Source organism: Leptospira andrefontaineae (assembly GCF_004770105.1).
GTDB lineage: Bacteria > Spirochaetota > Leptospiria > Leptospirales > Leptospiraceae > Leptospira_B > Leptospira_B andrefontaineae.
In genome coordinates, this window is sequence record NZ_RQEY01000012.1 from 1 (window position 1) to 55,277 (window position 55,277).

The 55,277-nt window shown below is 37.9% G+C and carries 70 protein-coding genes (1 of these 70 running past the window's edge); 40 read left to right on the forward strand and 30 right to left on the reverse strand.

Annotation, left to right across the window (positions count from 1 at the left end; all coding sequences use genetic code 11):
• Positions 1-674: 674 nt before the first annotated feature.
• The 8 genes from EHO65_RS06905 to EHO65_RS06940 all read left to right on the forward strand — a co-directional run bounded on the left by EHO65_RS06905 (position 675) and on the right by EHO65_RS06940 (position 6,546).
• A complete protein-coding gene (locus EHO65_RS06905; RefSeq protein WP_135773408.1) occupies positions 675-1,223 on the forward strand; it encodes a hypothetical protein in 549 nt (182 codons plus the stop codon).
• A gap of 347 nt (positions 1,224-1,570) precedes the next feature.
• Entirely contained in the window at positions 1,571-1,849 is a 279-nt protein-coding gene (locus tag EHO65_RS20025) for a toxin (protein WP_135773409.1), read from the forward strand.
• Positions 1,846-2,118 (forward strand): antitoxin, encoded by a 273-nt coding sequence (locus EHO65_RS06915; RefSeq protein ID WP_100725284.1) that lies wholly within the window; start codon positions 1,846-1,848, stop codon positions 2,116-2,118. Before EHO65_RS20025 ends, EHO65_RS06915 begins: the two co-directional genes overlap by 4 nt.
• Positions 2,119-2,388: 270 nt before the next feature.
• Positions 2,389-3,231: a rhomboid family protein gene (locus tag EHO65_RS06920; RefSeq protein WP_135773410.1), complete on the forward strand. Its 843-nt coding sequence runs from the start codon at positions 2,389-2,391 to the stop codon at positions 3,229-3,231.
• 644 nt (positions 3,232-3,875) lie between these two features.
• On the forward strand, positions 3,876-4,421 hold the full coding sequence (locus tag EHO65_RS06925) for a hypothetical protein (protein WP_135773411.1): 546 nt from the start codon (positions 3,876-3,878) through the stop codon (positions 4,419-4,421).
• Between the two features lie 896 nt (positions 4,422-5,317).
• A complete protein-coding gene (locus tag EHO65_RS06930) occupies positions 5,318-5,599 on the forward strand; it encodes a type II toxin-antitoxin system RelE/ParE family toxin (RefSeq protein WP_135773412.1) in 282 nt (93 codons plus the stop codon).
• Between the two features lie 11 nt (positions 5,600-5,610).
• Positions 5,611-5,913, forward strand: coding sequence for a HigA family addiction module antitoxin (locus EHO65_RS06935; RefSeq protein WP_135773413.1), 303 nt, complete (start codon positions 5,611-5,613; stop codon positions 5,911-5,913).
• A gap of 276 nt (positions 5,914-6,189) precedes the next feature.
• Entirely contained in the window at positions 6,190-6,546 is a 357-nt protein-coding gene (locus EHO65_RS06940; protein ID WP_135773414.1) for a hypothetical protein, read from the forward strand.
• Positions 6,547-6,789: 243 nt separating this feature from the next.
• Here EHO65_RS06940 and EHO65_RS06945 read toward each other — a convergent pair whose 3' ends face one another.
• Positions 6,790-6,999, reverse strand: a complete 210-nt coding sequence (locus tag EHO65_RS06945) for a CopG family antitoxin (protein ID WP_100708323.1) — start codon at positions 6,997-6,999, stop codon at positions 6,790-6,792.
• Positions 6,996-7,286, reverse strand: coding sequence for a BrnT family toxin (locus tag EHO65_RS06950; RefSeq protein WP_135773415.1), 291 nt, complete (start codon positions 7,284-7,286; stop codon positions 6,996-6,998). The genes EHO65_RS06945 and EHO65_RS06950 overlap by 4 nt, the downstream gene beginning before the upstream one ends.
• Before the next feature lie 301 nt (positions 7,287-7,587).
• Between EHO65_RS06950 and EHO65_RS06955 the strand changes: the two genes are divergently transcribed.
• The 13 genes from EHO65_RS06955 to EHO65_RS07015 all read left to right on the forward strand — a co-directional run bounded on the left by EHO65_RS06955 (position 7,588) and on the right by EHO65_RS07015 (position 18,126).
• Entirely contained in the window at positions 7,588-8,511 is a 924-nt protein-coding gene (locus EHO65_RS06955) for a TIR domain-containing protein (RefSeq protein WP_135773416.1), read from the forward strand.
• Positions 8,512-9,182: 671 nt separating this feature from the next.
• Complete coding sequence (locus EHO65_RS06960) at positions 9,183-9,395, forward strand: AbrB/MazE/SpoVT family DNA-binding domain-containing protein (protein ID WP_135773417.1); 213 nt, start codon at positions 9,183-9,185, stop codon at positions 9,393-9,395.
• Positions 9,392-9,784 (forward strand): type II toxin-antitoxin system death-on-curing family toxin, encoded by a 393-nt coding sequence (locus EHO65_RS06965; protein WP_135773418.1) that lies wholly within the window; start codon positions 9,392-9,394, stop codon positions 9,782-9,784. The genes EHO65_RS06960 and EHO65_RS06965 overlap by 4 nt, the downstream gene beginning before the upstream one ends.
• A gap of 198 nt (positions 9,785-9,982) precedes the next feature.
• Complete coding sequence (locus tag EHO65_RS06970) at positions 9,983-10,750, forward strand: hypothetical protein (protein WP_135773419.1); 768 nt, start codon at positions 9,983-9,985, stop codon at positions 10,748-10,750.
• Positions 10,751-10,941: 191 nt separating this feature from the next.
• A complete protein-coding gene (locus EHO65_RS06975; RefSeq protein WP_135773420.1) occupies positions 10,942-11,343 on the forward strand; it encodes a hypothetical protein in 402 nt (133 codons plus the stop codon).
• 265 nt (positions 11,344-11,608) lie between these two features.
• Positions 11,609-12,316 carry a hypothetical protein gene (locus tag EHO65_RS06980; RefSeq protein ID WP_135773421.1) on the forward strand — a complete coding sequence of 236 codons (708 nt, stop codon included), beginning with the start codon at positions 11,609-11,611 and terminating at the stop codon, positions 12,314-12,316.
• Between the two features lie 313 nt (positions 12,317-12,629).
• Positions 12,630-12,845 (forward strand): DUF2191 domain-containing protein, encoded by a 216-nt coding sequence (locus EHO65_RS06985; RefSeq protein WP_135773422.1) that lies wholly within the window; start codon positions 12,630-12,632, stop codon positions 12,843-12,845.
• Positions 12,842-13,219, forward strand: a complete 378-nt coding sequence (locus EHO65_RS06990; RefSeq protein ID WP_135773423.1) for a PIN domain-containing protein — start codon at positions 12,842-12,844, stop codon at positions 13,217-13,219. Before EHO65_RS06985 ends, EHO65_RS06990 begins: the two co-directional genes overlap by 4 nt.
• A 1,309-nt stretch (positions 13,220-14,528) precedes the next feature.
• Entirely contained in the window at positions 14,529-14,990 is a 462-nt protein-coding gene (locus EHO65_RS06995; protein WP_135773424.1) for a VOC family protein, read from the forward strand.
• Positions 14,991-15,039: 49 nt separating this feature from the next.
• Positions 15,040-15,786, forward strand: a complete 747-nt coding sequence (locus EHO65_RS07000) for a hypothetical protein (RefSeq protein ID WP_135773425.1) — start codon at positions 15,040-15,042, stop codon at positions 15,784-15,786.
• 112 nt (positions 15,787-15,898) lie between these two features.
• Entirely contained in the window at positions 15,899-16,522 is a 624-nt protein-coding gene (locus tag EHO65_RS07005) for a YiiX family permuted papain-like enzyme (RefSeq protein WP_135773426.1), read from the forward strand.
• Positions 16,523-16,621: 99 nt separating this feature from the next.
• The gene (locus EHO65_RS07010; protein WP_135773427.1) at positions 16,622-17,422 is read left to right on the forward strand and encodes a hypothetical protein; all 801 of its coding nucleotides are present in this window, start codon (positions 16,622-16,624) and stop codon (positions 17,420-17,422) included.
• 146 nt (positions 17,423-17,568) lie between these two features.
• Positions 17,569-18,126, forward strand: a complete 558-nt coding sequence (locus EHO65_RS07015) for a dihydrofolate reductase family protein (protein ID WP_135773428.1) — start codon at positions 17,569-17,571, stop codon at positions 18,124-18,126.
• 46 nt (positions 18,127-18,172) lie between these two features.
• On the opposite strand, the gene EHO65_RS07020 is transcribed toward EHO65_RS07015, so the two are convergent.
• On the reverse strand, positions 18,173-18,943 hold the full coding sequence (locus EHO65_RS07020) for a methyltransferase family protein (protein ID WP_244243466.1): 771 nt from the start codon (positions 18,941-18,943) through the stop codon (positions 18,173-18,175).
• Positions 18,944-19,134: 191 nt separating this feature from the next.
• On the opposite strand from EHO65_RS07020, the gene EHO65_RS07025 reads away from it, so the two are divergent.
• Entirely contained in the window at positions 19,135-19,551 is a 417-nt protein-coding gene (locus EHO65_RS07025) for a MarR family winged helix-turn-helix transcriptional regulator (protein ID WP_135773430.1), read from the forward strand.
• Between the two features lie 4 nt (positions 19,552-19,555).
• Here the strand turns inward: EHO65_RS07025 and EHO65_RS07030 are convergent, their stop codons facing one another.
• A complete protein-coding gene (locus tag EHO65_RS07030) occupies positions 19,556-20,158 on the reverse strand; it encodes a dihydrofolate reductase family protein (RefSeq protein WP_135773431.1) in 603 nt (200 codons plus the stop codon).
• 134 nt (positions 20,159-20,292) lie between these two features.
• On the opposite strand from EHO65_RS07030, the gene EHO65_RS07035 reads away from it, so the two are divergent.
• Positions 20,293-20,673, forward strand: coding sequence for a VOC family protein (locus EHO65_RS07035; protein WP_135773432.1), 381 nt, complete (start codon positions 20,293-20,295; stop codon positions 20,671-20,673).
• Complete coding sequence (locus tag EHO65_RS07040) at positions 20,649-21,797, forward strand: hypothetical protein (RefSeq protein ID WP_135773433.1); 1,149 nt, start codon at positions 20,649-20,651, stop codon at positions 21,795-21,797. The genes EHO65_RS07035 and EHO65_RS07040 overlap by 25 nt, the downstream gene beginning before the upstream one ends.
• Here the strand turns inward: EHO65_RS07040 and EHO65_RS07045 are convergent.
• Positions 21,794-22,210 carry an SRPBCC family protein gene (locus EHO65_RS07045; RefSeq protein WP_135773434.1) on the reverse strand — a complete coding sequence of 139 codons (417 nt, stop codon included), beginning with the start codon at positions 22,208-22,210 and terminating at the stop codon, positions 21,794-21,796. The two genes, EHO65_RS07040 and EHO65_RS07045, sit on opposite strands and share 4 nt — an antisense overlap.
• 47 nt (positions 22,211-22,257) lie before the next feature.
• Here EHO65_RS07045 and EHO65_RS07050 point away from each other — a divergent pair, with 47 nt between their 5' ends.
• The 3 genes from EHO65_RS07050 to EHO65_RS07060 are packed head-to-tail and all read left to right on the forward strand — an operon-like array spanning position 22,258 to position 23,474.
• Positions 22,258-22,617, forward strand: coding sequence for an MmcQ/YjbR family DNA-binding protein (locus EHO65_RS07050; protein WP_135773435.1), 360 nt, complete (start codon positions 22,258-22,260; stop codon positions 22,615-22,617).
• Between the two features lie 21 nt (positions 22,618-22,638).
• Positions 22,639-23,088, forward strand: a complete 450-nt coding sequence (locus EHO65_RS07055; protein WP_135773436.1) for a GNAT family N-acetyltransferase — start codon at positions 22,639-22,641, stop codon at positions 23,086-23,088.
• Positions 23,085-23,474, forward strand: a complete 390-nt coding sequence (locus EHO65_RS07060; protein WP_135773437.1) for a DUF1801 domain-containing protein — start codon at positions 23,085-23,087, stop codon at positions 23,472-23,474. Before EHO65_RS07055 ends, EHO65_RS07060 begins: the two co-directional genes overlap by 4 nt.
• A gap of 48 nt (positions 23,475-23,522) precedes the next feature.
• Here EHO65_RS07060 and EHO65_RS07065 read toward each other — a convergent pair whose 3' ends face one another.
• From EHO65_RS07065 to EHO65_RS07075, 3 genes are all read right to left on the reverse strand, one after another.
• Entirely contained in the window at positions 23,523-23,990 is a 468-nt protein-coding gene (locus EHO65_RS07065; RefSeq protein ID WP_135773438.1) for an SRPBCC family protein, read from the reverse strand.
• A 63-nt stretch (positions 23,991-24,053) separates the two neighbouring features.
• Entirely contained in the window at positions 24,054-24,515 is a 462-nt protein-coding gene (locus EHO65_RS07070) for an SRPBCC family protein (protein WP_135773439.1), read from the reverse strand.
• A complete protein-coding gene (locus EHO65_RS07075) occupies positions 24,478-24,858 on the reverse strand; it encodes an ArsR/SmtB family transcription factor (protein ID WP_135773440.1) in 381 nt (126 codons plus the stop codon). The genes EHO65_RS07070 and EHO65_RS07075 overlap by 38 nt, the downstream gene beginning before the upstream one ends.
• Before the next feature lie 167 nt (positions 24,859-25,025).
• On the opposite strand from EHO65_RS07075, the gene EHO65_RS07080 reads away from it, so the two are divergent.
• The 4 genes from EHO65_RS07080 (at position 25,026) to EHO65_RS07095 (ending at position 27,110) form a co-directional block, all read left to right on the forward strand.
• Positions 25,026-25,439 carry a hypothetical protein gene (locus tag EHO65_RS07080; RefSeq protein WP_135773441.1) on the forward strand — a complete coding sequence of 138 codons (414 nt, stop codon included), beginning with the start codon at positions 25,026-25,028 and terminating at the stop codon, positions 25,437-25,439.
• Positions 25,440-25,488: 49 nt separating this feature from the next.
• Positions 25,489-25,875, forward strand: coding sequence for an iron chaperone (locus EHO65_RS07085; protein WP_135773442.1), 387 nt, complete (start codon positions 25,489-25,491; stop codon positions 25,873-25,875).
• Positions 25,876-26,020: 145 nt separating this feature from the next.
• Positions 26,021-26,425 carry a DoxX family protein gene (locus EHO65_RS07090; protein ID WP_086445883.1) on the forward strand — a complete coding sequence of 135 codons (405 nt, stop codon included), beginning with the start codon at positions 26,021-26,023 and terminating at the stop codon, positions 26,423-26,425.
• A 49-nt stretch (positions 26,426-26,474) separates the two neighbouring features.
• Positions 26,475-27,110: a hypothetical protein gene (locus EHO65_RS07095; RefSeq protein WP_244243467.1), complete on the forward strand. Its 636-nt coding sequence runs from the start codon at positions 26,475-26,477 to the stop codon at positions 27,108-27,110.
• A 4-nt stretch (positions 27,111-27,114) separates the two neighbouring features.
• Here the strand turns inward: EHO65_RS07095 and EHO65_RS07100 are convergent, their stop codons facing one another.
• Complete coding sequence (locus EHO65_RS07100) at positions 27,115-27,345, reverse strand: helix-turn-helix domain-containing protein (RefSeq protein WP_135773443.1); 231 nt, start codon at positions 27,343-27,345, stop codon at positions 27,115-27,117.
• Between the two features lie 194 nt (positions 27,346-27,539).
• Between EHO65_RS07100 and EHO65_RS07105 the strand changes: the two genes are divergently transcribed.
• The 4 genes from EHO65_RS07105 (at position 27,540) to EHO65_RS07115 (ending at position 30,171) form a co-directional block, all read left to right on the forward strand.
• A complete protein-coding gene (locus EHO65_RS07105; RefSeq protein ID WP_135773444.1) occupies positions 27,540-29,093 on the forward strand; it encodes an NAD(P)/FAD-dependent oxidoreductase in 1,554 nt (517 codons plus the stop codon).
• 11 nt (positions 29,094-29,104) lie between these two features.
• The gene (locus EHO65_RS20030; RefSeq protein ID WP_244243468.1) at positions 29,105-29,347 is read left to right on the forward strand and encodes a hypothetical protein; all 243 of its coding nucleotides are present in this window, start codon (positions 29,105-29,107) and stop codon (positions 29,345-29,347) included.
• Entirely contained in the window at positions 29,317-29,625 is a 309-nt protein-coding gene (locus EHO65_RS20035; RefSeq protein WP_244243484.1) for a GyrI-like domain-containing protein, read from the forward strand. Before EHO65_RS20030 ends, EHO65_RS20035 begins: the two co-directional genes overlap by 31 nt.
• 102 nt (positions 29,626-29,727) lie before the next feature.
• A complete protein-coding gene (locus tag EHO65_RS07115; RefSeq protein WP_135773445.1) occupies positions 29,728-30,171 on the forward strand; it encodes a DUF1801 domain-containing protein in 444 nt (147 codons plus the stop codon).
• Here EHO65_RS07115 and EHO65_RS07120 read toward each other — a convergent pair.
• The 10 genes from EHO65_RS07120 to EHO65_RS07165 form a co-directional block, all read right to left on the reverse strand.
• Positions 30,168-30,596: an acyl-CoA thioesterase gene (locus tag EHO65_RS07120; protein ID WP_135773446.1), complete on the reverse strand. Its 429-nt coding sequence runs from the start codon at positions 30,594-30,596 to the stop codon at positions 30,168-30,170. The genes EHO65_RS07115 and EHO65_RS07120 overlap by 4 nt on opposite strands.
• A gap of 21 nt (positions 30,597-30,617) precedes the next feature.
• Entirely contained in the window at positions 30,618-31,337 is a 720-nt protein-coding gene (locus EHO65_RS07125) for a hypothetical protein (protein WP_135773447.1), read from the reverse strand.
• 53 nt (positions 31,338-31,390) lie between these two features.
• A complete protein-coding gene (locus EHO65_RS07130; protein ID WP_135773448.1) occupies positions 31,391-32,959 on the reverse strand; it encodes an FMN-binding glutamate synthase family protein in 1,569 nt (522 codons plus the stop codon).
• A gap of 94 nt (positions 32,960-33,053) precedes the next feature.
• The gene (locus EHO65_RS07135; protein ID WP_135773449.1) at positions 33,054-33,851 is read right to left on the reverse strand and encodes a UDP-2,3-diacylglucosamine diphosphatase; all 798 of its coding nucleotides are present in this window, start codon (positions 33,849-33,851) and stop codon (positions 33,054-33,056) included.
• Positions 33,852-33,988: 137 nt separating this feature from the next.
• Positions 33,989-35,251, reverse strand: coding sequence for a porin (locus EHO65_RS07140; RefSeq protein ID WP_135773450.1), 1,263 nt, complete (start codon positions 35,249-35,251; stop codon positions 33,989-33,991).
• 92 nt (positions 35,252-35,343) lie between these two features.
• Positions 35,344-35,736, reverse strand: coding sequence for a DoxX family protein (locus EHO65_RS07145; RefSeq protein WP_208744030.1), 393 nt, complete (start codon positions 35,734-35,736; stop codon positions 35,344-35,346).
• 58 nt (positions 35,737-35,794) lie between these two features.
• On the reverse strand, positions 35,795-37,729 hold the full coding sequence (locus EHO65_RS07150) for an AMP-dependent synthetase/ligase (protein ID WP_135773452.1): 1,935 nt from the start codon (positions 37,727-37,729) through the stop codon (positions 35,795-35,797).
• Between the two features lie 101 nt (positions 37,730-37,830).
• Positions 37,831-39,627 (reverse strand): diguanylate cyclase, encoded by a 1,797-nt coding sequence (locus EHO65_RS07155; protein WP_135773453.1) that lies wholly within the window; start codon positions 39,625-39,627, stop codon positions 37,831-37,833.
• A gap of 130 nt (positions 39,628-39,757) precedes the next feature.
• Positions 39,758-41,182, reverse strand: coding sequence for a polysaccharide deacetylase family protein (locus EHO65_RS07160; protein ID WP_135773454.1), 1,425 nt, complete (start codon positions 41,180-41,182; stop codon positions 39,758-39,760).
• Positions 41,183-41,363: 181 nt separating this feature from the next.
• Positions 41,364-41,876 carry an LB099 family protein gene (locus EHO65_RS07165; RefSeq protein ID WP_135773455.1) on the reverse strand — a complete coding sequence of 171 codons (513 nt, stop codon included), beginning with the start codon at positions 41,874-41,876 and terminating at the stop codon, positions 41,364-41,366.
• A gap of 492 nt (positions 41,877-42,368) precedes the next feature.
• Between EHO65_RS07165 and EHO65_RS07170 the strand changes: the two genes are divergently transcribed.
• A complete protein-coding gene (locus EHO65_RS07170) occupies positions 42,369-42,764 on the forward strand; it encodes a hypothetical protein (protein WP_135773456.1) in 396 nt (131 codons plus the stop codon).
• A 440-nt stretch (positions 42,765-43,204) separates the two neighbouring features.
• Here EHO65_RS07170 and EHO65_RS07175 read toward each other — a convergent pair whose 3' ends face one another.
• A complete protein-coding gene (locus EHO65_RS07175; RefSeq protein ID WP_135773457.1) occupies positions 43,205-44,386 on the reverse strand; it encodes an IS481 family transposase in 1,182 nt (393 codons plus the stop codon).
• A 244-nt stretch (positions 44,387-44,630) separates the two neighbouring features.
• On the opposite strand from EHO65_RS07175, the gene EHO65_RS07180 reads away from it, so the two are divergent.
• Complete coding sequence (locus EHO65_RS07180; protein WP_135773458.1) at positions 44,631-44,897, forward strand: hypothetical protein; 267 nt, start codon at positions 44,631-44,633, stop codon at positions 44,895-44,897.
• Positions 44,890-45,276, forward strand: a complete 387-nt coding sequence (locus EHO65_RS07185; protein WP_135773459.1) for a hypothetical protein — start codon at positions 44,890-44,892, stop codon at positions 45,274-45,276. The genes EHO65_RS07180 and EHO65_RS07185 overlap by 8 nt, the downstream gene beginning before the upstream one ends.
• A 288-nt stretch (positions 45,277-45,564) precedes the next feature.
• On the opposite strand, the gene EHO65_RS07190 is transcribed toward EHO65_RS07185, so the two are convergent.
• Entirely contained in the window at positions 45,565-46,017 is a 453-nt protein-coding gene (locus EHO65_RS07190) for a hypothetical protein (RefSeq protein ID WP_244243469.1), read from the reverse strand.
• Between the two features lie 284 nt (positions 46,018-46,301).
• Here EHO65_RS07190 and EHO65_RS07195 point away from each other — a divergent pair, with 284 nt between their 5' ends.
• Entirely contained in the window at positions 46,302-46,985 is a 684-nt protein-coding gene (locus EHO65_RS07195; protein WP_135773461.1) for a hypothetical protein, read from the forward strand.
• Positions 46,986-47,539: 554 nt separating this feature from the next.
• On the opposite strand, the gene EHO65_RS07210 is transcribed toward EHO65_RS07195, so the two are convergent.
• The 5 genes from EHO65_RS07210 to EHO65_RS07230 are packed head-to-tail and all read right to left on the reverse strand — an operon-like array spanning position 47,540 to position 50,331.
• The gene (locus EHO65_RS07210) at positions 47,540-47,908 is read right to left on the reverse strand and encodes a hypothetical protein (protein ID WP_135773463.1); all 369 of its coding nucleotides are present in this window, start codon (positions 47,906-47,908) and stop codon (positions 47,540-47,542) included.
• A complete protein-coding gene (locus EHO65_RS07215; RefSeq protein WP_135773464.1) occupies positions 47,908-48,552 on the reverse strand; it encodes a hypothetical protein in 645 nt (214 codons plus the stop codon). The genes EHO65_RS07210 and EHO65_RS07215 overlap by 1 nt, the downstream gene beginning before the upstream one ends.
• Before the next feature lie 46 nt (positions 48,553-48,598).
• Positions 48,599-49,537 (reverse strand): hypothetical protein, encoded by a 939-nt coding sequence (locus EHO65_RS07220; RefSeq protein WP_135773465.1) that lies wholly within the window; start codon positions 49,535-49,537, stop codon positions 48,599-48,601.
• An 18-nt stretch (positions 49,538-49,555) separates the two neighbouring features.
• Positions 49,556-50,038: a hypothetical protein gene (locus tag EHO65_RS07225; protein WP_135773466.1), complete on the reverse strand. Its 483-nt coding sequence runs from the start codon at positions 50,036-50,038 to the stop codon at positions 49,556-49,558.
• Positions 50,035-50,331 carry a hypothetical protein gene (locus EHO65_RS07230; protein WP_135773467.1) on the reverse strand — a complete coding sequence of 99 codons (297 nt, stop codon included), beginning with the start codon at positions 50,329-50,331 and terminating at the stop codon, positions 50,035-50,037. Before EHO65_RS07230 ends, EHO65_RS07225 begins: the two co-directional genes overlap by 4 nt.
• A 146-nt stretch (positions 50,332-50,477) precedes the next feature.
• On the opposite strand from EHO65_RS07230, the gene EHO65_RS07235 reads away from it, so the two are divergent.
• Positions 50,478-52,115: a phage portal family protein gene (locus EHO65_RS07235; protein ID WP_135773468.1), complete on the forward strand. Its 1,638-nt coding sequence runs from the start codon at positions 50,478-50,480 to the stop codon at positions 52,113-52,115.
• Positions 52,116-52,120: 5 nt separating this feature from the next.
• Here EHO65_RS07235 and EHO65_RS07240 read toward each other — a convergent pair whose 3' ends face one another.
• The 4 genes in view from EHO65_RS07240 to EHO65_RS07255 are tightly spaced (at most 46 nt apart) and all read right to left on the reverse strand, a layout consistent with a single transcriptional unit that may run on beyond the window.
• A complete protein-coding gene (locus tag EHO65_RS07240; protein WP_135773469.1) occupies positions 52,121-53,209 on the reverse strand; it encodes a hypothetical protein in 1,089 nt (362 codons plus the stop codon).
• Entirely contained in the window at positions 53,206-54,702 is a 1,497-nt protein-coding gene (locus EHO65_RS07245; protein ID WP_135773470.1) for a hypothetical protein, read from the reverse strand. Before EHO65_RS07245 ends, EHO65_RS07240 begins: the two co-directional genes overlap by 4 nt.
• 3 nt (positions 54,703-54,705) lie before the next feature.
• On the reverse strand, positions 54,706-55,095 hold the full coding sequence (locus EHO65_RS07250; protein WP_135773471.1) for a hypothetical protein: 390 nt from the start codon (positions 55,093-55,095) through the stop codon (positions 54,706-54,708).
• A 46-nt stretch (positions 55,096-55,141) separates the two neighbouring features.
• Positions 55,142-55,277, reverse strand: partial view of a hypothetical protein gene (locus EHO65_RS07255; protein WP_135773472.1) — the end only. Its footprint extends 1,550 nt past the window's final position; the window shows 136 of its 1,686 coding nt (coding positions 1,551-1,686); its start codon lies beyond the right edge, outside the window; its stop codon occupies positions 55,142-55,144.

A 55,277-nucleotide genomic window follows, 5' to 3' on the forward strand; every position in this document is an offset into this window, starting at 1 on the left:
AGCGGGTTTATATTCCGATACAAAGTGCAAAGAAACTAAGTAAAACCACTGCGGCTAACTATCGGCTCTGACGCTTCGCTTCGAGATCGCTGCGCGACTCTCGCTTGGGCTACGCCACATTTCGCTTTGTCACTCGCCTTGCGGTGGCAAGTCTCGCGCCAAGTGCTTCGTACTCGCGAAACGTCGTCAAGCCTTGGTCGTTATCCGCAATCGCCAAAAGGATATTAATAAAAAAATTACGGTGATTAGGTTTAGCTGCATTTTCGCTGTTACAGAATTGGAACTGTTTTGATGCCCATCTGATTTAGTGAATTAAGCTCTGGATAAAATTTTCGTAGTCGTAGTATTTTATCGATGTTAGTGCCTTAAATTGTATTTTAGATTTTTTTTGATGAAGCTGTAGGTGCTTGATTATAACTTTTGCCTTGAGGTTAGTTTTGCCCGTAATTATAGCAGGGTAGCGGCAATTTAAGTTGATTCCTGCGTAATCAGGCGACTTCGGATAACTATCGGTGCTTCCGCGGCGCTGCGGGATTGCTACGCAACCCTTGCTTGGCCTTCGGCACATTTGCTTCTGTCACTTCGTTTGCATCAGCAAACTCGTGCCATCGCAAACGTCGGAACACCTTGGTCGTTAGACGTCATGCCATTCAAATTTACTTTGGTATAAATATATGAACGAAAAACTGTTAGAGCAATTGCTATTAGTTGGTTTTGGATCAATTATTAGCTTAATGGTGACATTTATTAATAATATAAGTAATAATAATCGTTTGAAGTTACAATATTCTTTCGAAGAAAAGAAAGAGAAGAAAAAATCTATACAAGCTCATTATGAGGAATTATATCTTCAATCAAGTAAATACTTGAACGGATTAAATAGTAGTTTTTTTGTCTATTATTCTCTTCTTCAAAATAAAATTACTTATGACCAAGCAAATGACGAAATAATAAGGGAATTATCCGAAGCTAAATATGATCCTCATAAGGTCCAAATGCTATTGAGATTATATTTCCCAGAGCTTCTTGAATCATTTGAGAAAGTTATGCGGGCTCGTGATGAAATTAATGAACTCCTTGTTCAGCATAAGCTGGAGTATAGATCTGGAAGAGTCGATGGATCGAAATATCTCGACTCATTCACTGCAATGCATGATTTCCTAGATCAAGAGATTGATTCGTATTTATCTGCAATTATAGCTAATAAGAGAGTAATACTTTAATTGCTTTTGTTATTATAATGGCACGCCGTCTAACTATCGGCTTATCGCTGCGCTTCGGGGATCGCTTTCGCGACCCACTCGCTTGGCCTTCGGCACATTGGCTTCAGGCACGATCTTTTGCTATTGCAAAAGATCGTGCCTGACTCTAACGTCTCCTTCGGAGACTCAGAGACGCCAACGTCGATAACCCTTGGTCGTTAGGCGAAATGTGGGGCAAAATTTCACTTTATAAGAACTTCTATTTCATATCGATAGCTTTTAGTTTTGAGATTATTTTAGTGAATTTTGCAATATTTCGGCTAAAATCTTTGTATTGACATTAGGCACACGTCTAATATCCTAGATAGGTGATCTTTGATTGGGATAATCAGAAGAACGAAACTCTAAAAACTGAGCGAAATATAAGCTTTGAAAGGGTAGTTGTTGAGATTGAATCAGGGTCAATCTTAGATATCTTAAAGCATCCGAATATGAAGAAATATCCTAATCAAATCATCATAATTGTAGAAATTGATAGTTATGCTTGGGTGGTTCCTACAATTGAAAATAAGGATACTTTTTTCTTTAAAACAGCATACCCATCAAGGAAATACACTAGTATATATCTGCCGGAGGCAAATTTATGAAATATAAACTTAGCCAAGAAGAGAAAGATTTGGAATCTTCTATCGAGCGAAATGAATGGAAACCGGTTGATAATAAAGCTCAATATTTAAAAAAATTCAAATCGGCTGCGAAGAATACTCTATTGAAAGATAAGAGAATGAATATCAGGATAGCAGGCAAAGATATTCAATTATTGAAAACCAAAGCATTGGAAGTTGGGATTCCTTATCAGACTTTAGTTTCGAGTATATTGCATCAGTATGTAACCGGTAAATTGACAGAACGGTAACTATCAAGCCCCACACTTCGCCTAACTATCGGCTCTGACGCTTCGCTTCGAGATTGCTACGCAACTCGCGCTCGGCCTTCGGCACATTTCGCTTTGTCACTCGCCTTGCAGTGGCAAGTCTCGGGCCAAGTGCTTACGCACTCGCGAAACGTCGCCAAGCCTTGGTCGTTAGCCGCCATTTTTAAAAATTGTCTGTTATTTTCTTTTATTGGATATGGTATATAGGAAGTCTGAGAATTCTTCCGTATTTTATTAAGTTTGACTTGCTAGATGAATATTCCGGAAAAAATCCCATTTCTATCCATTTTAATTTTTGTAACTACTCTTTACGGGTCTTATAAGGGTATTGTATCTAATAAATTTATAGATAAATATCTACTCAGTTCTGAAGGAGTCCTTTTTCGAAAGCAATATTATAGAATTATAAGCTCTGCCTTTGTCCACGCAGACTGGCCTCATTTAATTTTCAATATGGCCTCCTTTGCATTGTTCGCTTTCGACTTTGAAAAAGAACAAGGAATTTTGAAACTTTTATTGGTATATTTCAGTTCAGTAATTGGTGGATCAATATTCGGACTAATAAATAATCAAAGAAACCCTGATTATCAAGCCGTAGGTGCCTCTGGTGGGATTTCTGGATTAGTTTTTGCTTCAATTTTGTCTTCCAGTCCATTCTCAATTATTTTATACATACCGTTAGCGATTGAAATACCAGACTGGGTATATGCTTATCTTTTTCTTAGCATCTCTTATATAGGTATGCAAATGAAAAAAGGGAATATTGGTCACGATGCTCACCTTGGGGGAGCAATAGTTGGAATTATTTTCATTACTCTTCTAAGTTATGAAAATGTAGGACAAAGATACTTACTCGCTTTAGGCTTAAGTGGATTTAACATCTTATTAATTTGCCATTATTTTTATAGAAAAGGTTTCAATGGTTTCGATATTGGTAGGATCTTTAAAAAAATTAAAGAGCGTCGAATTTCAGTACGACAAGAAGCCATTGTATTAGATTTAGATAAAATACTAGATCAGGTATACAAACATGGCCAAGAAAGTTTATCTGAACGAGATAGGCGCCGCTTGGAAGAAATATCTAAAGAAATCTAGTTTCTTTAATAAAATAAAAACGGCGGCTAACTATCGGCTCTGACGCTGCGCTTCGAGATTGCTACGCAACTCTCGCTTGGCCTTCGGCACATTTCGCTTTGTCACTCGTCTTGCATTAGCAAGCCTCGCGCCAAGTGCTTGCGCACATGCGAAACGTCGTCAAGCCTTGGTCGTTAGGCGCAATATCGCGATTTTGTATTTTTGAATTTAGTAAGCGTTAATCAGACCATAAAATGAGAGTGGAATTTGATTTTAGGTCAGGCCGCTTTTCACCCTTTTCTTGCCTTATATGGTAAACTGAAAAGCTCTACAGAATGTTTGAATCCATCAGAACTACTTGATATATCTTCCGTTGGATCCTGCGAAAAGGGTTCGCTACTTTATATTCTGAAAGTGAATTGGTCAGTAATTGACTTTTACTTTATTAGATGATTTTACAGAGTAGGACTTGGGTGCAGTGTGTTAGGAGCGATACTGCGCCTAACTATCGGTGCTTCCGCTCCGCTCGGAGTTCGCTTGCGCGACTCACTCGCTCGGGCTACGCCACATTTGCTTCAGTCACTTCGTTTGCATGCGCAAACTCGTGCCATTGCAAACGTCGGAACACCTTGGTCGTTAGGCGTAATAGCCAAAGAAAATGGACTATGAAAAAAATCTTTAGGAATGTTATCACCTTAAGTTTGTTTTTGGCATTCGCAAACTGCGCAGCAAATGTAATAACATTATCTAATAGTAAAAGCGTTATATCGCCAAGGACTGGAAAGTTTAAGATTTTATATGATACAGATGACATTAAAGCTGAATTTTTAGCTAAAGTTGTATTATATAAATTGAAGAAAATGGGTTTTAAAGAAGAAAATCGAGAGCCTGATTTTATAGTCTATGTAGCTTATACAGTGCGTCCTTCGGTGAAAGAAAATTATTCGCACCATAGTACAAATACAGGGCCCCTAATAAAATATTTGAAAATTGTTTTTGGCGATAAAAAAAAGAAACTTTTATGGGAAGGGGAGAGCTTTGAAGAGAGCAGTTGCCCGAATATAATAATTACTTCACCGGAATTAGTAACTGAAATCTTTCAATTTTACCCGCAAGATTTCTCAAATAAGGAAACAATCCATTCAAGGTCTAATGTCGAGACGACTGAAATAAGAAATGCTTTTCCAGAAGAGAATTGGGCTTGCGATTAGTCTGAGCATTGGCTACTACGCCTAACTATCGGCTCTGACGCTTCGCTTCGAGATGCTTCGCACTCTCGCTTGGCCTCCGGCACGTTTCGCTTTGTCACTCGCCTTGCGGGGCAAGTCTCGTGCCAAGTCCTTACGGACTTGCGAAACGTCGTCAAGCCTTGGTCGTTATGCGAAATAACCATGAAATTGATTTTTTAATCATGGATTTTTTTCGTTGAATGCAATTATAAGATTAAAAAAGACAGTATGGAAATTATTATTGAGATTATAGTTGAGGTATTTGTTGAAACAGTAGGTAACTTAATTGCCCAAAGTATAATGCGATCGTTGAGAGGATCGAAATTCGCTGAATCTTTCTTTTCTGCAATTGGATACATTATTCTCGGGTCAATAGTCGGTTATGCGAGTATGTTAGCATTTCCGAAAATTCTGCTTAAAAATCCGCATTTACAAATCGCAAATTTATTGGCGGTGCCGATCATAGTTGCGCTTACAATTTGCTTTTTAGGAAATTGGCGTAAGAAACTTGCTATTCTTAGGATTGAATTCGAGACGTTTATATTTGCATATTTATTTGCATTTACTGTTTCTTTCGTTCGGTATTCCTTTCTGAATGCGGAACATCCATTTTGGTAGAATCGCCATAATTCTTAATATACATGGTTACTTCGCATAACTTTCGCCTCAGCCGCTGCGCTTCGGGCTGCTTCGCACCCTCGCTCCGGCCTTACGGCACATTCGCTTCCGTCACTCACTTGCTTACGCAAGTTCGTGCCGTCGCGAACGTCGGCTAGGCTTGGTCGTTATGCGAAATTGGGCAAAAACTTCCCTTTAAAAGCAAAATATAGGAATATATCCGATTGACAGATATATCTGTTTCGCAAATATATGGATAAATGATTAAATCTTTCGGAGATAAAGAAACTGAAAGGATTTTCCATCAAGAATTCTCAAAGAAAATACCTCCGGAGATACAGAGTAGGGCTTTAATCAAACTTCTCATCTTGGAAAATGCCGAAAAAGAAGAAGATCTAAAAAGTCCGCCAGCTAATAGATTTGAACATTTAAAAGGTAACTTACGGAATTATTGTTCTATCAGGATAAATGACCAGTGGAGAATTACATTTAAATTCTCTGATGGAAATTGCTTTGATGTGTCTATAGTTGATTACCATTGAGGAGACTTATTATGAAAACGAAGAGAATTCCAACACCAACAGTCTCTCAAATCCTTAGAGAGGAGTTTTTGGGTCCACTTGAGGTAACACCATATAGACTTGCAAAAGAACTACATGTTTCGACTTCTACAGTGTTGGAAATTTTACATGATAAGCGTAAAATCACAGTAGATATGTCATTGAGATTAGCTAAGTTTTTCGGTATGTCCGATAAATTTTGGATAAATCTTCAAAATGATTTGGAAATAAGGAAACAGAAAGAAAAGCTAAAGCTTAAATTGGATAGTATTCAAACACTCCCAAGAACGGGCTGAGTTCATTGCCCAACTTCGCATAACTATCGGCTCTGACGCTTCGCTTCGAGATGCTACGCACTCTCGCTCGGCCTTCGGCACATTTTGTTTCCGTCATTCCGCTTGCATGCGCAAGCTCATGCCGTCGCAAAACGTCGTCAAGCCTTGGTCGTTAGACGACATTTTTAATATCTATGCTTTGAAAGAATAGATATATTACTGAATTTGAATAGGAGAGGGCAATCTTTTGACTGTTATAGATAAAATAAGAAATAGTAATTATTAAAGCCGAGAGATATGATGACTTTGCAGAAACTACCTATCGCTAACTGTTCTATTAATTGTCCTTTTTGCAATTTACCTGGTATTGAGATTAAAATGTTTGAAAGCGGAATGGGCGGCGACTTTCAAACACTGCATGGTAAAAGTACCGGAACTTATTATAGAATAGATTTAACTCAAATAGATTATTTGAATCTTTCTCTTCAGTCTTGTTTAGATAAAGTGTATTCCAGGGAGAAAGGGGAAGTAAATGTTGAGCAAATACCCCAAAAGTTGCATTGTAAAATATGTAAGAAGGACTCAAGCTTCACAATTGAAATGTCTATAAGTTTTAACAACGATGAATTTATCAATGTTATGGTGCTTCCTTAATTTATTTTGCTCCAAGTAGCCATTTACTTTATAGATGAATAAAAACGTCGTCTAACTATCGGTGCTTCCGCTGCGCCTCGGGATCGCTTCGCGACCCTTGCTTGGGCTACGCCACATTTGCTTCTGTCACTTCGTTTGCAGAGCAAACTCGCGCCATTGCAAACGTCGGAACACCTTGGTCGTTAGGCGCCATAACGCTTGAATTGAATGCCGGACATCCTTGTCCGGCTTGCTTTTGGAAATTCACTTCCAGGAAAGATCAATTTTTTTATGCTTCGAGGCGCATTCTGCTAAATATAAATTAATTAGATTTTGATAAGGAATACCAGTTTTATCTGATAATCCTTTGAAATAGCCTATTGTATCAACATCAACTCTGATAGTAATAGGCTTTTTAAGTTTCTTTAAGTAAGGGTTTTTCTTTGATTTTGAAAAATCATATTCTTTTCTCATAAAAATGCCTCGTATTGTTTAGATTCAGATTTAGTAGCTTTTCGTGCAGAAATAATTCGAATGGTGTCTTTTGAAGATCTGTAGCAATGGGAAACCATAAGTAAATTCAGTTTATGACTAAATCCAAGAATGATAAATCTTTCTTCTTTATCAGAATGATCAGGATCATTAATAATCCTAGCATTTTCATCGTAAAATACTGATTTTGCTTCTTCAAAAGAAATGCCATGTTTCTTTTTATTAGAAGAGTTTTTAGCGGAATCCCATTCGAAGTCGATTGACGACATATGTATGGTAGCAATATACTATACATATATTTGTAGTCAACGTGAATTTTAAAGAAAATTAGGAGAAAGGGGATCCTCAGAGCGCCATCCGTGGCGCAGTGGCGCGTTACAGGCGTCTAACTATCGGCTCTGACGCTTCGCTTCGAGATGCTTACGCACTCTCGCTCGGGCTACGCCACATTTCGCTTTGTCACTCGCCTTGCGGTGGCAAGTCTCGCGCCAAGTGCTTTGCACTCGCGAAACGTCGTCAAGCCTTGGTCGTTAGGCGTAATTTTTGATACCTTAAACTATGGATAATAATATGAAATGGATACCTATTATTGGTCAATTCGATATTACAGAAACAGGGTTCGTGTTTGCTGGTGGTGAAATGACTTATCTTGGTACTTTGAGAGGTCCGGCGATAGGCAATATTATTTCGGATAAAACATTCAATAATGGTTCCATTGAAGTTGATATTGAATTTGAGAAATTTGATGAGAATTCCGGTGCTGAACTAATTATCGCTTATGATGCTGAAACTAAAGCAATGTTAAACGCAGGGATATTGGGTACAGCGCAATCTCCAGCAACTTTTAATATTCGAGAGTTTAATGGGCAAACTTGGACAATACTTGCACAAAATGGACTAAGCGCTATAAAAAACAAATATTCATATAATGTGAAAGTGAACGTAATCGGTTCTAAAATTAATTTTTCCGTAGATAACGTAAAGGTCTGCCAAGCAACATTAGAAGCACCTTTAGTACCAAGTCAGTTAGGTCTTTGGGCATCGGGGCATGGCAAAGTTACTTTTAAAAATTATAAATTAGATTCTATATCAGCAAAGGCTTTTGTTGTAATGCAATTTTCCGAGCCTTACCAGGAAGTATATAGAGAGGTTATCAAAAACGTTTGCAATGAGTTTAAAATTGAAACGATAAAAGCAGATGAAATTTACAATAATGGCTTAATATTGGATGATATTATAGAAAGTATTGAAGAATCATTCTTAGTCATAGCTGAAATAACAGAGAGAAATCCTAATGTTTTTTATGAACTTGGATATGCTCATGCCTTAAATAAACCAACAATCTTACTTGCTAAGAAAGGAACTGGATTACCATTTGATGTTTCTCCTTATCGAGTTTTATTCTATGAAGATAGTATAGCTGGTAAGTCTCGCTTTGAGGAGGCATTACGTAGACATCTTGTAGCTTTCATGGGCTACACTTTCAGTCAATGATCAAAAACTACGCCTAACTATCGGTGCTTCCGCTCCGCTCGGAGCTCGCTAACGCGACTCACTCGCTCGGGCTACGCCACATTTGCTTCAGTCACTTCGTTTGCATAAGCAAACTCGTGCCATCGCAAACGTCGGAACACCTTGGTCGTTAGGCGCAATATCGCGATTTTGTATTTTTGAATTTAGTAAGCGTTAATCATTTCCTAAAATATGAGTGGAATTTGATTTTAGGTTAGGTCGCTTTTCACCCTTTTCTTGCCTTATATAGTAAACTGAAAGACTCAATCGAATGTTTGAATTTATCAGAACTACTTGGATATATCTTCCGTCGGATCCTGCGAAAAGGGTTCGCTACTTTATATTCTGAAAGGTGAATTAGTCAGTAATTTGGCTTTTACTCTATTAGTTGATTTTTCAGAGTAGGGCTTGGGTGCAATGTGTTAGGAGCGATACTGCTGCCTAACTATCGGTGCTTCCGCTCCGCTCGGAGATCGCTTGCGCGACTCACTCGCTCGGGCTTCGCCACATTTGCTTCAGTTACTTCGTTTGCATAAGCAAACTCGTGCCATCGCGAAACGTCGGAACACCTTGGTCGTTATACGCAAAAGCCCTAAAAATACTCCTTGACTGAGTAATACTATTGTATATACTTTATTGTTACGGGAATTTTTATGATTAAAAAACTTATACAACATGGTAATAGTTCAGCTTTAATAATCGAAAAGCCCATTCTTGAACTTTTAAGTATTACTTCAGAAACTTCGCTAGATATTAAAACTGATGGTAAAAGTTTAATTATAACTCCGCTTGATAAGAGATTAGAAACTTCTTTAAGTAAGATTAACAAAAAGCATAGTAAAACATTGAAGCGCCTTGCTGAATGAGCAATTCTGCCGTTCGATATTTAACTCTCGAAGAAGTTTTATATATTCATGCCAATCAGATAGATGAATATGGAGGATCCCATGGAATTCGGGATATAGGTCTTCTTGAATCTGCCATTGCTCAACCTTTGGGAGGATTTGGAGACCAGGAATTTCATAAAGAACTCCTGGATAAAGCGTCTGCTTATTTATTCTATCTTTGTAAAAATCATCCATTTAATGATGGGAATAAGCGAGTCGCGCTAGCGGTATCTTTAGTCTTTTTAGATTTGAATGAAATAGAATTGAATGATCCTGAAGAAACACTCTATAACTTAACCATTGGTGTAGCTTCGGGTGGTATCCCTATGGAAAGTATAGCACAGGAACTGAGAAAGTTAATTATTTAAACTTTATCGTTTAGCAGGGCTTCAGCGTCTAACTATCGGCTCTGACGCATCGCTTCGGAATGCTACGCATCCTCGCTTGGCCTTCGGCACATTTCGCTTTGTCACTCGTCTTGCGAAGCAAGCCTCGCGCCAAGTGCTTCGCTCTCGCGAAACGTCGTCAAGCCTTGGTCGTTAGTCGCCATAAAGGATATACCTTTTTTGGACTCAATAAATAAATTAGATAAAAGATTCGATTTATTGCTTGGAGCAACTATTCCAATTTACACTCGAGAAAAGGGCGCTCCAATACCTGCTGCATCGAGTATATTAATAAAATACAGAGATTCATTAATTTTAGTATCATGCTCTCATGTTTTTCGAGAAAATAAGCTATATTTTGTTCCATCATTCGATTCAGAATATTATATCAAAAAAGAATCATTACTTCATTTATCAGACTCTAACATCGAGCCGGGATCCGAAAAGGATACATTTGATACTTCTATTTTGCCAATTCCCCAAGGAGACGAGTTCGCCTTCAATGAATATAGATTTCTAACGCTGAACGATATATATTTACTAGATAAATTAGTAAAAAGCGAATATTTAATATTTGGGTATCCTATAAATTCTAATGAAGTTGATCGTAAAAATAAGGAAGCCGAAGCGGAGGCTTTAATTTATCATATTAAATCACATGATAGAAAAAATATTTACTCTTTGGCAGGCCTCAATAAGACATACAACATTGCTTTAAAATATAACAATAGAGAAATTCGCAATAATTCCTCTATGGCATTTGTTCCTAAGCCATTTGGGATTTCTGGATCTGGGTTATGGATTCCGATTATCGATAAAGGGAATATTCGCTATAAGCTGTTTGGAATAAATGTTGGAGGAGATTTAAGCTACAGTCTTGCTTACTCTACATATTTTTTCGATGTAATTGAACGAATAAAAAAAATGAAAATGACTAATTGCTTTTGAATAAAACCTTTACGGCGACTAACTATCGGTGCTTCCGCTCCGCTCGGAGATCGTTTACGCGACTCACTCGCTCGGGCTACGCCACATTTGCTTCAGTCACTTCGTTTGCATAAGCAAACTCGTGCCATCGCAAACGTCGGAGCACCTTGGTCGTTATGCGAAATTGCAATTTTATTGTGTGAAAATAAAATATGAATAATAAATTAGCAATTGCCCTTTTAATATTTTTTATTTCCTTTTCTATAAATTCATGGCCAAAGGTTAACCTTTCGAATACTACAGATAATCCGAAGTGGGACTTAGCAGGCCAGCCTTGTACTGTCTTGGTTTTTGATTTTTTAAAGAAGAAATTCGAAATAATTGATGGATGTTCTGATGTTGTTATTTTGATTAGCGGTTCATTCAAAACTATTAAAGAAGAAGTTTTTCTAACCGAAATGGAATTAATTCAGAATCAAGATTTAGATGTTAAAACGAAATTCATATATGAACACTTAAATGACAAAAAATGCCGAATATACCAAATCGATAAAATTTATAATATGTATTGTGGAAAAATAGTTTTTAAGAACCGAAAAGCATTTCTAGACTGAATGTTTTTGATTATGTTGCCAGAAATTTAATAGTTCTTTGGGAATTTTGAATATTCTAATTCTTAAAAAATTCGTAAAGTGACGGCAACTTCGCATAACTATTGGCTCTGACGCTTCGCTTCGAGATCCCTTGCGCGACTCTCGCTTGGCCTGCGGCACATTTGCTTCTGTCACTTCGTTTGCATGAGCAAACTCGTGCCATCGCAAACGTCGTCAAGCCTTGGTCGTTAGACGTCATAACTAAAATTATATTATACGAGGAAAAATGAAAAAGACAAAATTATTAGGAATGCTCTTACTATTATTAGTTTTGCTTCCATCTTGCTTAAAACAGCAACCAATTCAGGAAATTTCAAATATACCATCTGGTCCAATAGTAAGAAAGAGTTTCGCTCTGCAATCGTCAGGAATGAGATATGATTTAATTGCTTCTAAGCCAGAACAAACCTGTGAAAATGATGAAAGCCAGAGTATCTTTCATGGAGAATGTTGTGCTGCTAAAATATATAAAGGAAGCAAGCTTCTTATGACGTTTCAAAATAAAGAAAAATATTGCTTTCTGAATAGCCATCTTTTAGCCATCGACTGGATAAATAAAGATACCTTGGAAATTATAGACTATACCGGAGGAGCTGCCGACTTCATAGAAAGACATTCAGCTTATAATTTCGTGTTATGGAAGATCGATAAATTAGTAGATTATACGACTTATTCTACTCCAGATAATGACGACATAGTTTTTACTGAAATTAAACTGGAAAAAGATAAAATTCAAATTGTTGCAGAATGTAACAAAAAGTCGAAACAGGTCAATTATCGAGTTCGTAAGAATTCTTGGTTTGGTGTAAATGAGAGCGATCTTCCTTTATCGAAAACAAAAGGATGTCCTATTCATGCTATACTCAAATCTGGGACGGTCTCTTTTGCATACAGTGACAACTCATCTGTTTTGCTACCCTATAGATATTATTAGAAATTCGTTTAGATAATCAGTTACGACGTCTAACTATCGGCTATGGCGTTCCGCTTCGCTTCGAGCTTGCTTCGCAACTCTCGCTTGGGCTTTGCCACATTGGCTCAGTCACTCGCCTTGCAGGGCAATTCTCGTGCCTGTCTTCGCTTTGCTCAGCTCGCCAACGTCGATAACCCTTGGTCGTTAGTCGGACATGCGTGCCAAATTTTTCCGTTTAATGAATATTATTAGGAGTGGAGAAGCTGGTAAAATTATTCGAAGAATTCTTAATTAAATACTTGAAAATACGAATAAATATCGTATAATGTATCGTATGAAAGTGACTGCGATATTACCAGATGATTTAATTGCTGAAGTTCAAAAGTATTCTGGAGGTAAGAACATAACTGACTCTCTTCAGAAGGCACTCTCCGAATGGCTAAAACAGGCCAAAATAAGGAATTTAAATGCTAAGCTACATAAATCACCACTTTTGTTCCGGGAAGGCTTTTCCGGGGAAAATATACGAGGTTTGAACCGAAATAGATGATCTTAGTAGATACATCGGTATGGATCGAATTCTTTAGGGGAAATGAACCGTATTTCGGTGAATTGAAAGAGCTAATAGAATCTTCGGAAGTAATAGTTCATGAAGTTGTTTTTGGTGAACTACTCCAAGGATGCAAAAATAAGACTGAAGTATCCTTTATTTTAGAGTATTGGGAAAATCTTAATACCTTAACTTCAGATGGCAGCTTTTTATCAGCAGGTAAACTTTCGTTTGAAAGTAAACGTATCGATAAAGGTATCGGACTAATTGATTCAGTTCTTATTAATGAAGTTAGAAGTAAGAAACTTCGACTTTGGACATTAGATAAAAGGATTCTGAAAGTATTAGATAAGAAAGAAATCTATTCAAATTAGGGCAAGCACGTGGCTAACTGTCTGTGCTTCTGCTCCGCTCGGAGCTCGCTAACGTGACTCACAGCTCGGGCTACGCCACATTTGCTTCAGTCACTTCGTTTGCATTTGCAAACTCGTGCCATCGCAAACGTCGGAACACCTTGGTCGTTAGGCGCAATGGCTTGGCAGCTCCAATTAATTCTTCCTATCTCAGGGTTACTCATGTTAATTGCTATCCTATCGTTCGTCCATAATGGCTTTAATAGAAAATCGAAATGTGGTTTATATTGCCTATTGTTGCTATTCACTTGTTGTGGGCAGGCACGACAGGTGCACAAACAGGAGCCAATAGAGATCTCGATAAATCGAGCAAGAGAGCTAATCTCACAAAGTAATAAAGTCAGTCAGTTAGAAATGCAAGAAATCAAAGCAAAAAGCCCTTCGCGGACCATGTATTATATTATAACAGGTGACTATGCTCAATACTCATTCTCATGGGTCATCGGAAAAAAACGTATAACGCTACATGGCACCGGACACCTTTACGCCTTAGAGGGGGCGAATCTCGATATCTCAAACCTCGAACCTAAATAAGGTTTGTGCTCTCATTCGGTTCTACAACTGCTTTGTTATATGCAGAAATCGAAGGAGAATTCGAGCTGCCAGCAGGCCACTTCGCCTAACTATCGGCTTATCGCTGCGCTTCGGGGATCGCTTACGCGACCCTCTCGCTTGGCCTTCGGCACATTGGCTCAGTCACGCCTTTTGCTGTTGCAAAAGATCGTGCCTGACTCTAACGTCTCCTTCGGAGGCTCAGAGACGCCAACGTCGGATAACCCTTGGTCGTTATGCGAAATAACCTCAAAAATTTCACCATACCTAAATTGAAAATAGTTTGCGGACTTAATTAGTCCTTATAAAAAAACAAAGGCTGAAAATATTACACTTCTTTCTTTTTAGCTTTTGCGTGTCTTTATCTCCGAAGAAGGAAAAGGGATAGTTTCCAACGTAAAATATCAATGCAATAAGATGGATTTGTTCGGTAAGCATTGTAGGAGACATTGATTATATTTCATTTTCGTTAGATGTTACGACAAAAGATAATAAGAGTAATCTTTGAAGATGCGATTTATTTAATAGAGAATAGGCATGGTGTTGAAAGTGTAGAAGGACCATCAGACAAGGATGAATTAAAATATATCGAGCAAACCTGTTTAAATGATATTCTTAGAGATTTAATGAATGCAGTAAATGGAGTCTCTTATAAAACGAGGTCTGATAATTTCTTGGCAATTATTGTGTGTAAAAAAGGAATAAAAGGAGTCGATTTATGTCTAAAATTACACCTTTCCTCATGTTTAATGATCAACTTGAAGCAGCAATAGCGTTCTATACTTCAACGTTCCCTGATTCAGAAATAAAAAACATCGCTCGTACTGGCAATGATGGCCCAATTACCTCAGCGGAATTCGTCATCGGCGGTCAATTTTTTATGGGATACAACGGAGGTTCATATTTCGAGTTTTCAAATGGGTTTTCACTTTTTGTCGACTGCGGGGATCAAGAAGAAGTTGACGAGTATTGGAATAAACTAATCACCGCGGGTGCAAAACCATTACAATGTGGCTGGATTACCGATCAATTCGGTATAACTTGGCAAATCGTACCCAGACGTTTTATGGAACTTATTAACGACCCTAATCATAGAAAAGTCAAAGCTGTAATGGATGCCATGATGAAAATGGTAAAACTTGAGATAGCTATACTCGAAAAGGCTTATCATGAGGCTTAAGTAGTTTCGATATCTAAAGCCTGTCTCATTCGGCCAAAGACAAAGGGACATGGATCCTAAAAAGAATAGAATGAAAGATAATATTCCAACCAATGAGGAAAACAAAAGTATATTATCACTTGGAGCTTTTTTTACACTGATTGCACTCCTTGGAATATTCATTGATATTGTCCTAGGAATCGCTAATGGTAGGAATATCTTAAAGTTACCTCAAACAGCTGTTGAGAGATTTAATGAATTACACTCAAATTGGTTTTTGGGTTTATATAATCTCGATTTATTGAACATAATCGTACAAATACTATTAATACCGTCATACTTTGCATTATTCTTTGCCCAGAGGCAGAAATACTATGCTTTTAGTTTATTTGCCTTCATCCTTTTCATATTTGGAACCAGTATTATGGTGTCAGCTAATGTTGCATTATCGATGTTCGAATTAAGTGAAAAATATTTTAATACCAATAATGACTCTCAGAGGCTATTATATTCAGCAGCTGGCGAGGCATTACTTGCACAGGGGAGCCATGGAAGTCCTGCAATTTTCCTAGGTTTTTTCATACCCACGATAGCAAATTTATTAATGTCAATGGTTATGTTGAAAAGTGGAGTGTTTGGAACATTGAATGCTTGGATAGGTATAGTCGGAAGTGTTTTCATGTTAATTTATATAATTCTGATTAACTTTAATTTTGGCGTTGAAAGCGTAGCAATATTGCTCGCAATGCCAGGAGGATTACTGTTAATGTTATGGATGATACTATATACAATTCGACTATCTAAGTTATCAGTATAAGCGCTTTGTCTTCGTATAATCGTCGGTATTCATGCTCCCTTCGGACTTCACAAAGCCTCGTCATGCCTTGGTCGTGAGACGTAATTATTTAAAAATTATTTAAGAAGAAAAAATGAATAAGACTCTTTTACTAATAGTAATTCTTTTTACATCTTTCTGGAATTTAAAACCGGAGCAGATTAAGTCTTCGGATTTGATGGAAGGGGATATTATATTTCACGAATCAAACTCTGAGCAAGCTAAGGCAATTAAAGCAGCAACTAAATCAAGATACACACACGTTGGAATTATTTTTAAATACGGTAATGATTATAAGGTTCTTGAGGCAGTTGAACCGGTGAGAATTACTCCTTTGTCTTCTTTTATTAAAAGAGGTCAGAAAAATCACTATGTTATCAAACGACTTAAAGATCGTGAAAAGGTATTAACTAATAATAAAATTCAAGAAATGAAACAATATGGAGAATCTCTGTTAGGCCGACATTATGATATATATTTTGGCTGGCAAGATGATCGTATTTACTGCACTGAACTAATCTGGAAATTGTATGATAAATTTACAGGTAAGGAATTAGGTGAGTTGAAAACTTTAAAAGATTTCGACTTATCATCAATTAAAGTGCAGTATTTAATGAAAAAGCGATATGGAAATAATATCCCTTACTCTGAACCGGTAATTTCTCCGGTTGATATGTTCAACTCAAGTGAATTGATTACTATAATCAGTTATAATTAGGCTGCTACGCCTAACTATCAGCTCTGACGCTTCGCTTCGAGATGCTAACACATTCTCACTTAGGTTTGCATTGATTTATATTGAAAGGTTTTGGCTAAGATGAATTATTCTAAACTGACGGGTCCTGTGATTGTATTCAGCGTTTTTCTGAACGTTAATTGTTTCTTCATTGCTCAAAATGAAATCCGCTTTTTGAAAACGGATCCCGAAACCAAAATTATTCATGAAATAACTGATCATTCGATTCAAAATGTTTTTACATATAGTAAACCGCTATTACTTGATCATTCGCAAGAATATCTTACTGTCTTTGCGACTAAGTATCCTAGGCAGACTGATGGCTTTGGAAGTAATTCTGGCCGAAATTTTAATAATTCATCTCTATTGGAATTAAACACTTCATCATACGGCAGATATTTTACAGAAATAGAGGTCGATTCAAAGTATGTCAAAATTTGTAAGATCAAGACTACGGACTGTAGATTTGTTGAAAGTGCCGGGGAAATTATAAAATCGATCTATTTATCGCGTCTCGAATTTAATACAGAGTATGATAGTAATAATCTTAAAATCGTTAATTTCTCTTTGATCCAAATTGAATCCTCGGTAGATAAGAGTTTTGATATTCGTTACGACTTTTTCTTATCTGATCTGAATAAGAAATATATTCGACTAATTCCCACTGAATCGAGCTTTGCAGATTTCGAATACAATATTGAAACGAATAATCTCTTCATAACTGTTTTATATGATAGCAATAAAGATGGTAAGTTTAGCACGGATATAGATCGATCCGCTGTCTTAAAGGTCAATGTTAATCATCCGTCTATTGGAGTAGAAATAATAAATAAGTCAGAAATTCAGCGAATTTTTCAGTTAGATAAGAAAAATACTAATTAACAAAAAAATGTTCTCGAGCCTTGGTCATTTACCGAAATGGAGAAGATTATAAATTATTGTAATTCTATATTAGAACTCTTTTATCCAAACAAAATTTCAATTATTCCTTGCTTGCATTCTTTGATTAACTCTTTATAAACAGATCTATGAGAAAAGTTATTTTTGCGATCAACACTAGCGCCGATGGATATTACGGCCACATGGATATGCTTCCCGACGAAGAACTGCATAAATACTTCACGGATCTGTTACGTACTGCAGGCCTTATCCTTTATGGTCGGGTCACATATCAAATGATGGTACCATTTTGGCCAGAAATAGCGAGAGACCAATCAATGTCAGAATTAACGAACGAGTTCGCCCGGGTGTTTGATTCACTTGAGAAAGTCTTATTCTCTACCACGCTAAAACATGTCGAAGATCCAAATACTAGACTGGCTAGTGAGAGTCTATCGAACGAGGTGATTGCGCTGAAGAACCTTCCTGGGAAAGATATTTTTGTTGGTAGTTTGAGTATCGCTTCTCAATTATCTAATCTCAATTTGATCGATGAGTATCGTTTTGTAGTTCATCCGGTGATCGTAGGAAAAGGTCCTAAATTATTCGATACTATGAAATTACAAGAGAGGGTTCTGCTGGACTTTCTTGATTCACAAACTTTACAATCCGGTATTACTGCCCTTCGTTACAAAAGTCGGGTTTGAAGATAAATTCTTCTCTTCAAGCCGTTTCTTTGTATTGGCAAAACTCTTAATCTTTTGTAATTTTTTGCCTCAGCAATAGCAAAGGTAAAAGCATAGGAACTGTGCGTTTATAATTCAGATATTTCTCACCGAAAGTCCTGATTAGATCTCTTTCTTCAAAGAATGTTCCTATAATGATATAAATTGTCAGACCGATAGAGAGAATTAAATGACCTAAATTCATTAATGGCGTACTCCATAGAGCTAAAATCATTCCTAACATCATCGGATGACGTACCAATTTATAAAGTGATGGTGTAGAAAATTCTGAGGGATATGATTCGGTTTTTATAAGAAAATTCCAGGCTTGTCTCAATCCAAAAAGTTCAAAGTGATCTATCAAAAATGTAGAAACCACTGATAGGATAATTCCTATTAAGAAAATTGAATAAATGGCGTACTTCCAGGGACTATTCTGAATAATCCATATCTCGATATGGATTGGTTGCCATAGGATTGAGAGTGCGATCAAAGTAATACTTACTATAAAAACGTAAAAACTTCTTTCAATCGGTAATGGTATTATTCGCTTACAATATTTTTTGAAACCTGGCCTTGCCATTACGCTGTGAGGAATTCCGAATATTGCTATTAATCCAATGTTTAAAAAAATCGACTCTTTTAGTCCGATTTGAAATTCGAATGTGAATGGATCTAAGAATTGAGTAGCATCGAGCAGCCGAAAGACAAAAAGAATAATGCTAAAAAGATAGATCGTATACGAAATAAGAGCAAATATTAAATATATAATTCGTATAAATGTATTTTCTGCGGACATGTTCGCCTCCAAAATGCTTGGCATTCAAAGTATTCTAAAAATTCTCAACTAATCTAAAAAACTGACGGTCGGTATTGTAAATTATAAATCAAAGAAATTCCTTTGTTAGGGATAATATTGCTTGGTATTCAAAGTAATTTTTAATAAGTATAAAACTGTTCATTCAGAAGGCATGGGAGAACAAGAGAAGAATGAAACAAGATAGACTATTAGTCTTGGTTACTGCATTACGAGATCAAATTCTAGATGAGGTAAAAAAAGACTATTTACGTTTTGGACTTACGAATATAACTCCCGCGATGGGCGCTGTTCTTTGTGCACTTAAAAATGACCATCCACAATCTATGAAAGAGATAGCGAGGCAGATTTTTAGAGACCAATCTAGTGTTACTCCGCTAGTACAAAAGTTAGTCGATTTAAATCTTGCAATCCAAGAACGCTCATCCATTGACGCAAGGGAGTCCCAGGTTAGATTAACGACGCCCGGAAAAAATACACGTTTGAAAATAATTCGTGCAGGAAGAAAAATGAATGCTCGCTTATACAAAGGTATGTCAGCAGGCGATAGAAAGACTTTGATTTCGCTATTAGCTCAGCTAAAAAAGTAAACAATCATATTTCAAAACTTCCTGTCTTGACTTCTCCAGCACGCTTATAATTAGCAATAATGACTCCATTTGAAGAAACTTGGCTTTCAGTCACTTTGAACATCGCAGGGATTGTGCCATCTGCAAACAATCGTTTCCCACTGCCTAACGTTAGCGGGTATATCTTTAGCCAAAATTCATCAACCAAATCATGTTTCATGAGTGTCTGAACTAAATTTGCACTTCCGTATACATGTAAATCTGGTCCTTCTTCTTTTTTAAGTTTGCTGATCTTTTCCACAATGTCTCCGTTTAAAAACACTGACGGCTTCCATTCGCTACTAGTCCTAGTATTTGAGGCAACGTACTTAGTTACCGTCATGATGGGTGGCCAAAAGTCAGAATGTTTGGGCCAATAGGGTTCCCAAATATCAAAGGTTTTACGACCTAATAGCAGATCAAACGGTAGATTCATCTGTTTCTCCATAACTGTTCCGGTAAGATCATCAAAGATTGGAGCTTGCCATCCGCTATATTTAAAGCCACCACTAGTATCTTCTTCTTCGCCACCCGGGCCTTGGATGACTCCATCAAGAGTGACAAATTCGAGTACGATAATTTTTCTCATGGTTATATTCCTTATAAGGTATATTTCGGCACGATTATTGGAGCAAAAATTTCATACACGTCAATAGCATTTAGTTAGCTATTTTAAACCATCTTGTGTAGTATCGGAAAAACTAAAGTAGTTTGGAGGCATTTATGAAACGAGTTACAGGTATTGGTGGGATCTTCTTCAGTGCTAAAGACCCTGCTAAATTAGGTTCCTGGTACAAAACTCATCTTGGAATAGATGTCCAGTCTTGGGGCGGTGCAGCGTTTCGTTGGGTTGATTCTGCCGGTAATCCTACAAATGGCACAACTGCCTGGTCAGTCGGAGATGGCACTTATTTCGCACCGAGCAATTCTACATTCATGGTTAACTATAGAGTGGAAGATCTTCACGGACTATTGAAAGTACTTCGAGAAGAAGGTTGTCAAGTGTTGGAGAAGGTAGAAGAATCAGAATACGGGATATTTGGTTGGGTCATGGATCCGGAAGGCAATAAGGTGGAGCTATGGCAACCACCAGTTGGCCAGTAACAATTGGTCTTGAACATTATACGTATGGATCAACGGAGAACACTTTGCAGACTTTTCGATATCCAAATTCCGCAATAAATAAGGATCGCCAAACTGTATTCGTACAACTGCCTTTGATTTTTCTAGGTATAAGTATTCCGTTAACCTTGTTCATGTACGCTATCGGGAAAGGTGAACTATTCCTTCCGATAATTATGGTTGTCATAATGTTATTTGTAGCCATTGTCACGATCTACTTCAGATATCTTACAGTTTCGGTTTATTGGAAAGATTACAGGGTTCTCCTCTCCGGTTTTAATATTTCCGTTTTTTCCGATGGAAAAGCAATTTTTGAGGGTGCCTCCTATGATTTATCTTCGTTTCAATACGATATTTTTTCTCGCGGGATTTTATTAGGACATCCTAGGGGTGGAATTTTAATTCCGGATACGATTGAAAATGTTCAGGTACTTTTTCAAACTTTAAACGCGATGAGAACAGGTAAGCCTGCAGGAAATGTGGACCAGATATTGTTGCAGGATTTTTTGCAAGAACGTCTTTCACTTGTAAGTAAACATATTGAATATAATCCAGTTCTACAAAAAGTTCGGATTATATGGGATCATCCACTATGTCCATTTCCAATTTGCATAGGCGCTATGCTTATTACTGTAGGATTATTTGATCTTATTTTTTATAAAAACCCCACTAGTCATCCGATCACTTTGTGTATCGCCTATATTATTACTGGTATTTTCTTTCTATTTCTGGCAAGAATCTGGAAAAGAGAATGTTGGATCAATATTGCCGAAAAAAGTTTTATTCTGAAAAAAGGACTTAGTACTTTTACAGGTTTAATCGATTTGTTAGGTGTTGTTTCTTCCAAAGTCCTAACTGCCGATTTATCAATCTCGGAACGATATCATTTGTCTATTTCTAGTGAAGGAAAGATTTTCGAAATTGGACCCTCGCAAGAGTTTCCGGACCATGCTTTTAATGCTGCACAGGATCTTGTAAGTAAGATGGATGTAAAATTGCTGAAAAATCGCAGTAAGCCCAAGTTCCTGATAGATAATTGGATTCCAGCAGCTCTTATTGCCGGTGGACTTGCCGCGATTGGATCTTTTATTCCAAAATTCCTTTAATTGGCCTCCGTATACTTCTTAAAATTATCAAGTATCGCCTGCCAACCGCCTCTTTGCATTTCAATTGGGTTTTCTGATTCAGGATCAAAACTTACTATTACAATGGTCTTATTATCTTTATTCTCAAAGCTTACTGTTGCTTTTCTACCATCTCCCATAGTATAAGCAAAATTTTTCTGGTCGACGACTGTGTCGTAAATCGCTTCAAATTCGAATCCGAAACTTCCATCCTTAGCTTCCATTCTCGCGCTGTACTTACCACCCGGTTTCAGATCATTTTTTGCCCACGGACATTGCCAATCATCAGTGGCAAAATTCCATTTGATAATATGCTCTGGATTGGTGTAATAGTCCCAGGCTTTTTTAATATCTGTAGCAATAGTCGCTTGGATAGTGATTTGTTTTGAGTCCATTTTAGGGAATCTAACAGACTATTCTCTATGAGAAAAGCATTTTCCGTATGATATCTTTAGACAAAGTAAGAAAACTTGCATTAGCTCTTCCTGAAGCAAAAGAAGAACCTCATTTTGAAAAAATTTCATTCAGAGTGAGTAAGAAAATTTTTGCAACAGTGGATCAGGAGAATAAAAAGATCGTTCTTAAATTTGATCTGAATGACCAGGATTTCTTTTCAGCAGCATCTAAGGGTTCCGTTTATCCTATAGAAAATAAATGGGGACAGCAGGGTTGGACCTGTGTTGAAATGAGATCGACTGATTTGGCTTTATTTAAAGATATGTTAGTGGTTTCTTATTGTGGAGTCGCTCCCAAAAGACTTGTAGAAGCGATCCAACAAAACCCAAAATCTCGTAAAAAATAATTAATCCAATATATAAGTCAAATGAGCATCGAAACTATTTCGAATAAAAATATAGATGAAGTTCTTCCTCTAATCCGCAAATATCAGGAGTTCTACAAGATAGAATCTATCAATGATGAGAAGAATAAAATATTCTTTTCTCAGTTTGAAGAGGGTAGTAATTCCGGATGTTTATTCGGATATAGGAAAAAAGATAAATTAGTAGGTTTCGCTACTGTATATTTTTCTTATGCATCAAGTATCATTAGCAAAGTGGCAATTATGAATGATCTTTTCACTTTAGCTGAATTTAGAAAACAAGGAATTGGCGAATCATTGATCGATCATTGTGCCAAATATGCAAAATCTCAAGGAGCCACCAGATTACAATGGGTGACTGCTCCTGATAATTTAAATGCTCAAGCCTTATATAATAAAATAGGGGCAAAACAAAGTAGCTGGGAATTTTTCACTTATAATATAATCGCATGAATAAAGAAGTCCAAAAATACAATAATTCACAAACGAAAATTGAAAAAGAGATTTGTAATATTCTTTCTCAGGAAATTGATCTTTATCTTCCTAAAGCAGAAAACAAGATTTGGCATGCTCATCCGGTTTGGTTCTTAGATGGGAATCCAATCGTAGGTTATAGCAAACTGAAAAATTGCATTCGATTACTCTTTTGGAGCGGGCAATCTTTTGATGAAGAAGGTTTAGAACCGGAAGGTTCCTTTAAAGCCGCCGAGGTCCGTTATACAAGTCCAGATCAAATAAATAAAAAAGATCTAAAACGATGGGTCAATAAGGCAAAGAAAATACAGTGGGATTATAAAAATATTGTAAAGCGAAAAGGTGTTCTTGAAAGATTAAAATAATTTTGCAAAAGCAGCGCGAAGTCATCCAATACCCCCGCGCTTAAACTTTTAATTAAAGTCATCAATTTTAAGATCATCCGGTGCAGGTTTACCAGTACCAGTTTCAATCAAATCTTTTAGACTAAGTAAGAAGACTGCCCATTTCATACTGCAATGTGCAGTAAAATCGCTTTCTACTTTCCAATCCTGATGCCTAAAATAAATAAGAGTCAATGCTGTTCCGTCAGGTGCAATTCCCGGATTCAATTTGAAATTGATATGAGAACCGATCCAATCTTCCGGTCCTGATGTACATTCCCATAGAACATTTTGTGATGAAAGTTCTTGAACCTTCATGTCGATTCCCGCTATTCCGAAATCAAAATGAATAGGTTCTCCTATACCGGAAGTCCCGCCTGTAAACGGTCCACCCACTTGTTTAGTCCACCATCCTGAAAGTCCTTCCTTAGTCGTCAGCGCATTGATGACATCCGCAGCCCCTGCACGAACGCCTATCTTATGATAGATTCCGTTCATCTTATTCTCCTTACGTTTCTCGTTTCTTTTTCTTTCCGGCTTATCGCCGATAAAAGTACTGTATTATTCTTTTCTGAACTGCCATTTCTCAAGGCTATCCAGAATATGGGTCCATCCTGCTTTATGGGATGTGGTCGCATCTTCTCCAATTAAACGTTCATGGATTAACGTTATGAGTGTTTGCGGTTTATTGTTTGTATTTGAAGACTCTTCTTTTAAAAGATCGAAGGTGACTGTGACCAATGTATCTAAGCCTTCTGTTGCGTGTGATCTCCAAGTAAATACTAATTTTTTCGGCTCTTCGATAATCTGGTATTCACCTTCGTGCGGAAGAACTTTGCCTTCATGTAACATATTGATCTTAAATTTTCCGCCTGGACGGGGATCTAATGTGGCAGACTCGATCCCGATCGAGTTCCCTGGTAAAAACCAACTGGAAAATTCTTCCGCTTTTAGCCAGGCTCGAAACAACCTGATTGGTTCAGCGTTAATTCTTTTTTCTATTTTTACGACCTGGTTTATCATGGTCTTGCTCCTCTATAAAGGATTCTAGTCTATCGAGTTTATTGGTCCAGAATTCCTGATGATATGTAAGCCATGCAGAAGCTTCCATAAGAGATTGGTTTTGTAGTTCAAGTCGGAAGCTACGGCCATCTTCCTGATCCCGCACTTTACGAACTAAGCCAGCTGATGTAAGCACATCTATATGTTTAGCCACTCCAGCAAATGACATAGAAAAAGGTTCTGCCAATTCTGAAATGCTGAGGGGCCTTTTTCTCAATTTGGCAAGCATTTGCCTTCTTGAACTATCTGCAAGGGCAGCGAATACACGATCCAGCCTTTGTTCATTTTTATGAAATACAACCATTTAGTTGAATAAATGAGCTTGGGTCCCCGATTGTCAAATATTAAACTAGTTGGTTTAATAAATTTTTTGAACCCTGAAATTTGCCTAAAAGATCATTTATTTTGCACTTGCATTGTTTTAATAAGCCGTTTAAATCATTTATTTTTTGAACGATGGGGCATTAAATTATGAATCCTTATGTTAGAAATACCTTATCCGTGATTGCTGGACTTGTTCTTGGAAGTATAGTGAATATGGGAATTATTACGATCAGCGGGAGTATTATTCCTCCTCCCGAAGGTGCTGATGTTACCACAATGGAGGGACTAAAGGCTTCTATTCATTTATTCCAACCCAAACATTTTATATTTCCCTTTTTAGCTCATGCTCTCGGAACATTCGTAGGGGCGTTGGTTACAGCTTTTCTTGTAACAAATCATAAACTCAAATTTGCTTTAGCGATTGGAGCTTTCTTTTTAGTAGGCGGGACGGCGAACGTTCTAATGCTCCCGTCACCTGCTTGGTTTAATGTAGTAGATCTGGTTGGAGCTTATATTCCGACAAGTTATCTTGCGGGAATATTGATCATTAAGAAAAAGTAAATTAGATCGAACGGAACTTCTTCTGATCTAAATTCTGTCAGGGTTATGCATGGATAAGACAAAAAACACATTCCAATCAATTGATGAATACATCAAAACTTTTCCGAAAGAGGTCCAGTACATTCTTCAGGAACTCAGAAAAGTGATCCAAGAAGAAGCTCCAGAAGCAAGTGAGAAGATCAGTTATCAAATCCCGACTTTCTATCTGAACGGAAATTTAGTACATTTTGCTGCCTATAAAAATCATATCGGCTTTTATCCTGGAGCAAGCGGTATTGCTAAATTCAAAAAGGAAATCGATAAATATAAAAATGCAAAAGGTTCGGTTCAATTTCCGATAGCTCAACCTTTACCTTTTGATTTAGTCCGTAAGATCGTAAAATTCAGAGTGGGAGAATATAAGAAGAAGGTCCCTAAAAAAGCGAAAAAGAAATAATTTCACAAAATATGCTGGCGATGAGTAGTCATCTTTGCGACAAACATCAGATTGTCGCATAATAGTATTCAAAATTCTTGTAATAGTTCTTGAACTTTTCCACCGAAGATCTCAAAATTGCACTCTCATTTGGAGGGACTATAGAATGGGATCAGAAAACGTTTCGAAAGGTCAACTTTGGACCGGTCGAGTGCTCAGCGGATTGGTTACACTTTTTCTGCTTTTTGATGGAGTATTAAAATTTTTCTTAGATAAAATGCCGCCAGAGGCACAAGCAGAGGGAGCTAAACTAGGCTATCCACCTGAGGTTATGCCTTACTTAGGAACAGTCTTGATCGTTAGCACCTTGTTATACGCTTTTCCTAGAACTGCTGTTTTAGGAGCAACCTTGCTTACAGGTTATTTAGGAGGTGCTGTTGCTACTCATGTTCGTGTTTTAAATCCTCTTGGTTCTCATATTTTATTTCCTACCTATCTGGGGATTATTCTATGGGCAGGATTATATCTCAGATTTCCTAAATTAAGAGAAGTCACTCCTTGGCAGAAATAGAATAATAAGTCGCGATGTAGATGATCCAAATTCAGGAAAAATTTGCATCGTGACAGTTCTTCCGATTTTGAAGTATAAATCCTTAATATTCACCTTTCTATTTTTATGTGTCGATTGCGGCACGACGATACAGGTTGTTCAAGATCCTTTCAGAGACATTATTGTTGTTAAGATGGATATGGACCACGAGGCGAAAGTGGATAATCCTAACAAGAATGTGTATTCTTACGGCGGTCAATACGCGAAAGAAATTAAGAATGGAGTGATTTCTCAGATCACTTTGATCATCAGACTCCAAGGTACTGAAACTCTTGCTGCCCTGGGACCGGAAGCATACATAAAAATTGATCGTAAATCTACGAAACTGATTCTCTCTGATTCGAATTATTCTGCAAATCAAGTAACTGTTCGTACTCAAGTTCCTGCAAATATGGGACCCGGAATCGGTTTTGGATACGGCTACGGCGGCGTTCCTATGACTACCACCAGGACTTCTACATTAACTTCTAATATTCTTTCAGGCAAGTTGACTTTTACGAAAGAAATGGAGAATGATATTCTTTCTGCGAAATCTCTTCAATTTAGATTGTATAGTGCGAATGATGCAATTGATCTATTTGTTTCCGACTCTCAGCTTGAGATCATCCAAAAGTTTATAAAGAATAGGGGAGAAGTCCAAAAATAAGTTTCTATTTTTGAGAGAATGCAGAGAAAAAATAAACTGCAGGTTTATCATACAATTGATACAACTTTAAGAAGATCTCCACTTCTAAAGATATACTTCCTGATTCTAACTTCGAAATGAAACTTTGACTGGTCCCTAACTGCTCGGCGACTTCTGATTGAGTGAGCCCGGCTTCGATCCTTGCCTGTTTCAGGGACTTTAAGAATTTTTTCTTTTGCCGGTCCGTTACTTTCAAGAATTTGCCTGGTTTACCAACTTAGTGATAAATCTAGGATTTTTGCGATTCTAATTTCGATCTTCCCCCGGAATCTTCATTTTCGTTTACTTCCTTCCGATTTATTCCAAACCTTTCTTAAAATTTCTTGCCTCAATCTTCCTTTCTTTTTTAACTCCATTACATACAAATCCTAAAACTTTTGGTCCTAAACTATGACCCAAGAATTAGAACTTAGGCTTTTGCCTGAGATCGCCGAACAATCGGATCGGCTTACAGAATATATTTCCAAATCCAAAAAGATCTCTTTGTCGGATATCACACATATTGAGGTCTTAAATCATTCTATTGATGCCAGACAAAAAACTGTATTCGTTAATCTCAAAGTTCGAGTTTATATTAACGAAGAATTTGTAGCGGAACAGGTCCATCTTCCTGATTTTCCTGATGTAAAAAATTCCAAAGAAGTGATCGTTATCGGCGCTGGGCCTGCGGGTTTATTCTCTGCTTTAGAGCTCATTCAGTCCGGTTTAAAACCTATTGTTTTGGAAAGAGGAAAGGACGTTAAATCAAGGCCCAAAGATCTTCAGAATATCAATGCTCACCATATTGTGGATGAGGATTCTAATTATTGTTTCGGAGAAGGTGGGGCAGGTACTTACTCCGACGGTAAACTTTATACAAGATCCAAAAAGAGAGGAAATATCCGTCGTATCTTGGAGCTACTTGTAGGTTTTGGAGCAAATCCTAATATTCTAATAGAAGCACATCCTCATATAGGGACCAATAAACTTCCTAATATCGTTCGTAGAATGAGAGAAACTATCCAAGAAAGAGGAGGAGAAGTCCATTTCAATCAAAGAGTAACCGATCTGATCTTAGAAGGGAATTCTATTAAAGGTGTTGTCACTAAGAATGGAGATCGTTTTCTTTCCGACAAAGTAATTTTGGCCACTGGACATTCTGCTCGAGATATATTCGAATTATTATATCATAAAGGAATAGAGATCCATTTAAAACCTTTGGCTGTAGGAGTCAGGGTAGAGCATAAACAATCCTTAATAGATTCGATCCAGTACAGCTGTGAAGATAGAGGCCCCTTTCTTCCTCCTTCTCCTTATAGTATCGTAAAACAGATCCAGGGAAGGGGAGTGTATTCTTTTTGTATGTGTCCTGGAGGAGTAATTGCAGCTTGTGCCACAAAACCGGGAGAAGTTGTCACTAATGGATGGTCATCTTCCAAAAGAGCGAGGCCTACTGCAAATTCAGGGATAGTAGTGGAACTCAGACAGGAGGACTTTCTTCCATTCCAAAAGTTTGGACCTTTGGCTGCGATGGAGTTCCAGAAAGAGATAGAACAAAAGGCTTGGATTGCTGGAGGGAAAACACAAACTGCTCCGGCGACTCGACTTCTAGATTTTGTAGAAGGTAAAATTTCTTCCGATCTGCCTAAAACTTCTTATCCTCCTGGAATTGTGTCTGCGGATCTTTCTTCGGTTCTTCCTAAATTCGTAATGAAGGCTTTGCAAAACGGATTCAAAGAATTTAATAAATCCATGAAAGGATATTTAACAAACGAAGCAGTGGTTCATGCTCCCGAGACCAGGACTTCTTCTCCCGTTAGTATTCCTAGGGATCCGGAAACTTTGGAACATATCCGCATCAAAGGTTTGTATCCTTGCGGAGAAGGAGCCGGATATGCAGGTGGGATCGTATCTGCCGCGATGGACGGTATCAGATGTGCACAAGCTTGTGCGGTTAGTGTTTAGAATTTCTAATCATGATAAACCATTATGACAAAATAGATTCTGCGCTGGATTTTATTGAAAAAAATCTCAAGAATAATATCTCCGTAAAGGATGTCTCAGAGAATTCATTCAGTTCTCTTTGGCATTTCCAAAGAATATTCAGATATATGACCGGATATTCCGTGTATTCATATATTCGAAAAAGAAGGCTTTCTGAAGCGGCACAAAAACTGATCCTAACAAAATCCAAGGCGTTTATTCTAATTGGGACTTAGAGGAGAATTTTGATTTTTTCGTAGGTGCAGAAGTAAACCCCGAGGTTTCAGCTCCTTCTGGCCTTACAAAACAAATACTAACTGCTTCGAAATATATGTTATTCACCGTTCCCGGGAATACTACTGAAAAGTTACTGAACGCTTGGAAATATATTTACGGTACATGGCTTGCAAATAGTGAATATGAAAGAGGATCGGAAGATGATTTTGAGGTTTTTGACGAAAGATTCTGGGATCCCCAAAATCCACTTTCTGAAATTTATATTTCAATTCGTTAAAAAGCACAAAAGGTCAAGATTGAATATTGGAATTCCTGTATAATCTTAAGCTAAGAAATATTGCATTATAGGAACTCCTACAGCGGAGATCTAAGTATCCCCATGCCCCAGAAAAAGAATCAGTTCCAAAAATTCACGAATCCGGATGTGGCGGAAACATTCTCAGAATATTCCCCCTCAGTCCGAGAAAAATTATTTCGTTTGAGAGAACTTATATTCGAAACCGCGCAAGAGATCCAAGAAGTTGGGAGGATAGAAGAGGTCCTAAAATGGGGACAGCCTAGTTATCTCACTCCCGAATCCAAAAGTGGAACTACGATCCGCATAGATGCGATCAAAGGGGAATCGAAAGAATATGCGATCTTCTTTCATTGCCAAACGGATCTCATCTCCAGATTCAGAAAATTATACCCTAAAACATTTCATTTTGAAGGAAATAGAAGTATTATATTTTCAGAAAGTTCTAAGCTGCCTGAAAAGGAACTAAAACAATGTATTTCTTTTGCTTTAACTTACCATTCTGATAAAAAGAAAAAGCCGAATTAAAACCAGGATCTAAAAATATCCGGGACATTACTTACAGTTCTGGTAGCGTAATCCATAAACACTAAACCTGTTTTGGCATTACATACAATTTTTCCATTAATAGGTCCATCTGTATGGATCATTCTATAATACAGATCGCAACCTTTTGCACTGAAATCTCCAGCACCGATCTCTACTCGGACCTGATCTCCAAAAAAAGCTTCTGCCTTATATTCTACTACCAGATCGGTAAGAATAATACCGTACCCGTTCACATCCAGTTCTGAAAATCCCTTCTCTTTGAATAGTCTTGCTCTGGATTCATGTAAAAGAGAAACCACTTTATCATGAGCTAAATGTGCCGCAAAATTTGTATCATAGATCCTGATATTTAAGCTGGTGGACCAAGCCAATTTTTCGGGAAGATCCAGTTGAACTCTTGCCATTATTTATCCTTTTGAAATGTACTAGTTGTTATAGCCCTTTTCCTTGCGGGCCTCTTCTAATTTTCGGATTACATCTTCTGCATCTTGTATTTTCTCTCTTTCCTCTTCCGGAGTCATTGTTTCCGGCTGTGTAGGAATGGTGAGATTGTCCATTTGTGTATCATCTTTTAAGAAAAAAATACCGTAAGAGATAAGTCCTATGATCAAACCGGAAATGATACTTATTCTTTGTCCCGCTTCTATGCCATAGAATAGAACTAGAATAGTCAAAAAGGAAAAGTATATAAAGAATATTAAATATACGATAGACCCGAAAATTCCAGTAAATCCAAAGAAGATCAGAAATCCCAAGATCAAAAATGAATGAGCAAGTTTAGAACTTAATTCTAGACCTCTATTAGTTTCGAAAGGGTAAGAGAAAATTTTAGAAATTCCCCAAAGGACTCCTGTGCTTGCTCCTATATAAATTATAGTTAATAGTAATGCATACAGAGTCCCGAAAAATAAGTCGGGTATAATCACTCTGGTTAGCATATTCAGAAGAGATCCGCCTAAAAACACATACTGCAATCCTAGAGCTTTAAAAGAAAGATGTGCGAAAAAATATCCGACCAAGATGGGGATAGAAGTTTTAACAAATAAGATCGGATATCCGGGGAAGGGTGCTTTTTTTTGAAGTTCTTCTTTAGGAGAACGAATAAAGTTCCAGAAATTTTGAAAAAAAGATGAGATCAGTTTCATTCGGGTCCCGCAAATATTTACAGGGACCCGACCTAATGCAAGCGATTTAAAAACTAACTGAGTGCAGTGATATTGCTCGTATAATCCATCATTGTGGTGAATTTTACAGGAGCTCTTTCGTATTCCAAAACTTCAGTCAGGGTCCTGAATCTATTTTGACCCGCTCCGATCTCTATATCGTTCCCAGTAAATTGAAGCGGATGTTCGTATCCGCATGCATGAGCCACAGATAATAATTCTTTTCTAAACCCTTTGATATAGTTTGCCGCACGTTTTGCTTTTAACTCCACATCCAAACCTGCCTGTAGCCATTTACTTTGTGTGGCTACTCCTGCTGGGCAATGGCCTGTATGACATTTTTGTGCTTGGATACAACCTATAGACATCATGGCCTCTCTTGCTACGTGGATTAGATCACAACCCATAGCGAATGCAACTATGGCTCTGTCCGGAAAACCTAATTTTCCACTTCCGATCCATACAACTCTATCGGCAATTTCGTACTTTTGAAAAATCTTATATACTCTAGCAAATCCCACCTTAAAGGGAAGAGAAACGTGATCGGTAAAAGTTAATGGTGCCGCTCCTGTTCCTCCTTCTCCTCCATCGATCGTGATGAAATCAGGACCTTGTCCTGTTTCTTTCATCCTACTCGCAAGTTCCTCCCAAAACTTAGATTCTCCCACTGCACTTTTAATCCCTATCGGAAGACCCGAAGCAGATGCTAATTTTTCTATAAAATCGATCAGGCTTTTTACATCGTCGAATTCAGTATGCGCATTAGGCGAAATACAATCCTGCCCAGGTTTAATCCCTCTGATCTCTGCGATCTCTTTGGTTACCTTCGCACCAGGTAGAATCCCTCCTTTCCCGGGTTTTGCACCTTGAGAAAGTTTGATCTCAATTGCTCTCACATTCGGATTTGCATCTAAACGTTTTAAGAAATGATCTAAGGAAAATTTACCTTTTTCGTCCCTTGCACCGAAATATCCTGTTCCTAATTGCCATACAACATCTGCACCGAAATTATGATAAGGAGAAAGTCCACCTTCTCCCGTATTATGATAACAACGTGCGATCTTTGCGCCTTTGTCTAAGGAAGATACTGCTCTTTCTCCTAAAGATCCATAAGACATTGCGGAGATGTTTACAACTGATGCAGGTCTATATAATTTTTTTCTGTTCCTGAATTCTCCCATCACTTTGAGAGAAGGGATCATAGAACTATCACCTTCTATAAACTTTGCTTTGCTGTCAGAGAAGGGGAAAGCGGAATGTTTGATGATAGGATAACCTGCGTCGTATAATAATTCGGTAGTTCCAAAACCGAAATTATTATTTTGCATCTTCGCTGTGGCGTAGACCCAGGATCTCTCCGCCCTGTTAAAAGGCATTTCCTCCTTATCGTTTGCCACCCAGTATTGCCTGAGCTCCGGTCCTATTTTTTCAAATAGATATCTGATATGGCCAACGATCGGAAAGTTATGTTTGATCGTATGTTTTTTCTGGAATATATCATGGATAAAAACGCAGAATAAAAAAAGGAAAGCGACTCCCGACCAAAAAAGCCAAGCGTGTTCATCTATCAAGTTCAGATATTCTATTAATAGTTCTTCAGACATGCGCCGAAGTATAGCCGACAGGCAAGAAATTGCAAATTAGTTTTTAGGGGTTTAGATCCTAAGTTAAGAGCGATGCGACAATATCAGAAAACAATCAAACATGTAAGACGAATTCTTTTTTGAATTCTTTTCTTGCAGTCATCCTAATTCCTGAAAATTTTTTGCCATCCTGGATTACGAAACTATTACTCTTCACCCAATCCCCAGTATTGATAATATTCATTTTGGGGATACATAAGAAATCATGGGTATGACCCGAGATCAAAACCTTCTTATCTTGGTGAGTAAGTTTGGAAAGTTTTTGGTAATAATGTAATGCCTCTTCTACTGTGCTTGGGTCTTGTCTGTTTAAATGTTTATGGTAGAAGTTTTCTGAAAATTTGAATAATGCAGGAAGAGCGGACGCGAATATATGAAGGATTCTTAAGACAAGAATGGAGCCCATCCAGGTAAATTTATTGTACTGTCCTTGGTGTCCATGGATAGCGATCAGAGTTTCATTCTCTGCCTTTTCACAGATGATCCAACCTCTTTCAATCAGATAATGTTCTACCTTAGGGGTAAGTCTCATCAGGTAAGAAGTGGTATCATGGTTCCCAATAATATAATATTTTTTCCCGTTCCCGGAAGAGAGCCGATCCAAACGTTCGAAAAGTTTATTAAATCTTTTTTTGCCTTTTACTCTTTGTAACCTTCTATCCGCGCTGAAAAACCAGTTTTCAATAATGTCCCCGACAAGGTATAGATTGTCGAATCTGACTTCCTTTTTATTCAGATGATCCAGTAATTGGAAGAGCTCTTTGTGCTTATGGGATTTGATCTTCTTGTTCAGAAGATAATGGATGTCCGAAATGAAAAACGCGTCGTAAAGTCTTCCTCTTCGAAATTTCATCTAGTAGAATAATACCTTACTTCCATAAGACGAAATCTTGCAAGATTGTCAACGGATTCGAGACTCGGATCGCCTTTCTAAAAACTTTTCAAGATGAAAAAACGATTACATTTTTTCTAAGGACTCTTCTTGGTCCTTTATAAAAATACCTGTATCTGGGCCCGGATCCTGTGAGAGCCTAAACTATCCACATATCCCCCTTCCAAATACGCATAATCAGCTTGTATTTTCAAATTATGATCTTTGAGATAATAGGAAACTGCGAGGCCTCTTTCTCTAGAATAAGTAAGTTTTGGATCTGTTTTTCCCCAAGGTCTGTATTCCGAATACCTAAGCGCCACTCCTAGATTATTTTTAAAAAGATAACCTAGTTGGAAAAATCCTCCCTTTACGGATCTGGAATATTCCGTTAGCGTTCTGTTCCCGATCTCTTTTTCCATAAAAGGGGAGTTTGCCTTTCTGGTCAGATATTCTCCGGAAGCAGAAAAACCTTTCCATTGGAATAAAAACTCTGCTCCGGTATTCGTGTAATCGAATCTTGCAAATTGGTAAGTTTCTCCATGGGTAGAAAGTTCGCGATTTGTATTTTGGTTATTTGCACCTGCGACAGAGATAGCAAGTTTTGGTTTTGCAGAATGTTCCAGATCCGGTTCTCCGTTATCTGAAAAAACTCCCAAAGGATAATAGGTAAGTTTTCCGCTAGTTAGCACCCCGCTTGAGTTAGCGCTCCTATTTCTTCCTTCTCCCCCAAAAACCCCCGCGGAATATCCTAAACAATTCCATCCAAATAGATTAGAAGAAGATACTAAAACACCAACGTCCCTATCCAGATTCAATTCTTCATTCGTAACGGTTCTATCCACAAATTCTTGCAGACCATCTGAAATGAATCTTTGGCGATTGAAAGGGACTTTCATTTGTCCGACTTTAATATTTGCATTATCAAATTTTGTATAAGATAGAGAAGCATCCCTTAAAGGAACAGGTCTATCTTCTTCCATATCTAAATTAGAAAAAGATAATTGAACGTAATATTGCCAATCTTTGCCTAAAAAATTTCCTGAAAACACAAGCCTTGCTCTTCTTGCCTGGAATTCCAAACCTTCCGTTTGTTTTTCTCCTTCTTCTTGGCGAATTGTTTCGACTGCTCTTTCTTGAAAACGGACTCTCATATTCAGGAAGTTTTGTTTATCGGAAGTTTCGAAAGAGAGTCCTTTTCCGAAACCCATACTAGTCAGAATATGTTCCTGTAATTCTTGCTGTGAATTTGGATTTTTTTCGGAGCTTTCGGTTTGGCGTTGCCGGACCTTCTTCTTTTTAACCGATTTGATCGACTCCGCATTTACGGATTGGGAAAACAGAAAGAATAGAAGTGTGAAAATTGGATAGCGAGCTTTCATATTTTTCTTATCTTCAAAATTGGAACCTAGGTTTAGTACAACCGTTCCTTTTTAAAGATAAGAATTTAAAAGAATTTCTAAAAATTCTGGAACTAGGTCGGAGGCCTATGGTCCCACTCTAGATTCAGTATAATGATGCAAGAAACAAGGACGCTAACTGCCAAAGCGAATAATAATCCCCCATCATCATCTACCACTATTCCTAAAAATAGAAGATGAGATAAAACAGCCCCGATCATTAATCCAAAACCTACTAAGGCCCCGACGAATCTGGATGCTGGGAAAATCAAAAGTGCTGCTACAAAAAATTCGACTGAACCGGTTCCGATCCTTCCCCAAGGTTCTATCCCCAGAGTGGAAAAGATATGTACTGATTCGTCTTGCCCGGTGAATTTAAAAAATAAGGTCTGCAAAAATACAAGAGCCGAAAAAACGGAAAGTATCGTGGACAATCGATTCTTTACTGTTTGGGTCAAAACCGGCATAAAATCTCCTTTATCTTGGATTCGATCCTTTCTCAGATTCGTTACGCCGAATGGACTTTTATCTGAATAATTCATTAATTTGATTCTTATATTTGTCCGAGACGACGTTCCTTTTCACCTTCATAGTCATGGTTAACTCGTCTCCAGGTTCGAATTTTTTCGGTAGAAGGTAAAAATTAGATACTTTTTCGAAATTTTTAAAACCGTTTTTAGAGGAAACTCTCTCTTTAATCTCTTTTTTGAATAATTCTCTAACATCCGGATCGGAATTCGGATCGGCAATTTCTTGTAATAATCTGGACTTCCAGTCGCGTAATTGTTTGTCCAAAACTTCCCAATCGGGGACCAAAAGTGCACTTAACGTTTTTTGGTCATGGCCTACTATCATCGCCTGTAAGATCAATTCACTTTGGGTAAGAGCGAATTCGATCGGCTCAGGTTCCAAATTTTCTCCACCCAAAAGTACGATTGTGTCCTTGGCCCTTCCTGCGTATTTTAATTCTCCCTGAGAGGTCCAAAGAAGAAGGTCCCCTGAATTCAACCAGCCGTCCTTCATCGTCTCTGCAGTTTTTTCCGGATCTAGATAATATCCCTGCATGATATGACCGCCTTTATGCCAAGCGATCCCTTTCACTCCAGGTTTGTGAATCTCTTCTCCCTTTTCATCTAAGATCTTGATCTCCACTCCCGGTATACATTTTCCCAAGGTGCCAACTGTGATCCGATCTAACCTTCTTCTGGTAGAAGCTCCGCTAGTCTCAGTCATTCCATATCCTTCTAAAATAGGAATTCCTATAGAATTAAAAAATCTGTCTATGTATTCCGGAAGCGCTCCCGCTCCGGAGATCGCAAATTTTAATTTTCCACCCAGGCTTTTTCGTATTTTAGAAAATAATAATTGAGCAAGTATATTTGGAACAAACCAGAAGAATGTTCCGACTAGTCCGCTCATTCTATGGAAAAACTCTCCAAAGAATGATCTTGGATTTAATGCAAACTCCAAACCCAAAAGCCTGCTCTTATATTTATAATAAGAATTTGCTACTGATTGGAAAGTTTTGAAAATAGTTTTAGCTATGGGGGAAGCGTCTTTTAGTTTATCCTGTACCTTATTGTAAAAACTTTCCCAAACTCTAGGTACGGAAAGAAGGAATGTAGGTTTGATATCCTGCAGATCCTGTCCCAAACTAGAGATGGATGTAAATGCTTCCGAAGCTCCTGCTCGAACACAAGCAGTCTCAATCAATCTTTCTGCAATATGCCAAGGTGGAAGATAAGCCATGGTTCTATCTTCTGGAGTGATACGAACATCATCCAAGGCCAAAGACATATTTACGTTAAACACTATGTTTCTATGAGTAAGCATCACTCCCTTCGGACGACCTGTAGTCCCGGAAGTATAAACTATAGTAGCAAGATCCGATTCTTGAATGGATTCTCCTCTAGAATGAAATTCTAATTCTCCTTTTTCTTGGATCCATCTGTCTCCTAAAGAGATTAGATCATCTAGATGCAAAAGTTTAAATGGATGTCGTTGTTCGGAAAGATGAGAAGATTCAAAAAGAATAACGGTCTTTAAATGAGGAAATGAAGAGGAGGAAGAACTGATCTTACGAACCACTTCCGAATTTCCTGCAAAACAAACTTCTGCCTTTGAATGGTTTAAAATATAGATCAGATCTTCGAGTGTGGAATCGGTTCCTCTAGGCACATCCACACTTCCGATATTCGTAATCCCCATACTCGCCCAAATCCAACGATGCCCGGAATCGGCGATCAGACCTACATTCTCTCCTTTTTTAACTCCAATAGATACAAGACCCAAACCGATCCTAGTAACTATATCACCCAACTCTTTAAAGTTTAAGGATTTATAAGTTTTACCATCCGGTTTAAAGAATTGAGCAGGATGCTCTTTAAAAGTATCTGTAGAAGACTTTAAAGTCCAATATAATGTCTGAGAATTTAGAAAGGGGAGTTTGAGAGGTTCCATGCGGGGACCGATTTTAATCCCAACTATGCCGAGGGTCCAGGAAAAATTAAATTTTCATGATTTTCCCGAATGTCTTTCTCGAACGATTGTTTCGGAAAGGATCAATGACGTATATGATTTCGACCAAATGCCTTGGAATCGTATAGGTTTTTGTCAGCTAATCCTAACAATTCTTGGTAAGAATGGATATCACGATCGGTATTACTGGAAACACCTATAGATACAGTTACTCTTGTGAAGGTACTTTCTGAATGAGGTATCCCCATATCTTCTACTGTCTGTAACATGTTCAAGGCAACTACTATAGCACCTTCCACAGGGGTATCAGGAAGAATAACGGAGAATTCCTCTCCACCGTATCTTGCGATCATATCAGAAGAACGGTTTAAACATTCTTTTAATGCTTGGGCAACCTGGCAGAGTACTTGGTCTCCTTTTAAATGACCATAGGTATCGTTATACGCCTTGAAGAAGTCCACATCTATCATTAAAAGAGAAAGTGGTCTTTCCGTTCTAACGGAACGGTTCCATTCTCTTTCCAATTCTTGATCGAAAAATCTTCTGTTAGCCACACCGGTCAAAGGGTCCATTAGAGAAAGTTCAAATAGTTTATCCGCTTTCTCCTTATATTCTTCTTTTTCCTTTTGGAAAGTGTTGATCCGATCTACGAGTCCCAAAGAAAGAAGAATAACGTTGCTCAAAACGCCAATTTTTAATGTTCCGGAAGCGATCTCTTCTGAATCAAAAAGGCCCAGTCTATTCAGAGAAAATATGAATACTCCAATTAAGCTGAACATCCATGCGCTTAGAAAAATTCTGGCCTTTCTATCCTTTCTGACACTTTGAACTAAAGAGATGATCATTAGCACCAGGATTTCCGGAATAGGAAGGATCGAGGTAAAGGGCATCAGATATTTTAATGGTAAAAATATTGGTAAAATGGTCAGAATAGACCAAACAATCGTTAGTCCTCGGATGAATATATGTAGGATCGGATAAGTATCTCTTGTCTGTAGATATTCTTCTGCAAATAGACCTAAAAATATCATCGCAATACATGTAGCCGTAATAAAGGAAGAATTCACAAATTTAGGGGAATCCGGGGACAAGAACCAGAAGCCATATCCGGAACTCATAACCAAAAAGTAGGTCACCGCAAAAATTAGAATTACATAATATATATATGTTTTTTCCCGGATACCCAAGAATAGGAAGAAATTATAAAATACCATCACTCCCAAGGCTCCGAAATAGATTCCGTCTATGAGTAAGGAGGTCCTGGAAGAGCGATCCAGATTAGATTTGGTAACAAGATGAAGAGGCAAAGTGAGAGACCCTTCCGTCTTTACCCGGATAAACACTTCTATCTTTCCCTTGTCTTCTAAAGTTAAAGGAAATACAAAATATCTCTCTGCGATCGGTCTTTCCTTAAATGGAAGCATGTCTCCCGTATGGAATTCACCTTCTCTACCTTTGGAATCTTTCCAATACACATCTACATAATCTATGTGAGGATATTCTAAGGTAAGAAAACGTTCTTCTGAAAGAGATTCTTCAGCTTCTACGGAGAACTTAAGCCAATAAGGAGAAGGATCATAGCCGAAGTTTGGCATTCTATCCGTATTCTTTTTGAATTCGACTTCGGAGTCAGCGGCGGAGATATCTTCCCAGGTTAGGGTTCCTTCTGTGTCTTTGAAATAAGTGATCTCCTCTCTTAGGGGAATTTTACCCGGTGAATGAGAATCCAAACGAAGCACAGGACCCTGTTCTGGAACGGGATCCGCAAAGTAAGAATAGGGGAGGGCGAGAGAAAGCAACGCCGTCCATAAAACAAGAGGAAGGCGATTCCGAGTTATGGATGTTTCGATTTTTTCGAATGTCTCGGAATCTTTTGGCATACCGAAAATATTCTTACCTACCTAGAGATGTCAAAAAACTTTCGCGGAAACGATACGATTTTGACGGTTCTTCTAGATAAAATATAACTTTAGAACTTTCGGAAACCTAAAAATTTATCGAAAGTAATATTTAGTCGGGGTCTTTTTTAAACTCTTTTCTATTTACAAATAAAAATTGAGTTTCACTTCTCTTGCCGGAAGGAGTTTTGCCAATCACAGTCATAGCCGGATAAGTAGTCTTTTTGAATTCAGGAATTCTAATGATATATTCAGTATTCGATTTTCTCTGAATGATACCTTCTTTCCCGCTGATCTTAATTGCCACCGACTTAGGGTCTAAACCTTCTACAATAACAGGAAAACTATCTCCCGGCTTTACCCAAGAACCATCCAGAACTCCTAGCTGGATCTTAGCAGGTGGAGAGGCGCTTAGAATAGAATTGAACCTGGATTGAGACATCCCCCAAGTCACCAAAGATCTATGGATTGTATAAGCGTAAGTTCCAGGCACATTCTTCCCTGGGTTTACAGTGAAAGCCATTCTATAACCCGCAGCCTTTGCTTCTTCTATGACTCGTACGTCGAATAATCCGAATGGATAAGCGAGGTCATGGATCTTTCTTCCAGTCTTAGCTTCGAGAGTTGCCTTGGAGTCTTTGAGCTGACTTCTGATCTCAGCTCTAGACATTGCAGGTAATTTAGGATGGTATACTGTATGGGAACCTATATCCAGAACTCCACTGTCCAAAGCTTCTTTTAGTTGGGCCCAGCTTAAGTAAAACTTGTATCTAGGATTAGAGATCACAGTTGGATAAATAAAAACAGAAGCTCTCATTCCGTATTTTTTCAGCAATGGAACAAGCACATCTCTATGCGTTAGAGATCCATCATCAAAAGTTAAAAGAACGGGACGAGTGGGGAAATCAGAGCCAGCCTTACCTTGTTGGTATTGATAGAATTGGTCCAAACTAATGGTTTGGTAACCTAAAGATTTAAGATACTTGAACTGTTCTTCTAAAAGGCTAGGATCTAAATTATATCCCCCCATTGGATCTTGGTTCCCAACCAGATGATGATAGCATAAAACAGGGATACCTTTTCCGTGGCCTAACTCGGCATTTTGGGTATTTGTATCGTATTGCGTTTTAGGAGGAAGTTCTGAAACTCCAGGAAGAGAATTTTCGTATTTCTTAGAAGCAGTTTCTTTTTCCTTCTCTTTAATCTCCTGCTTTTCCTTTTTGGAAACCTTGGTTTTCCCTTTTTTCCTGCGCTCTATACGTTTGGATTTACGGGAAGAAGGTTCCGCAGAAGCAATAGATTCTTCTTTTTCTTTTTTAACCTTCGCTTCTATCTTAGGAGAAGGCGAAGAAGTTTCTTCCGATCTAGGAATTTCTCTTTTAGGAGCGGAAGGTTTAGGACCTTCTTCTTCCTCTTGGTTCGTTTTAGATTTAGCATCTGAACTTAAAAATTCGCGGACAGGTCCCGCATAAATTACGGAAGAAGTGAAGATACTTAAAAAGACTAGAATGGAAAAGCTGCTGATTTGTTTATACATGGACGATCAGTTCCAAGATTCTTTCAGGCAGATGACGCGCAACTTTTTACTAAAATACGAAGTATAGTAAAAGTTTATTAAATAGGGGAGAGATTCGTCTTGAAGAAGGACTTTTAGGAGGACCTTCCCCCGAAATTTATTGACAAAGCCCGTCTTTCGGAAAGATCGACGGGCAGGAAGTTTATTTTTTTCCTTTTTCCTTAATCAAACGTTTCAGAACAGACTCTGAATGACCGCTTAGTTTGATAACAGCAGCCTTGTTCGGTTTCTTTTTTTCCAATTCTAGTAGAATGGTGGAAAAACGGAACTTTCTGCGAATATGGTTCACAGCTGGAATAGAAGTTTTGAAAAGTCTAGCCAACTCATGATCCGCATTTCCTTCCTGATTCAGGTCGTAAAACTTGGAAAGTTTAGCATCGTCCCAAACGATCTTCTCGTCCGTCTTATAGTAGTTATGGTATTCTAGACGACGGCTGTTTCTTTCGTAAGAGCCTTTGTTTCTTTTCTCTCTCCAAAAAGGATGCCTATTCCTTGCATATTTTATGTCATCTATTGTATAACCGGATTTATTTAACCATTCTGTGGTAATACTGGACTTCTTGGGTCCTTCTAGTCTTGATTTGATGGAAAATTCAATGTACTGCTCTGGCGTTTTCGCAGAGAGGAGTTTCTTTTTTTCCTTTTCGTAATCCATATCCTTGCCTTGCGATTTCTAATGCACCGTCAGGTGTTATTTTATCTTTTAGTCGGTGGATAGTGTTCCTTACCTGGACCAATACCGAAACTCTTTTTCAAATTACTGTAGGAAAAAACAAAAAGCTTCTTTGTCTGGTCTAGGCTATGCAGAAGAGATTCGCAAAACCTCCTTTAAAGTATACTAAGCAACTTAACGACTCAAATGCTCTTCCAAAGTTTGTCCCTCTAAGGACTACAGGAAGCCGTTAGCATGACCTCGTCCTCATACAAAAATATCACATGATAGAAAGTTTGTGTACGATTCATTATTATTAATCGAAGTATGAAACATTTAGGTTTTTCTGTCTCAGTTCCGACGAATAGTAACATTGCCGTCCTTCTTCTTTCTAACATTTATTAGACTTTGGTTTTTCGATTCAGATATAATTCTATCTTTTCGAAAAAAAGAAACCAGCAAAAATGACTAAGGTCTCAACTGAGGTTAGTCACCATGTTATTCGGAACTTCAAATAAAGGCAGAATTAGAGTAGTTACGGCTTATTTGTGCCTTTTTTACTTATTCAATTTTTCCGTTAGTTCTCATGAAGAAGGAGCGGCTCACCCACACGCAGACCAATGCCGCGCTGATAAAGAAAAATTCTGTAAAGAAAGTCCCAAAGGAGATATTCTCTCTTGCTTAAAAAAGAATGAGGAAAATCTTTCCGAAGACTGCAAAGAACTATTACAAGAAGTCAGAGAAAAAGCAAAACTTAGAATGGAAGCTTGCAAAGAAGATAAGGAGAAGTATTGCTCCAATCGAGGAACAGCTGTTATCCGTTGTCTCCAAGAGAACAAAAATCTTTTAGGAGAAAAATGTAAGTCCGCATTATTCTCCACCTCTAAGTAAGGACATCCGAAATCTCGGCTCACTTTTCAAAGTCTGTATACAAAAGAAATTAAGTATACGAACTTTTAAATATAGGAACTACTACAAGTCGTAGCGGGAACCTTTTTGGTATACTGCACAAATTCTATTGTATACAATCGAAATTGATCTTGTCCATGTTGTATACAAGACTGTTTATACGACAAGAAGCGGAAAGAGGTTTGTCGAAGTGACTACAAAATCCTAGACTTCTTTAGGCGCATGGGCGAAGGTTGCATCATGGGCGCAATAACGCAAAGCCGCGGTCTCGCGTTTGCATTACGCAATTAGTTTAAAACCTCAAACTTCACCACCACTTCCCCAACTTCCGATAATCAACATTATGTCGCATTAGATAGAATCCTTTGATGAACGATCAACCACATAGGTAACACTTTAAACCAGTCACATGGGTTACACTTTTAGTAAGAAAGATTATAAGTGAGCTTCTCATATTTCAATACTTTTCCAGTATAAAGATCTAATATTCCAAGAACTGCATTCGTAAAATAGATACGACAAAGACGATCCGATATCTCTTCGAAACCTACTATCTCACCAATCAATGGAGCACCGAAAAAAACTCTGTGAGGACCGTATTGAGAAAAACCGCTTTCATAAACTTTCTCTGCTACTACATGTGTTGGATACGCAACCTCTTGAAGTTTGGAAGGAAAAAGTCTTGATGACTGAATGTAGACTGATGCTGGTGTTTGATAACCTAAAGCTTCATGCGGTCGTATCTCGTTGTACTCTTTTTTGAATCTATCGAATGACTGTTGTTGTTCTTCTAAGGAAGCCCTAGGAGGAAGCGCTGTTTCTTGCTTCAATGTTCGGTGCATTCGTTCGTGCCGACCATTCTGCTGAGGTTTGCCAGGTTCTATTCTTTCCGGACGAATTCCAAGTTTTAACCACCAAACGGATAATTTACTTAATCCTCCAATAGCTTTAGAAGCAAACGGACTTCCGTTATCCGTCTTAATCGCTAACGGTAATCCATATTCTTTAAATACACGTTCAAAAGCTTGTTTTACGCTTTCTGTATTGGTTTTCTTGAGGATCTGACAATCTAAGAGAAGCCTACTATTTGCATCAGTGATAGTTAACGGATCACAACGCATTCCATCGCCAACAGTAAAGTGTCCTTTGAAATCAGCACACCAAACATCGTTGGGAGTAATTGCATCGGAAAAAGGAAAAAGAGACTGTGGAGTTTTTTTCCTGCGAGGTTGTTGCCGAACTAAACCCTTCCTTTTAAGAATATTCCCAATCGTTGTTACACTCGGCCAAGACTTGACTCGATGGTATTTTACTTTTAATCTCCATAGTAACTTTCGAGGTCCCCAAGAAGGATGCTCTTCCCGCATTCGAATAATTAGATCTACGATATGCTTCGGTGTTTCAAGTGGTTGAACTTTTGGAGCTCTTGACTTCTCTTTTAATCCGTCGATTCCTTCTTTTTCATATCGCTCCAGATACTTGTAGCCGGTTTTTCGGCTAATGCCAAATTCCTTACAAAGATCTGCGAAGATCCATTCTTCCCGCTTAAAAGCAGCAATAAATTTGATTCTTTCCTCGATCACAAGTGACTCCTTCCAAGGCATCTGGACACCTCCAAATGCCTGAATATTATGTCACCTATGTGGGTTTCTGTATATGTTACCTATCTGCCTTGATCATACCTCTCCGTGAACATAGTCAAATAGCTAGCATTCAAAGCAAACTTACTCGAATAAACTAAACTTATACCCAAATATACCCCTATTTTACTAAAATTTGCTAAGAATTTCAATAAAAATCCAGTTGAAACTTCTACCTTTTCCCCGAATCTAATCTTACAGGACCAAAATGGAAAAAGTAGTCAAAGGCGTTACTCTTCCCAAAGATAAAAAAGTTTCCTCTCTAAAAGAAGCCCGTTCGGAAATTATCAAACGAGCTTCTTCTTCACCCGGCTTAATTCATTCTCATAAACGGTCTTCAGATCGCGGAGTTATCGTTAGATCTGAATCCGTAGAAAGATTTGTGAACAGGAAAGTTTCCAAATATATTATAGAACCGGAATCCGATTTTAGTTCTTGGTTTTTCTTAAGCTTACCTGAGTTGCCAAATGACTGAGCCTCCAAAAGATAATGGACCTATAAATTCTGATCTTTCTGCGTTTTTGCGAGCACATGAAATTAGTGTATTAGCGAAAAAAGATGTAGAATTAGAAAAATTAAAATTCGCTCAGTTCGAGGCGCAGGAAGAAACTAAAAGAATTGATATTGAACTTGCACACGAAGATAAAGCAGCTAATCGACGACATCGGCTTACTTTAATCGGGCTAGGATTATTTGCTGCAGTATTAATATTTGCGGGATATCTAGTAATGCAAGGAAATCAAATGGGTTCGTACATCCTGACTGGCACATTAACGTACGTAGCTGGGCTCCTTTCTGCTAAACCATTTAAAAACTATATGTCATCCGATAATTTTGATGAAGACTCGGACTAAAATATAATCTTTATTGAATCTTCCCAATTGCCCCAGGCACATTTAAAAAGAACCGTTTCGAAGAATTATTCGGTATTCCCATTGTGCTTATTTCGTTCCCACTGTCGATAATTACTATCTTTGAAGTGTCTACCCCTTGCAGGTGTAATTCCGAAATTCTATTTACTACTCCCTCTAATGTGTACAATTCGGATTCATTTGGAATTCTATTATTTTCCAGTATAGATTCATACCGAATAAAGAAAAGAGGTTGAGAATCCTTTGTAGACATTAGTTTTTCAGACTCACTTAATTCAATCTGTCTATGCTTACCTTCAAATCTGAAGGACAAGTAGCGTAAATCCAAGAAATTAAAAACCCATCCCGAATTGAATAACGATAACCAGTACCAATTCGTTCTATGAGGCTATCTTCATTCATCTTACCTAAGAAAGGTGTTCCATGTAAATCCTTGATAATTATCAATCTGTCAATTTCTGGTTTATTTGGGAAAGAAATCAATCCATCTCGAATATTCTCTATATATGCAAAATGTGTAATTTGACTTTCCAATTTTGAATATATATAATTGGAATCAGACGCTTTTATTAAACCTTCAGAATCGATTTTACCTATGAAATAGGTTCCAGATGGTTCTAAAAAGATAATTGGAGTATCTTTTCTTGGAACATTATTAGCCGAAAAATTCTGCCAAGGGATTTTCCAATTTGGTACCGTTTTTCTATTTTCGTTAGCGTCCAAAATGATCGACCGCATTCTTGCCTCTATTGTCAAATTGAAAATAGACATGAAGTTTCGTAATTAAAAATATACGTGTTAATAGCAACTAGTTAGCCAACTTATTATAGAGCAAGCGCCTATAGCACATCTCGCATAATCCCCTTAGACGACTAAGGTATATATCCAAAATATAATATAGATCATAAAATTGTCACAGATCGAACAAATCTAAATGGACAAAAAGAAATAAAAGGCTATATTGACACCTAACAATAATTATGTGAAACATAACGACAAGGTGTTAAATGAAATACAAAAATGCGTCTTTGAGTGCCGAAGAGACCAGAAGATTTAAAATACTTAACCGAGTGCGAGAGTCGAAAGGGATGCCCGAGTTCGAGCCAGAAGAATATAAACAAATTGTAAATTTATTCAGCGATAAGAACGGAAATTTATCAGGCGCTTTATTAAAAGTTTATGAAGTCGCTTATATAAAGTATGGGTATCGGCTCTCGAGTATGAAGATACCATGCAAAAAATGCAAAGAGAAAAAAGGATTTAGATTATTCAGGTATATAAAGAATACGGGAGAATTCTTCGATACTTGTCGCGATTGTAACCCATCTCAGCACTCAGGGTTTTATTACGTTGATAGACGACGTAAGCTAAAACTTTTAAAAAGACCTACCCCGAGAATGTCCTTTAAACAATATAGAAAAGAAAAATTAAAATACAAAGATTCCGCTAATCGATTCCACCCAAGACAAAAAGACTCCATTCAAAGAATGGTTCAGGTGTTTGGACGGAAAATATTTAGTAAGGAAAAGCCATGTAAAGACTGTGGTAATTTTTTCCCGCTCTATATGTTCCCTGCAAACTTTAATTCTACATATATTTGTAATCGTTGTCGAGGGTGCGAATCAAGGAGAATAGCAAAGTATATTCGCAACCGTATAGAAAAAGGAAACTCTGCCAAAAAAAGAAAATGAAAATGTGATTTTGGTTAGAGTAAAAGTATAGCTCCAAAGATTAGAGTCGTTAATATCCCATACGAAAAAATTGTAAAGTTCTCTTGAAAATTATTCGGGCGATTCCTTTTTGCATATTCAGTATTGTTTAGAGCGACGTCTTGAATGTATTCTAGACACTCACGATTATTCTTTTCTATCGATCTTATCCCCTTTACTGAAATTGCTTTTGAATCTGGTATATTTTTCGGAAGATAAATCGGTTCTTTGCAATGCTTATTAGGCTCATAGGGGATAAGATTGAGGGTATTGGAAACGCAATTACAAAGTATTAAGGAAAAAATGAAGTAAATAAACTTCACTACCCTAATCCTCTGTAAAATGAATTGGATCTCTAATTATACCTGAAGATTTGCATTCTTGAGACTGCAACAGAGCCGCATTCATGCAGCCGCTAGTGTAACTCAAAAGAAGGGCTACTACAAAAAGTAGAATCTTCCAGTTACCTTTTATCCAAGTAACGATTTTGTTTAATAACGAAATTTGATCCATTTAAACTCCTAAAAATCGAATTCCTACTCTACCGATGGTGGATTTTGTCCAACACCGTTGCCTCGTATTTTTGAAATGAAATCTCCGAGCGCTTTAATTATCTCTGAAAGTTTGTACCAAGACATTAATGTCAGTCCGAAGATTGTAAGGATTGCATGTAGTTTTATACCTCCGAAACCTTCCGATACAGAGGCTTCGGGAAAAGCTTGCAAAACGTAAAACCCGTATAACGAAATAGCAAGGCCTAGGAAAAATGTTTTGTTTGAATGCCGCCAAGGGTCTTTAGAGACTACAATAGAATTACTGAGTATTGATCTTAGATCTTTTGCATTGTCCGACTCCGGAGGCATTTCTAAAAGATCTACAGCTTTAATGGGTGATTTAGTTTTCATTATATGCCTAAAATTCTTTTCGCAACGTCTTGGTTGTGAACGACATATACGAATCCCTTAAACAAAGGATTCTCATTACGAGAAACTTTCTCTGCAAACTGCATGTGAGAAATAAAATCCAACCACTCAGAGTCTATCCAAGTGGCTTTAGTGACAGTGCAGCCTAATGAAGACTGACCAACGAAGTCCTTATCAACTCCTTGCGCGTGTATATTAATAGCGAAGCGACCAGTATACACTGGATCTTTTTCGTCCCAAACGTGATCTGAGTTTGCATCCCTTCTTACTATGATATCAGATGCTTGATTGAAAGCTACATGACCACGATGCGTTCCGATCTTCATACGATAGATACCGGGCTCTACTCGTGCTTCACCTTTGGAAATGCCGTAATCTTCTAAAACTTCTTCGGATACATTACCGGGGTCCATCGTAACTACACGGAAATCGAATGAGTCTCCCCCTTTGTCTACATTGAACAATAAATCATTAAATCGATCGAAAGTATCATCGTTCAAAGTTACGAATCCATTCTTAATTGAAATCCCTCGCTGTCCGATTAAAACTGCTTCTTTATCGTATTTGATTCCGTAAAGATTTGTACTTTCTTCCTTTAGAGTTTTTAGAAAGGCTTTGTGATCCATGCTATCTAAATGATTGCATGGACTTGAGATTATCGGTGAGAACGGATTAACCGAGGGAACCTAAATGTATTTGAGAATAGCGATGCTTGCTACGCTTCCACCATTCTTTTAGTTCGTTAGTCATTTGATTTATTCTAGCTCCAAAAAGAGCGGATGTTGCGCTCATTGAAGTCCCTAAGCTTTCTGAAATGACTCCAACGGAAATCGAATAGTTAGAAACACCTCCGATAACTCCTTCTCCGAAGCTAGACATTACGGAAATACAAAATAGTTTAAGAATTTGCTCTTTTAATTCGGCTGGGACACGCGAAGCGTGATCGTATCCGGTTGTGTAATCGATTCTATATGCTCCGGGAAGGGAATTCATACCTTGAAGCCCGCGCCATGCTTGGATACCTGTGATAGATGGAGCTAAATTTGACCATGGTACTTTCGTAAAAACGGCGCGTAAAATTCCGGTTTTATAATTTGGAACAGCGCGATCTTTTAGATCGATTAACGTTGATCCCGTCCAAGGAAATGTCAGATCCCATTTATGAAGTCTGCAAAGAGGTTTCTTTCGTAATTTAACTTGGAAAGAGTTCGATTTTGTAGAATCGTAATCATATAAATCATCCCATTCGGAATAAGATTCAGTTTCTCCGGTTGGGTTAAGATCATATCTTCCCTTTTCGCTAGGTAGAGGGCGGTGCCGCCATAGCCTGGGATAGATGTCCCATTCAATTTCTTGCGCGAATGCCCTAACGGTTTGGTCGATCCAGTTTTTTAATTGGAAATCTTCAATTTGGGATCCCCTCGTTGAGATAAGGGGTTCGTTTCCAAAAAACATTATTCTTCGAAATTCATCCGGATGGATTAAACAACCCCATTCTGGAAGAAGAGTATTTTGATCTCTGGCTCTTTCTGGATATACTCTTAGAGCTAAATCATGATATTTATAATCCTCGGATTGGTTGTTTAAATCGCCGGAAAAGCCGAAGGCCATCCCGCAGTGTATGATTTATTAAATAATCGGATGGCTTATTTCAGATTTTGCGAATTCTAAATGGTCTATAGGAAGTGAGTAAAATTTTCCGGATGTAAATTCGCAAATTATCGTTTTACCATCCGCAGCGATCTCTTTTACTCTAGCAAGCATCCCACCTACGTTTACTTTTCCCGTCGCATAAACACGCATTATCATGCCAGGCTTTGGAAATTTTGGACTGGAACCGTAGGATCTTCGTTGTTCCCTTGCTTCTTTTTCAAATTGTAGGTGACGATCAGTCATTTCTTTTATTTGAGCTTCTACTTTAGGATCTTTCTTTACGTTATGCTGAATTCTATTTCGTTCTTGCTTCGCTTGTTGGATCTTTTTTTCTCTCGGTGAATGTATATCCTGCCCCGGTTTTACCCAATGCGTTATATTTCTCCCTAAAGAATCTGGAATTTTTTTGGCTATTAAACCTGCGTGAGAAGCTGTGCCTTTTTGAGTGGTCGAATTCATGCGATAGTTGTCGCTGGAATAAAGAAGCCTGTTACTTCAAGTATTCCAGAAAAGGAGGCTTCTTCCAAACATAGTGGGAAAAGAAATTGAATAGGACCTGTTCCGTTTTTAGTGAAGGGGCGAAATTTAGGATCTTGGTTTAAGGTACTTCCTAGAATTGTCCAAGCCCCAGTTGCGTGAATTGCAGTGATGAAATAAAGCTTCTTAGGGTCGTTTAATTCTACTGATCCCGGAATATTAAATTGATTTTGGAGTTGGAGTCTTGCTAAGTCCTGAAATGTTAACGACTTCATTATTTAGAAGTCTATGCAATGAATGAATATCGGAATAAAAGGTAAACGTCTCCTTTTCCGATTATCTTTAAGATCAAGCTGGTTTTTCCCTGCGGAAAAATTCGGAAAAAATCACTGATACGAAAAAATCTAGAAATACTCCAAGAATGGGGAATCTAGGATCAGGAAGGCCACGGGGAAAAGATTATCAAAAGAATTTAGAAAAACGAATTCGTCTTTCTAAATCAAAACAAGTAACCCAAGATAACACGATCAATGCGAATGTAATAAATGAAAGGTTACTTCACTTAGCTAAATCGTTCTTTAATACAGTAAATTCCCAATCAGTTGCGGGGAGACTTTCTAAAAACCCCACTTACACTTACCAGCAATATCAAAATATCCGAGATGGAGTTCTGCTACGCCCAATCTGGCGAGTTCCCTACGAAATTTTACGCAATGCTTCATACGGCACTTCAATCATTTCCGCTATCCATACGGTTCGCGTGGATGGCCTTTCAAGATTCGCTCGTATCTCGAAGAAAGAAGGTCTTTGGTTCCGCATGGAAGAAGAAGACGAGGAAGTTACTGAAGAGATAGAACTTCGAAAGAAAGCCTGTGGTAAGTTCTTCGAGAAAATGGGTGATCTCGTCGATGGTTGGCAGAATCGCGATCATTTCTTTCCCGTTTTCGAAATGATGATTCGAGATACTCTCACATTAGATTCTATTTCATTTTGGTTAATTAGAAATGCTCTAGGAAAATTAATCGAGGTTCGATATTTAGATCCCGCTACGATATTCCCTGTAGATCCTAAAATTGGATATAGGGGCGATAAATCTATCGCATACGTTCAGATGATAGATAACACTGTCGTCGAATCGTTTTCCGCTTCGGAAATTGTTTGGAATCATAAAAATCATTTATCCGATGTTCAAATGCGTGGGTTCGGTTTTTCCCCGCTTGAAGCCTGCATACTAGATTTAACAGGAGTAATTAATACATTAAAATTTAATAGAGATAGGTTCACAAGGCAACCACCGGCGGGTTTCTTATCTGTTCTTGGAGATTTATCTCCGGAAACGATAGAATCTTTAGAACTGCAATGGCAAGAAATGATCTCCGGAATGGATGATTCTCATAAAATCCCAATTCTTGGGACTTCTGCCGGAGAAGTTTCTTGGACTCCATTAAATCTTCCGAACGATATGGTCTTCAAAGACTTTATACAATGGTTAGTGTCCTTTGTTCTCATGGGTCATGGAATGGATTCAGCAGAAGTCGGATTGCATTTAATAAATTCCCCTGCAATGTCCGAAGCAAATCCGAGAGATAAGATTAAAATTTCTATAACAAGATCTGAAAAAGCACTACTTACTTCATTCGAGCATACTCTTGGACAAATAAAGGATTTCAGAAACGAAGATTTCCCCGGGATAGTTGTAGAATTCGTGGGCAAAGATCCGGAAGATGAAAAAGATAAAATCGCTAAATGGAAAGAAGAAGTAACGAATATTAAACTAATCGACGAGATTAGAAGGGCAAACGATCTGCCTCTGATCGGTGACACTTTAGTCGATCTATATGGAGTCGATCCTGAACAATATAAAATGTCTGGGGCTTTAATTCTAAATCCTACTTACCAACAGTATTTTGGACAAATCCAAGCCCAAGGTGGACAAGTTTTAAGCTCGGGAAAGCAAGGCTTTGAAGAGGACGAAGACTATCAAAATCCTGAAAATGATAGTTATAATTCACCCGAGGAAGATTTCAATATGGAACCAGACTACGATTTAACGTTTTAATTTTGTTAAGGACTAGGCGGATCGTATAAAGGAATAACCTTTAAGGAATTCTGAAAGTAAATTTTCAAATAGCCTACCGGATTGGAAGGAAGTCCGGCGGCAGATCCGGCCGTCCCGCTATTTTCCATTCCAGTATCAAAATTTGGAGATCGTAGAGATTTTTTAAAAATATCAGCATTCGATCCGTATAGACCGACCGCACTTGGTTCTACAAAAGAACTGGCATCCGGTTGAAAAACTAAGTAACCGCCTGACCCTCCACCACCAATTATAGCGAACTGTCCTTGAATAAGGGTTTCATTAAAACAATCGATATATACAGAAATGCTTGGATATATTTCTATAAATGAGAAATTAGAATCAAAGGTATTTGAATTATTTGATATTTCGATTCTAGCTAATGATATTGGTGCCGAAATATCTTTAGAAAGTGAAATGAATGAGCATGAAGTAGTACTGTCCCAAATAAATTGGCAGTTTTTAAATTTTCCAAATATAATTGCGATTTCTTTAGAGAATAACGGAACCGTTCGCCCTACTACATCTAGTACGCAATCTTCAAACGAAGGAAGTCCTGTAAATATTATTTGGTTTGATCTAAAATCAAGACTGATATTTTTTAATAAAGATCCTTTATCCGTACGAAGTATAGTTTCTGAATCAAATTCATAATTTCCATCTGGAATAGGAAACCTTTCTCCATAATCTAAGAAGCTGGAATCAAAAAAGATTGTCTTAGGGAATCTTTTTAAAGTCCCGGAAACGGCTGTGTATAGCTCAGTGAAACTTGTATAAATATTCCCACTTGCTACACCGTTTGGTTGAAAAACGAAAAGTCCAATGTCCCCAAGGTTTGAGATAGCAGGGCGTTGGTTATTAGAAAGAAAACCATCAAGACCAAGTGTAGCTATCCCACCCGGGATCCCTTTTTCGGAATTGCTGATCTTATTAAGTAAGTCTGCTTCTATAATCTGAACCTTGGAATTTAGGATTTCGTCTGAACTTTCTCTATTAGATATTTCTAACCCGATTTGATTCTCTACATACTCGCGAATCTGATTTGTTTTTAAATAGTCAAGTCTATAGGATTTCATTTATGCCAGACCATGACTCTCACTGGTTTATTTTGAAAATTTGAGTCGTCTGTGATTCCGATTGTAATATTTCCGGAATTATCGTAGAAAATAGTTTGAGCTGTATGCCAGTTCCCAAAGCCATCTTCGACCCAACCAGAAACGTCTAAAATATTTAATCCAAGAGATGAGTTTAATGCACAAACTCCTGTTGAATCGGTTGATCCTTCCATCCAGGATCTTTGAGCGATTGTTCCCGTAGGAGCTTGTCCTACCCCATTCGAAATCCCGATCCAAAGGAAAATTGATTGAAGGAGTTCTAATATTTTTGTTTCGATAAATTGCTTAACAGAACGAGCGGAAGGCGCTACAGATACTTCTGTAAACAAAGGACTATCGGTTACACTTACTCCGGAACTTAGGTTGTTATACGAAGGCGTATCTAAGAAATACCAGGAAGAAAGAGATTCGGAATAAGTTAGCTCCCAGTATCCGCCGTTTAGATCTAATTGCCAATCATCGGATATTCCTTGAATATTTTTCCCGTTTCTTAAGAGGGTGATCGGATTTGTTTCCGAAAGATTTGCGATATCTATAATTCCGATTACGGAATTATTTTTTGGAGTAGCAGGTAAAGTAATAGAGAATCCACCACTTGTGACATCTGCAAGAATTCTTTCATATTTAGAAGCAATATAGTCCGAATTAATAATCTGTGTATTCTTTAACGATCCGAAGTTTTCTCTCCAAGTTCCATCACCTGAAAGAAAATATTCCTGCTCTCCTTGTAAAGGAGTTGGGACTAGACCCTTTTCCCCAGAAATCAATTCGGATGCACCTTGGAATGGATTGTCAGTAGCTAAAGTACCCTCTTTATCTGGTAAGAACCACTGCCGAACCGAAGTTGCAAGAGACCTAAGCTTAGAAGAAATCGTAACAATGTTTTCGGATATTAATTCGATTCCTGGATTTCCCGTATCGGAAGAGAGCCCAACATAGCCGAAAGGAATATTTCGTTCAGATTTTAATTGATACTGTGGATGGTCATTTCCTGCTGCTAATCCAAGAAGGGATGAATGCTGTTGTACTCTAGCTGTTGTTTTAATCCAACGACCAGGTGAAGAATTAGAAAGATCATTTGGCTTAATGATTCGAAGAGGGTCATTCGGATCTGGTGTAGGCAAGAGCGATTGAGTATCAAATTGGTAAAATGCGAGTTCATCTTCTACTTCACGAATTTGTTTATCGTTTCGATCTTCAGGAGCAATCGACATCAATTCCGATAAGTTTTGAACTGGGACGTTCCAGTTTGCAAGAACCTCGCTTCGTAAATATTCGAGATTTACAGCGTCTTTGTTATCGGTTGGGTTTGCTACCTTTATCGTTGCAAAATCAGAGTCGTCTGGATTTCGAACTTCGATGGAAGAAGCGTTAGTTTTTAATTGAACTCCTTTTCTACCAAGCCGGATCTTTGAACCTACTCCAAATAGAGAAAAATCGAATACTTTTCCCATTGATTATCCGAGATATACTTCAACTCGAATTTTATTTGTAGCGTATTCAGTAGAAACTCGAAGAGAGCTTAAACTGCCAGTCCAAGCGAGAAACCCTTCCGATAATTCTATTTCATCCGAAGTCCCGTTTAATCGAACTTTAATTGGAGCAGGATCAGAAGCTTTAACACTAATCGCAGTATCATTTTCTTTATATGATGCAAGTATTATAACGTACTTAAATTCTATTCCATTCGGAATCGGAATATCCACTAAATTATCTGATTGCGTTATGTTTTTAGTTAGTCTTTGAGGTTCCTGTACACCATATTCTTTCTCAAATTTCTCTAAGAGCCTTTCTACTGCCGCTCCATCTCGGGTAAGTAGTTCAAAATGAATGCGATGGTATTCCATTCTTTCATTTTGCGAGAAAACCTATAATCGGAGAAAAAAAGGGATTCTATCTAGACTTAACTTTTAGGGTCCCACCACCTAAAGTACTTTTTACGATTGCATCTTTTAGAGAAGAGATTCCGCCAACTGCCATTTCTAAAGTGGCTCTAAGACCATTTATTGTACCAGCGACTAACGGTAGG

Coding starts and splice junctions, on each gene's coding strand:
- EHO65_RS07250 (WP_135773471.1), bottom strand. CDS start 55,095: ATGGAATACCATCGCATTCATTTTGAACTACTTACCCGAGATGGAGCG.
- EHO65_RS07030 (WP_135773431.1), bottom strand. CDS start 20,158: ATGAGAAAAATTATCGTACTCGAATTTGTCACTCTTGATGGAGTCATC.
- EHO65_RS07115 (WP_135773445.1), top strand. CDS start 29,728: ATGCCCCAGAAAAAGAATCAGTTCCAAAAATTCACGAATCCGGATGTG.
- EHO65_RS06960 (WP_135773417.1), top strand. CDS start 9,183: ATGATTAAAAAACTTATACAACATGGTAATAGTTCAGCTTTAATAATC.
- EHO65_RS07080 (WP_135773441.1), top strand. CDS start 25,026: ATGAATCCTTATGTTAGAAATACCTTATCCGTGATTGCTGGACTTGTT.
- EHO65_RS07220 (WP_135773465.1), bottom strand. CDS start 49,537: ATGGCCTTCGGCTTTTCCGGCGATTTAAACAACCAATCCGAGGATTAT.
- EHO65_RS07070 (WP_135773439.1), bottom strand. CDS start 24,515: ATGATAAACCAGGTCGTAAAAATAGAAAAAAGAATTAACGCTGAACCA.
- EHO65_RS07120 (WP_135773446.1), bottom strand. CDS start 30,596: ATGGCAAGAGTTCAACTGGATCTTCCCGAAAAATTGGCTTGGTCCACC.
- EHO65_RS07165 (WP_135773455.1), bottom strand. CDS start 41,876: ATGGATTACGAAAAGGAAAAAAAGAAACTCCTCTCTGCGAAAACGCCA.
- EHO65_RS06935 (WP_135773413.1), top strand. CDS start 5,611: ATGAAAACGAAGAGAATTCCAACACCAACAGTCTCTCAAATCCTTAGA.
- EHO65_RS06915 (WP_100725284.1), top strand. CDS start 1,846: ATGAAATATAAACTTAGCCAAGAAGAGAAAGATTTGGAATCTTCTATC.
- EHO65_RS07055 (WP_135773436.1), top strand. CDS start 22,639: ATGAGCATCGAAACTATTTCGAATAAAAATATAGATGAAGTTCTTCCT.
- EHO65_RS07035 (WP_135773432.1), top strand. CDS start 20,293: ATGAAACGAGTTACAGGTATTGGTGGGATCTTCTTCAGTGCTAAAGAC.
- EHO65_RS06990 (WP_135773423.1), top strand. CDS start 12,842: ATGATCTTAGTAGATACATCGGTATGGATCGAATTCTTTAGGGGAAAT.
- EHO65_RS06945 (WP_100708323.1), bottom strand. CDS start 6,999: ATGAGAAAAGAATATGATTTTTCAAAATCAAAGAAAAACCCTTACTTA.
- EHO65_RS07005 (WP_135773426.1), top strand. CDS start 15,899: ATGAATAAGACTCTTTTACTAATAGTAATTCTTTTTACATCTTTCTGG.
- EHO65_RS07010 (WP_135773427.1), top strand. CDS start 16,622: ATGAATTATTCTAAACTGACGGGTCCTGTGATTGTATTCAGCGTTTTT.
- EHO65_RS07150 (WP_135773452.1), bottom strand. CDS start 37,729: ATGGAACCTCTCAAACTCCCCTTTCTAAATTCTCAGACATTATATTGG.
- EHO65_RS07185 (WP_135773459.1), top strand. CDS start 44,890: ATGACTGAGCCTCCAAAAGATAATGGACCTATAAATTCTGATCTTTCT.
- EHO65_RS07155 (WP_135773453.1), bottom strand. CDS start 39,627: ATGCCAAAAGATTCCGAGACATTCGAAAAAATCGAAACATCCATAACT.
- EHO65_RS06950 (WP_135773415.1), bottom strand. CDS start 7,286: ATGTCGTCAATCGACTTCGAATGGGATTCCGCTAAAAACTCTTCTAAT.
- EHO65_RS07105 (WP_135773444.1), top strand. CDS start 27,540: ATGACCCAAGAATTAGAACTTAGGCTTTTGCCTGAGATCGCCGAACAA.
- EHO65_RS07245 (WP_135773470.1), bottom strand. CDS start 54,702: ATGGGAAAAGTATTCGATTTTTCTCTATTTGGAGTAGGTTCAAAGATC.
- EHO65_RS07090 (WP_086445883.1), top strand. CDS start 26,021: ATGGGATCAGAAAACGTTTCGAAAGGTCAACTTTGGACCGGTCGAGTG.
- EHO65_RS07195 (WP_135773461.1), top strand. CDS start 46,302: ATGAAATACAAAAATGCGTCTTTGAGTGCCGAAGAGACCAGAAGATTT.
- EHO65_RS07025 (WP_135773430.1), top strand. CDS start 19,135: ATGAAACAAGATAGACTATTAGTCTTGGTTACTGCATTACGAGATCAA.
- EHO65_RS07135 (WP_135773449.1), bottom strand. CDS start 33,851: ATGAAATTTCGAAGAGGAAGACTTTACGACGCGTTTTTCATTTCGGAC.
- EHO65_RS07045 (WP_135773434.1), bottom strand. CDS start 22,210: ATGGACTCAAAACAAATCACTATCCAAGCGACTATTGCTACAGATATT.
- EHO65_RS07235 (WP_135773468.1), top strand. CDS start 50,478: ATGGGGAATCTAGGATCAGGAAGGCCACGGGGAAAAGATTATCAAAAG.
- EHO65_RS07145 (WP_208744030.1), bottom strand. CDS start 35,736: ATGCCGGTTTTGACCCAAACAGTAAAGAATCGATTGTCCACGATACTT.
- EHO65_RS07240 (WP_135773469.1), bottom strand. CDS start 53,209: ATGAAATCCTATAGACTTGACTATTTAAAAACAAATCAGATTCGCGAG.
- EHO65_RS06955 (WP_135773416.1), top strand. CDS start 7,588: ATGAAATGGATACCTATTATTGGTCAATTCGATATTACAGAAACAGGG.
- EHO65_RS20030 (WP_244243468.1), top strand. CDS start 29,105: ATGATAAACCATTATGACAAAATAGATTCTGCGCTGGATTTTATTGAA.
- EHO65_RS06965 (WP_135773418.1), top strand. CDS start 9,392: ATGAGCAATTCTGCCGTTCGATATTTAACTCTCGAAGAAGTTTTATAT.
- EHO65_RS07000 (WP_135773425.1), top strand. CDS start 15,040: ATGGATCCTAAAAAGAATAGAATGAAAGATAATATTCCAACCAATGAG.
- EHO65_RS07230 (WP_135773467.1), bottom strand. CDS start 50,331: ATGAAGTCGTTAACATTTCAGGACTTAGCAAGACTCCAACTCCAAAAT.
- EHO65_RS07180 (WP_135773458.1), top strand. CDS start 44,631: ATGGAAAAAGTAGTCAAAGGCGTTACTCTTCCCAAAGATAAAAAAGTT.
- EHO65_RS07125 (WP_135773447.1), bottom strand. CDS start 31,337: ATGAAACTGATCTCATCTTTTTTTCAAAATTTCTGGAACTTTATTCGT.
- EHO65_RS06980 (WP_135773421.1), top strand. CDS start 11,609: ATGAAAAAGACAAAATTATTAGGAATGCTCTTACTATTATTAGTTTTG.
- EHO65_RS07170 (WP_135773456.1), top strand. CDS start 42,369: ATGTTATTCGGAACTTCAAATAAAGGCAGAATTAGAGTAGTTACGGCT.
- EHO65_RS07175 (WP_135773457.1), bottom strand. CDS start 44,386: ATGCCTTGGAAGGAGTCACTTGTGATCGAGGAAAGAATCAAATTTATT.
- EHO65_RS07075 (WP_135773440.1), bottom strand. CDS start 24,858: ATGGTTGTATTTCATAAAAATGAACAAAGGCTGGATCGTGTATTCGCT.
- EHO65_RS06905 (WP_135773408.1), top strand. CDS start 675: ATGAACGAAAAACTGTTAGAGCAATTGCTATTAGTTGGTTTTGGATCA.
- EHO65_RS07020 (WP_244243466.1), bottom strand. CDS start 18,943: ATGTCCGCAGAAAATACATTTATACGAATTATATATTTAATATTTGCT.
- EHO65_RS07160 (WP_135773454.1), bottom strand. CDS start 41,182: ATGTATAAACAAATCAGCAGCTTTTCCATTCTAGTCTTTTTAAGTATC.
- EHO65_RS07050 (WP_135773435.1), top strand. CDS start 22,258: ATGATATCTTTAGACAAAGTAAGAAAACTTGCATTAGCTCTTCCTGAA.
- EHO65_RS07140 (WP_135773450.1), bottom strand. CDS start 35,251: ATGAAAGCTCGCTATCCAATTTTCACACTTCTATTCTTTCTGTTTTCC.
- EHO65_RS07015 (WP_135773428.1), top strand. CDS start 17,569: ATGAGAAAAGTTATTTTTGCGATCAACACTAGCGCCGATGGATATTAC.
- EHO65_RS07210 (WP_135773463.1), bottom strand. CDS start 47,908: ATGAAAACTAAATCACCCATTAAAGCTGTAGATCTTTTAGAAATGCCT.
- EHO65_RS07215 (WP_135773464.1), bottom strand. CDS start 48,552: ATGGATCACAAAGCCTTTCTAAAAACTCTAAAGGAAGAAAGTACAAAT.
- EHO65_RS07060 (WP_135773437.1), top strand. CDS start 23,085: ATGAATAAAGAAGTCCAAAAATACAATAATTCACAAACGAAAATTGAA.
- EHO65_RS06975 (WP_135773420.1), top strand. CDS start 10,942: ATGAATAATAAATTAGCAATTGCCCTTTTAATATTTTTTATTTCCTTT.
- EHO65_RS07040 (WP_135773433.1), top strand. CDS start 20,649: ATGGCAACCACCAGTTGGCCAGTAACAATTGGTCTTGAACATTATACG.
- EHO65_RS06930 (WP_135773412.1), top strand. CDS start 5,318: ATGATTAAATCTTTCGGAGATAAAGAAACTGAAAGGATTTTCCATCAA.
- EHO65_RS07065 (WP_135773438.1), bottom strand. CDS start 23,990: ATGAACGGAATCTATCATAAGATAGGCGTTCGTGCAGGGGCTGCGGAT.
- EHO65_RS07085 (WP_135773442.1), top strand. CDS start 25,489: ATGGATAAGACAAAAAACACATTCCAATCAATTGATGAATACATCAAA.
- EHO65_RS07130 (WP_135773448.1), bottom strand. CDS start 32,959: ATGTCTGAAGAACTATTAATAGAATATCTGAACTTGATAGATGAACAC.
- EHO65_RS06940 (WP_135773414.1), top strand. CDS start 6,190: ATGATGACTTTGCAGAAACTACCTATCGCTAACTGTTCTATTAATTGT.
- EHO65_RS07225 (WP_135773466.1), bottom strand. CDS start 50,038: ATGAATTCGACCACTCAAAAAGGCACAGCTTCTCACGCAGGTTTAATA.
- EHO65_RS06995 (WP_135773424.1), top strand. CDS start 14,529: ATGTCTAAAATTACACCTTTCCTCATGTTTAATGATCAACTTGAAGCA.
- EHO65_RS06985 (WP_135773422.1), top strand. CDS start 12,630: ATGAAAGTGACTGCGATATTACCAGATGATTTAATTGCTGAAGTTCAA.
- EHO65_RS06925 (WP_135773411.1), top strand. CDS start 3,876: ATGAAAAAAATCTTTAGGAATGTTATCACCTTAAGTTTGTTTTTGGCA.
- EHO65_RS06920 (WP_135773410.1), top strand. CDS start 2,389: ATGAATATTCCGGAAAAAATCCCATTTCTATCCATTTTAATTTTTGTA.